This is a genomic window from Streptomyces sp. NRRL F-6676 (genome assembly GCF_000725625.1).
GTDB lineage: Bacteria > Actinomycetota > Actinomycetes > Streptomycetales > Streptomycetaceae > Streptomyces.
This window is the reverse complement of sequence record NZ_JOHS01000049.1, coordinates 1-57,671: the sequence shown is the minus strand read 5'-3', so window position 1 is coordinate 57,671 and position 57,671 is coordinate 1. Positions and strand designations below refer to the sequence as shown.

At 72.1% G+C, this 57,671-nt stretch carries 47 protein-coding genes and 2 pseudogenes (1 of these 49 running past the window's edge); 44 read left to right on the top strand and 5 right to left on the bottom strand.

The features are described 5' to 3' along the window. Together IO29_RS25125 and relA are read left to right on the top strand one after the other, a co-directional pair. On the top strand, positions 1–91 hold the final stretch of the coding sequence (locus IO29_RS25125; RefSeq protein WP_030381759.1) for an adenine phosphoribosyltransferase. 449 nt of this gene lie to the left of the window's left edge; the window shows 91 of its 540 coding nt (coding positions 450–540); its start codon lies off the left edge, out of view; it ends in the stop codon at positions 89–91. A 181-nt stretch (positions 92–272) separates the two neighbouring features. Next, positions 273–2,798 carry a GTP pyrophosphokinase gene (gene relA / locus IO29_RS25120; protein ID WP_030381758.1) on the top strand — a complete coding sequence of 842 codons (2,526 nt, stop codon included), beginning with the start codon at positions 273–275 and terminating at the stop codon, positions 2,796–2,798. Positions 2,799–2,967: 169 nt separating this feature from the next. On the opposite strand, the gene IO29_RS25115 is transcribed toward relA, so the two are convergent. Beyond that, positions 2,968–4,197, bottom strand: coding sequence for a DUF349 domain-containing protein (locus tag IO29_RS25115; RefSeq protein WP_030381757.1), 1,230 nt, complete (start codon positions 4,195–4,197; stop codon positions 2,968–2,970). Positions 4,198–4,332: 135 nt separating this feature from the next. After that, on the bottom strand, positions 4,333–5,154 hold the full coding sequence (locus IO29_RS25110) for a peptidylprolyl isomerase (RefSeq protein ID WP_030381756.1): 822 nt from the start codon (positions 5,152–5,154) through the stop codon (positions 4,333–4,335). Positions 5,155–5,376: 222 nt separating this feature from the next. On the opposite strand from IO29_RS25110, the gene IO29_RS25105 reads away from it, so the two are divergent. From IO29_RS25105 to nusB, 18 genes and pseudogenes are all read left to right on the top strand, one after another. Further along, positions 5,377–6,093 (top strand): MBL fold metallo-hydrolase, encoded by a 717-nt coding sequence (locus tag IO29_RS25105; RefSeq protein ID WP_030381755.1) that lies wholly within the window; start codon positions 5,377–5,379, stop codon positions 6,091–6,093. 13 nt (positions 6,094–6,106) lie between these two features. Further along, complete coding sequence (gene hisS / locus IO29_RS25100) at positions 6,107–7,369, top strand: histidine--tRNA ligase (protein ID WP_030381754.1); 1,263 nt, start codon at positions 6,107–6,109, stop codon at positions 7,367–7,369. 294 nt (positions 7,370–7,663) lie between these two features. Beyond that, positions 7,664–8,329: a vitamin K epoxide reductase family protein gene (locus IO29_RS25095; RefSeq protein WP_030381753.1), complete on the top strand. Its 666-nt coding sequence runs from the start codon at positions 7,664–7,666 to the stop codon at positions 8,327–8,329. Between the two features lie 82 nt (positions 8,330–8,411). Beyond that, positions 8,412–9,773, top strand: coding sequence for a replication-associated recombination protein A (locus IO29_RS25090; RefSeq protein WP_030381752.1), 1,362 nt, complete (start codon positions 8,412–8,414; stop codon positions 9,771–9,773). Between the two features lie 382 nt (positions 9,774–10,155). After that, the gene (rpsD, locus tag IO29_RS25085; RefSeq protein ID WP_030381751.1) at positions 10,156–10,770 is read left to right on the top strand and encodes a 30S ribosomal protein S4; all 615 of its coding nucleotides are present in this window, start codon (positions 10,156–10,158) and stop codon (positions 10,768–10,770) included. Positions 10,771–11,013: 243 nt separating this feature from the next. Further along, on the top strand, positions 11,014–11,484 hold the full coding sequence (locus tag IO29_RS25080) for a DUF948 domain-containing protein (RefSeq protein ID WP_030381750.1): 471 nt from the start codon (positions 11,014–11,016) through the stop codon (positions 11,482–11,484). A gap of 7 nt (positions 11,485–11,491) precedes the next feature. After that, complete coding sequence (locus IO29_RS25075; RefSeq protein ID WP_030381749.1) at positions 11,492–11,848, top strand: hypothetical protein; 357 nt, start codon at positions 11,492–11,494, stop codon at positions 11,846–11,848. Then, entirely contained in the window at positions 11,848–14,520 is a 2,673-nt protein-coding gene (gene alaS, locus IO29_RS25070) for an alanine--tRNA ligase (protein ID WP_030381748.1), read from the top strand. The genes IO29_RS25075 and alaS overlap by 1 nt, the downstream gene beginning before the upstream one ends. Next, entirely contained in the window at positions 14,520–14,984 is a 465-nt protein-coding gene (gene ruvX, locus IO29_RS25065; RefSeq protein WP_030381747.1) for a Holliday junction resolvase RuvX, read from the top strand. The genes alaS and ruvX overlap by 1 nt, the downstream gene beginning before the upstream one ends. Positions 14,985–15,109: 125 nt before the next feature. Continuing rightward, positions 15,110–16,897: an endolytic transglycosylase MltG gene (gene mltG, locus IO29_RS25060; RefSeq protein WP_030381746.1), complete on the top strand. Its 1,788-nt coding sequence runs from the start codon at positions 15,110–15,112 to the stop codon at positions 16,895–16,897. Between the two features lie 7 nt (positions 16,898–16,904). Further along, a complete protein-coding gene (locus IO29_RS25055; protein WP_030381745.1) occupies positions 16,905–17,741 on the top strand; it encodes a shikimate dehydrogenase in 837 nt (278 codons plus the stop codon). A 178-nt stretch (positions 17,742–17,919) separates the two neighbouring features. After that, positions 17,920–19,104, top strand: a complete 1,185-nt coding sequence (aroC, locus tag IO29_RS25050; protein WP_030381744.1) for a chorismate synthase — start codon at positions 17,920–17,922, stop codon at positions 19,102–19,104. Positions 19,105–19,136: 32 nt separating this feature from the next. After that, entirely contained in the window at positions 19,137–19,619 is a 483-nt protein-coding gene (locus tag IO29_RS25045) for a shikimate kinase (protein ID WP_106969947.1), read from the top strand. Then, on the top strand, positions 19,616–20,707 hold the full coding sequence (aroB, locus tag IO29_RS25040; protein WP_030381742.1) for a 3-dehydroquinate synthase: 1,092 nt from the start codon (positions 19,616–19,618) through the stop codon (positions 20,705–20,707). Before IO29_RS25045 ends, aroB begins: the two co-directional genes overlap by 4 nt. A gap of 716 nt (positions 20,708–21,423) precedes the next feature. Beyond that, positions 21,424–22,439, top strand: a pseudogene (locus tag IO29_RS40095) (AAA family ATPase). Between the two features lie 76 nt (positions 22,440–22,515). Beyond that, complete coding sequence (locus IO29_RS25030) at positions 22,516–23,643, top strand: aminopeptidase P family protein (RefSeq protein WP_030382380.1); 1,128 nt, start codon at positions 22,516–22,518, stop codon at positions 23,641–23,643. A 49-nt stretch (positions 23,644–23,692) separates the two neighbouring features. Then, complete coding sequence (gene efp / locus IO29_RS25025; RefSeq protein ID WP_030382381.1) at positions 23,693–24,259, top strand: elongation factor P; 567 nt, start codon at positions 23,693–23,695, stop codon at positions 24,257–24,259. Positions 24,260–24,261: 2 nt separating this feature from the next. Continuing rightward, positions 24,262–24,690: a transcription antitermination factor NusB gene (gene nusB, locus IO29_RS25020; RefSeq protein WP_030382382.1), complete on the top strand. Its 429-nt coding sequence runs from the start codon at positions 24,262–24,264 to the stop codon at positions 24,688–24,690. 95 nt (positions 24,691–24,785) lie between these two features. On the opposite strand, the pseudogene bldD reads toward nusB, so the two are convergent. Beyond that, positions 24,786–25,285: pseudogene (gene bldD / locus IO29_RS25015) on the bottom strand (transcriptional regulator BldD). Between the two features lie 312 nt (positions 25,286–25,597). On the opposite strand from bldD, the gene pyrR reads away from it, so the two are divergent. The 14 genes from pyrR (at position 25,598) to IO29_RS24945 (ending at position 42,289) form a co-directional block, all read left to right on the top strand. Continuing rightward, positions 25,598–26,227, top strand: a complete 630-nt coding sequence (pyrR, locus tag IO29_RS25010) for a bifunctional pyr operon transcriptional regulator/uracil phosphoribosyltransferase PyrR (protein WP_030382383.1) — start codon at positions 25,598–25,600, stop codon at positions 26,225–26,227. A gap of 231 nt (positions 26,228–26,458) precedes the next feature. After that, entirely contained in the window at positions 26,459–27,439 is a 981-nt protein-coding gene (locus IO29_RS25005) for an aspartate carbamoyltransferase catalytic subunit (RefSeq protein ID WP_030382384.1), read from the top strand. Between the two features lie 5 nt (positions 27,440–27,444). Further along, positions 27,445–28,740 (top strand): dihydroorotase, encoded by a 1,296-nt coding sequence (locus IO29_RS25000; RefSeq protein WP_030382385.1) that lies wholly within the window; start codon positions 27,445–27,447, stop codon positions 28,738–28,740. Beyond that, positions 28,737–29,303, top strand: a complete 567-nt coding sequence (locus IO29_RS24995; RefSeq protein ID WP_030382386.1) for a PH-like domain-containing protein — start codon at positions 28,737–28,739, stop codon at positions 29,301–29,303. The genes IO29_RS25000 and IO29_RS24995 overlap by 4 nt, the downstream gene beginning before the upstream one ends. Next, positions 29,300–30,439: a glutamine-hydrolyzing carbamoyl-phosphate synthase small subunit gene (gene carA / locus IO29_RS24990; protein WP_030382387.1), complete on the top strand. Its 1,140-nt coding sequence runs from the start codon at positions 29,300–29,302 to the stop codon at positions 30,437–30,439. The genes IO29_RS24995 and carA overlap by 4 nt, the downstream gene beginning before the upstream one ends. Then, positions 30,432–33,740 carry a carbamoyl-phosphate synthase large subunit gene (gene carB / locus IO29_RS24985; protein ID WP_030382388.1) on the top strand — a complete coding sequence of 1,103 codons (3,309 nt, stop codon included), beginning with the start codon at positions 30,432–30,434 and terminating at the stop codon, positions 33,738–33,740. The genes carA and carB overlap by 8 nt, the downstream gene beginning before the upstream one ends. 57 nt (positions 33,741–33,797) lie before the next feature. After that, positions 33,798–34,904, top strand: coding sequence for a quinone-dependent dihydroorotate dehydrogenase (locus tag IO29_RS24980; RefSeq protein ID WP_030382389.1), 1,107 nt, complete (start codon positions 33,798–33,800; stop codon positions 34,902–34,904). After that, positions 34,901–35,755 (top strand): orotidine-5'-phosphate decarboxylase, encoded by an 855-nt coding sequence (gene pyrF / locus IO29_RS24975; protein ID WP_030382390.1) that lies wholly within the window; start codon positions 34,901–34,903, stop codon positions 35,753–35,755. The genes IO29_RS24980 and pyrF overlap by 4 nt, the downstream gene beginning before the upstream one ends. A 233-nt stretch (positions 35,756–35,988) precedes the next feature. Beyond that, complete coding sequence (locus IO29_RS24970; protein WP_030382391.1) at positions 35,989–36,312, top strand: integration host factor; 324 nt, start codon at positions 35,989–35,991, stop codon at positions 36,310–36,312. 37 nt (positions 36,313–36,349) lie between these two features. Next, positions 36,350–36,943 (top strand): guanylate kinase, encoded by a 594-nt coding sequence (gmk, locus tag IO29_RS24965; RefSeq protein WP_030382392.1) that lies wholly within the window; start codon positions 36,350–36,352, stop codon positions 36,941–36,943. 41 nt (positions 36,944–36,984) lie between these two features. Next, the gene (gene rpoZ, locus IO29_RS24960; protein WP_003982715.1) at positions 36,985–37,257 is read left to right on the top strand and encodes a DNA-directed RNA polymerase subunit omega; all 273 of its coding nucleotides are present in this window, start codon (positions 36,985–36,987) and stop codon (positions 37,255–37,257) included. Between the two features lie 150 nt (positions 37,258–37,407). Next, positions 37,408–38,610, top strand: coding sequence for a bifunctional phosphopantothenoylcysteine decarboxylase/phosphopantothenate--cysteine ligase CoaBC (coaBC, locus tag IO29_RS24955; protein ID WP_030382393.1), 1,203 nt, complete (start codon positions 37,408–37,410; stop codon positions 38,608–38,610). A gap of 238 nt (positions 38,611–38,848) precedes the next feature. Continuing rightward, positions 38,849–40,057 carry a methionine adenosyltransferase gene (metK, locus tag IO29_RS24950; RefSeq protein ID WP_030382394.1) on the top strand — a complete coding sequence of 403 codons (1,209 nt, stop codon included), beginning with the start codon at positions 38,849–38,851 and terminating at the stop codon, positions 40,055–40,057. A gap of 108 nt (positions 40,058–40,165) precedes the next feature. Beyond that, a complete protein-coding gene (locus IO29_RS24945; RefSeq protein ID WP_030382395.1) occupies positions 40,166–42,289 on the top strand; it encodes a primosomal protein N' in 2,124 nt (707 codons plus the stop codon). 182 nt (positions 42,290–42,471) lie between these two features. Here the strand turns inward: IO29_RS24945 and IO29_RS24940 are convergent, their stop codons facing one another. Continuing rightward, a complete protein-coding gene (locus tag IO29_RS24940; RefSeq protein ID WP_030382396.1) occupies positions 42,472–43,008 on the bottom strand; it encodes a hypothetical protein in 537 nt (178 codons plus the stop codon). Between the two features lie 299 nt (positions 43,009–43,307). Here IO29_RS24940 and fmt point away from each other — a divergent pair, with 299 nt between their 5' ends. From fmt to IO29_RS24895, 9 genes are all read left to right on the top strand, one after another. Continuing rightward, entirely contained in the window at positions 43,308–44,240 is a 933-nt protein-coding gene (gene fmt / locus IO29_RS24935) for a methionyl-tRNA formyltransferase (RefSeq protein ID WP_030382397.1), read from the top strand. A gap of 124 nt (positions 44,241–44,364) precedes the next feature. Beyond that, the gene (locus tag IO29_RS24930; RefSeq protein ID WP_030382398.1) at positions 44,365–45,783 is read left to right on the top strand and encodes an RsmB/NOP family class I SAM-dependent RNA methyltransferase; all 1,419 of its coding nucleotides are present in this window, start codon (positions 44,365–44,367) and stop codon (positions 45,781–45,783) included. 234 nt (positions 45,784–46,017) lie between these two features. Beyond that, positions 46,018–46,704 carry a ribulose-phosphate 3-epimerase gene (gene rpe / locus IO29_RS24925; protein ID WP_030382399.1) on the top strand — a complete coding sequence of 229 codons (687 nt, stop codon included), beginning with the start codon at positions 46,018–46,020 and terminating at the stop codon, positions 46,702–46,704. Positions 46,705–46,808: 104 nt separating this feature from the next. Next, entirely contained in the window at positions 46,809–47,834 is a 1,026-nt protein-coding gene (locus tag IO29_RS24920) for a sugar-binding transcriptional regulator (protein ID WP_078618488.1), read from the top strand. Positions 47,835–48,046: 212 nt separating this feature from the next. After that, on the top strand, positions 48,047–49,489 hold the full coding sequence (locus IO29_RS24915; protein ID WP_030382401.1) for a GuaB1 family IMP dehydrogenase-related protein: 1,443 nt from the start codon (positions 48,047–48,049) through the stop codon (positions 49,487–49,489). 47 nt (positions 49,490–49,536) lie between these two features. Next, complete coding sequence (locus IO29_RS24910; RefSeq protein ID WP_030382402.1) at positions 49,537–49,989, top strand: Lrp/AsnC family transcriptional regulator; 453 nt, start codon at positions 49,537–49,539, stop codon at positions 49,987–49,989. A gap of 210 nt (positions 49,990–50,199) precedes the next feature. Continuing rightward, positions 50,200–51,495, top strand: a complete 1,296-nt coding sequence (locus tag IO29_RS24905; RefSeq protein ID WP_030382403.1) for an MFS transporter — start codon at positions 50,200–50,202, stop codon at positions 51,493–51,495. Positions 51,496–51,534: 39 nt separating this feature from the next. Further along, a complete protein-coding gene (locus IO29_RS24900) occupies positions 51,535–52,326 on the top strand; it encodes a carbon-nitrogen hydrolase family protein (protein WP_030382404.1) in 792 nt (263 codons plus the stop codon). A gap of 48 nt (positions 52,327–52,374) precedes the next feature. After that, entirely contained in the window at positions 52,375–54,072 is a 1,698-nt protein-coding gene (locus tag IO29_RS24895; protein WP_030382405.1) for a flavin monoamine oxidase family protein, read from the top strand. A gap of 21 nt (positions 54,073–54,093) precedes the next feature. On the opposite strand, the gene IO29_RS24890 is transcribed toward IO29_RS24895, so the two are convergent. Further along, on the bottom strand, positions 54,094–54,768 hold the full coding sequence (locus IO29_RS24890) for a DUF5995 family protein (protein WP_030382406.1): 675 nt from the start codon (positions 54,766–54,768) through the stop codon (positions 54,094–54,096). A 259-nt stretch (positions 54,769–55,027) separates the two neighbouring features. Between IO29_RS24890 and IO29_RS24885 the strand changes: the two genes are divergently transcribed. After that, a complete protein-coding gene (locus IO29_RS24885; protein ID WP_051707933.1) occupies positions 55,028–57,628 on the top strand; it encodes a hypothetical protein in 2,601 nt (866 codons plus the stop codon). The last annotated feature ends 43 nt before the right edge of the window (positions 57,629–57,671 follow it).

Sequence of the window (57,671 nt, the reverse complement as noted above, 5' to 3'; positions counted from 1 at the left end):
CGTGCTGATGGAGCTCGGTTTCCTCGGCGGCCGCGCCCGCCTGGAACCGGCTCTGAACGGTGCCCCGCTGGAGGCGCTGCTCCAGGTCTGAACCGGCAGAACGCAGCCTGTGACGATACGGGGCGGGCCCGGAGGAATCCGGCGCCCGCCCCGGGCGTTTCGCTGGTAGCGTCCCGTCTCCGCCGCCTGACCGGGAGCCCACGGCCCGGGATCGCTACCATGGGGTCTCCGGAACCTGACCGGGGGACCCGGATCGCGCACGAGGAGTCCTCTTGCCAGACGAGGCCCAGCACCTGACCGCCGCCAAGCCCGGGGAGACCCCGAAGCCCGCGGCCACTCCCGCGTCGGACACGAAGAACGACACCCGCGGGCCGGTCGAGGGCGCCCCGTCGCCGGTCGACAAGCCCGCGTCGCAGACGCGCCCCAAGCCCCCGCCCGAGCGCCCCGCCGCCCCCGCGGCCCGCGCCAACACCGGCCAGACCTCGCGCTCCGGCTCCTCCAACCGCGTCCGCGCCCGCCTCGCCCGCCTCGGCGTCCAGCGCGCCAACCCGTACAACCCGGTCCTGGAGCCGCTGCTGCGGATAGTGCGCGGCAACGACCCCAAGATCGAGACGTCGACGCTGCGCCAGATCGAACGCGCCTACCAGGTCGCCGAACGCTGGCACCGCGGCCAGAAGCGCAAGAGCGGCGACCCGTACATCACCCACCCGCTCGCGGTCACCACCATCCTCGCCGAGCTCGGCATGGACCCGGCCACACTCATGGCCGGCCTGCTGCACGACACCGTCGAGGACACCGACTACGGCCTGGAGGACCTGCGCCGCGACTTCGGCGACGTGGTCACCCTGCTCGTCGACGGCGTCACCAAGCTGGACCGCGTCAAGTTCGGCGAGGCCGCCCAGGCCGAGACCGTGCGCAAGATGGTCGTCGCCATGGCCAAGGACCCCCGCGTCCTGGTCATCAAGCTCGCCGACCGCCTGCACAACATGCGCACCATGCGCTACCTCAAGCGCGAGAAGCAGGAGAAGAAGGCCCGCGAGACCCTGGAGATCTACGCGCCGCTCGCCCACCGGCTGGGCATGAACACCATCAAGTGGGAGCTGGAGGACCTCGCCTTCGCGATCCTCTACCCCAAGATGTACGACGAGATCGTGCGCCTGGTCGCCGAACGCGCTCCCAAGCGGGACGAGTACCTCGCGATAGTGACCGACGAGGTCCAGCAGGACCTGCGCGCCGCCCGCATCAAGGCGACCGTCACCGGCCGCCCCAAGCACTACTACAGCGTCTACCAGAAGATGATCGTCCGCGGCCGCGACTTCGCGGAGATCTACGACCTGGTGGGCATCCGCGTCCTGGTGGACACCGTCCGCGACTGCTACGCGGCCCTGGGCACCGTCCACGCCCGCTGGAACCCGGTTCCGGGGCGGTTCAAGGACTACATCGCGATGCCCAAGTTCAACATGTACCAGTCGCTGCACACGACGGTCATCGGGCCCAACGGCAAGCCGGTCGAGCTCCAGATCCGCACGTTCGACATGCACCGCCGCGCCGAGTACGGCATCGCCGCGCACTGGAAGTACAAGCAGGAGGCCGTCGCCGGCGCCTCCAAGGTCCGCACCGACGCCCCCAAGGCGTCCGGCAAGGCCGGCAAGGACTCGGCCGCCATCAACGACATGGCCTGGCTGCGGCAGCTCCTGGACTGGCAGAAGGAGACCGAGGACCCCAGCGAGTTCCTGGAGTCGCTGCGCTTCGACCTCTCCCGCAACGAGGTCTTCGTCTTCACCCCCAAGGGCGACGTCATCGCGCTCCCGGCCGGCGCCACCCCGGTCGACTTCTCCTACGCCGTCCACACCGAGGTCGGCCACCGCACCATAGGGGCACGCGTCAACGGCCGACTGGTGCCGCTGGAGTCCACCCTGGACAACGGCGACCTGGTGGAGGTCTTCACCTCCAAGGCGCCCGGCGCGGGCCCCTCACGCGACTGGCTCGGCTTCGTCAAGTCGCCGCGCGCCCGCAACAAGATCCGCGCCTGGTTCTCCAAGGAGCGCCGCGACGAGGCGATCGAGCAGGGCAAGGACGCGATCGTCCGCGCGATGCGCAAGCAGAACCTGCCGATCCAGCGCATCCTCACCGGCGACTCCCTGGTCACCCTGGCGCACGAGATGCGCTACTCGGACATCTCCGCGCTGTACGCGGCGATCGGCGAGGGCCATGTCTCGGCACCCAACATCGTGCAGAAGCTGGTCCAGGCGCTCGGCGGCGAGGAGGCCGCCACCGAGGAGATCGACGAGAGCGTCCCGCCCTCGCGCGGCCGGGGCCGCAAGCGGCGCTCCAGCGCCGACCCGGGCGTCGTCGTCAAGGGCGTCGAGGACGTGTGGGTCAAGCTGGCCCGCTGCTGCACGCCGGTGCCGGGCGACCCGATCATCGGCTTCGTCACCCGCGGCAGCGGCGTCTCGGTCCACCGCAGCGACTGCGTCAACGTCGACTCGCTCTCCCGCGAACCCGAGCGGATCCTGGAGGTCGAGTGGGCGCCGACCCAGTCCTCGGTCTTCCTGGTCGCCATCCAGGTCGAGGCCCTGGACCGCTCCCGGCTCCTGTCCGACGTGACCCGCGTCCTCTCGGACCAGCACGTCAACATCCTCTCCGCCGCCGTCCAGACCTCCCGCGACCGAGTGGCCACCTCCCGCTTCACCTTCGAGATGGGCGACCCCAAACACCTGGGCCACGTCCTGAAGGCGGTACGGGGCGTGGAGGGCGTCTACGACGTCTACCGGGTGACGTCGGCACGCCGGCCCTGACCCGGAAGGGCGCGGGAAAACGCGCGACGGGGCGAAGCCCCGCCCGGGGTCCAAGGGGGGCGGAGCCCCTTGAAGGGACGGGAAGGGCAGGGGCGGCGGGGGCGGAACACACACAGAACCGCCCCCGGCGCACCAGGCACCGGGGGCGGCACAGTTCACGGCGACGGGCTCAGCCGCCGAACTCCTGCAACCCCTTCAACGCCTGGTCCAGCAGCGCCTGGCGCCCCTCGAGCTCCCGCTCGAGCTTCTCCGCCTTGGAGCCGTTCCCCTGCGCCCGAGCCTGCTCGATCTGCCCGCGCAGCTTGTCGACCGCGGCCTGAAGCTGCCCCGTCAACCCCTCCGCCCGCGCCCGCGCCTCAGGATTCGTCCGCCGCCACTCCGTCTCCTCGGCCTCCTGGAGCGCCCGGTCGACCGTGTGCATCCGCCCCTCGACCCGCGGCCGGGCATCCCTCGGCACATGGCCGATGGCCTCCCACCGCTCGTTGATGGACCGGAACGCCGCCCGCGCCGCCTTGAGGTCGCCGATCGGCAGCAGCTTCTCCGCCTCCTCGGCCAGCTCCTCCTTGAGCTTGAGGTTCTCGGCCTGCTCCGCGTCCCGCTCGGCGAAGACCGAGCCACGGGCGGCGAAGAACACGTCCTGCGCCCCGCGGAACCGGTTCCACAGGTCGTCCTCGTGCTCGCGCTGCGCGCGGCCCGCCGCCTTCCACTCCGTCATCAGCTCGCGGTAGCGCGCGGCCGTCACACCCCAGTCCGTCGACCCCGACAGCGCCTCGGCCTCGGCGACCAGCCGTTCCTTGGTCCTGCGGGCCTCCTCGCGCTGCGCGTCCAGGTGCGCGAAGTGCGCCTTGCGGCGCTTGGAGAACGCCGAACGGGCGTGCGAGAAGCGGTGCCACAGCTCGTCGTCCGACTTGCGGTCCAGGCGCGGCAGCCCCTTCCAGGTGTCCACCAGCGCCCGCAGCCGTTCACCGGCCGCCCGCCACTGGTCGGACCCGGCCAGCTCCTCGGCCTCGACGACCAGCGCCTCCTTGGCGTGCCGCGCCTCGTCCGACTGCTTCGCCCGCTGCGCCTTGCGCTCCTCGCGGCGCGACTCGACGGTCGCGACCAGCTTGTCCAGGCGCTCCCGGAGCGCCTGGAGGTCGCCGACCGCGTGATGCGCGTCCACCTGCCCGCGCAGATGGTCGATGGCGGCCTGTGCGTCCTTCGCGGACAGATCGGTCGTCCGCACCCGCCGTTCGAGGAGGCCGATCTCGACAACCAGGCCCTCGTACTTGCGCTCGAAATAGGCCAGCGCCTCCTCGGGGGAGCCGGCCTGCCAGGAACCGACGACCTGCTCGCCGTCGGCCGTACGCACGTACACGGTCCCCGTCTCGTCGACGCGGCCCCACGGGTCGCTGCTCACAGCGCCTCCTCCACATGATGCGCGCGGGGGAGCGGTACACCCCCGGGCATCGTCCACAGTTTCGTCACGGCCAATCTAGGCGACCGGCGGGGCGGCTGTCCGCATCCCGCACGACCGAAATTCCGCAGTTGACGGTCAGGATTTCGTCACGGTGGCCTTGTTGATCACCACGGTCGCGTTCGGGGCGCCGTCACCCGCTCCGGTGTTCTCACCCGCATCGGCGATCTTCTTCAGAACCTTCATGCCGGCGGAGGAAACCGTCCCGAACGGGGTGTAGCTGGCCGGCAGCGGACTGTCCTTGTAGACGAGGAAGAACTGGCTGCCGCCGGTGTGCTTCTGACCGGTGTTCGCCATCGCGACCGTACCCGCCGGGTAGGTGTCCTTCTTGAGGCTCTTGTCCTTCAGGTTCTCGTCCGGGATCGTGTACCCGGGACCGCCGCTGCCGCTGCCCGTCGGGTCGCCGCACTGGAGCACGTAGATGCTGTTGGTGGTGAGCCGGTGGCACTTGGTGTGGTCGAAGAACCCCTTGCCGGCGAGGAAGTCGAACGAGTTGACGGTGTGCGGCGCGGCCGCCGTCTTCAGGGCGATGTCTATGTCACCGCACGTCGTCGCGAGCTTCATGGTGTAGTCCGCCGACTTGTCGATGGTCATCGCCGGCTCCTTCTTCCAGCTCAGCGACTTCACCTTGCCCTTGGCGGCCTTGTCGCACGGATCCGGCGCCTTGGTGGTCGGGGAGGCGCTCGGCGTCACCTCCGCGCCCGCGTTCTCCTTCTTGTCGTCGTCCTTCATCACTCCGGTCGTGTACAGCGCCACACTGCCCACCAGAATGACGCCGAGCACCGAGGCGATCACGGAGTTGCGCACCTTCGCGCGCCGGCGCGCGTCGGTGCGCCGCTGCTGCTGCCGCAAGAACTTCTCCCGGGCGAGCTGACGCCGCCGCTGTTCCTGGCTGACCACGGTGTTGTCTCCTCAAGCGTCTGGTGTCAAGCGTCTCGTGCGCCGACCGGTTCGCGTGCGTGGGACGCCCGGCCGTCTGCGTGTAGCCCCGTACCGTATATGGGTTCGCTGAGGAAACGGCAGCGCCGGTAGGCTCTGACCGGTGCCCGCCCGTCTCCGTACGCAGTCCATGTCCGGCCGTACGGCGACGAACGGCGGCAGAAGACGACAAGAAGGACGAACGTGCTCATTGCCGGATTTCCCGCCGGTGCCTGGGGGACGAACTGCTACCTCGTCGCCCCCGCCGCCGGTGAGGAGTGCGTGATCATCGACCCGGGCCACGAGGCCGCCCAGGGAGTCGAGGACGCGCTGCGCAAGCATCGGCTCAAGCCCGTCGCCGTCGTCCTCACCCACGGCCACCTCGACCACGTCGCCTCGGTCGTGCCGGTCTGCGGCGCCCACGACGTACCGGCGTGGATCCACCCCGACGACCGCTACATGATGAGCGACCCGGAGAAGGCCCTCGGCCGCTCCGTCGGCGCCCAGCTGCTGGGCGAGCTGACCGTGGGCGAGCCCGACGACGTGAAGGAACTGGCCGACGGCGCCGTGCTGCCCCTGGCCGGCCTGGAGTTCTCCGTCGCCCACGCGCCCGGCCATACCAAGGGGTCGGTGACCTTCGGGCTGCCCGAGGCGGCGGACATCCCGCCGATCCTCTTCTCGGGCGACCTGCTGTTCGCCGGCTCCGTCGGACGCACCGACCTGCCCGGCGGTGACACGGAAGAGCTGCTCGCGTCGCTGGCCCGCGTGTGCCTGCCGCTCGAGGACTCGACCGTGGTGCTGTCCGGGCACGGTCCCCAGACGACCATCGGCCAGGAGCGCGCCACCAACCCGTATCTGCGGCAGGTGGCCGCGGGCAGCCGCGACAGCGGCACGCCCGGCGCTCCCCGACGAGGAATGTGACGAGAAACCCTCCGTGAGCACTTTCAAGGCCCCCAAGGGCACGTACGACCTGCTGCCGCCCGACTCCGCCACGTTCCTGGCGGTGCGCGAGGCGATCGCCCGGCCGCTGCGCAACTCCGGCTACGGCTACATCGAGACCCCCGGCTTCGAGAGCGTCGAGCTCTTCGCGCGCGGCGTCGGCGAATCCACCGACATCGTGACCAAGGAGATGTACGCCTTCGAGACCAAGGGCGGCTCCCGGCTCGCCCTGCGCCCCGAAGGCACCGCCTCCGTGCTGCGCGCCGCCCTGGAGGCCAACCTCCACAAGGCGGGCAACCTCCCGGTCAAGCTCTGGTACTCGGGCTCCTACTACCGCTACGAGCGCCCCCAGAAGGGCCGCTACCGCCACTTCTCCCAGGTCGGCGCCGAGGCGATCGGCGCGGAGGACCCGGCGCTGGACGCCGAGCTGATCATCCTCGCCGACCAGGCGTACCGCTCGCTGGGCCTGCGGAACTTCCGCATCCTGCTCAACAGCCTCGGTGACAAGGAGTGCCGCCCGGTCTACCGCGCCGCCCTCCAGGACTTCCTGCGCGGCCTCGACCTCGACGAGGAGACGCTGCGCCGCGCCGAGATCAACCCGCTGCGCGTCCTCGACGACAAGCGGCCCGACGTCCAGAAGCAGCTCACCGACGCCCCGATCCTGCGGGACTACCTCTGCGACGCGTGCAAGGCGTACCACGAGGAGGTCCGCGAGCTGATCACCGCGGCGGGCGTCGCCTTCGAGGACGACGCGCGGCTCGTGCGCGGCCTGGACTACTACACCCGGACGACCTTCGAGTTCGTCCACGACGGTCTGGGCGCCCAGTCCGCGGTGGGCGGCGGCGGCCGCTACGACGGGCTCTCCGAGATGATCGGCGGCCCCGCGCTGCCGTCGGTCGGCTGGGCGCTGGGCGTGGACCGTACCGTGCTGGCGCTGGAGGCGGAGGGCGTCGAACTGCCGCTGCCGTCCGTGACGAGCGTGTACGCGGTGCCGCTCGGCGAGGAGGCGCGACGAGTGCTGTTCGCCAAGGTGACGGAGCTGCGCAAGCTCGGGATCGCGACGGACTTCGCGTACGGCGGGAAGGGGCTCAAGGGCGCGATGAAGAACGCGAACCGGAGCGGGGCGCGGTTCGCGATCGTCGCCGGCGAGCGGGATCTCGCGGAGGGCGTGGTCCAGCTGAAGGACATGGAATCCGGCGACCAGACGCCGGTCGGCCTCAACGAAATCGTCGCGGAACTGGAAACCCGTCTGGGCTGAGGGGGCAGAGGGTTCCCCGCGCCTCCATCAGGGGTGCGGGGAACCGCGCGTCTTTCGGGGGTCCGGGGGCTTGCCCCCCGGGGACGGGAAGGGCAGGGGCGGCGGGGGCGAGAAAACGAACGCCCGCCCCCACGCTCGCTCACCCGTACCCCCGCCCCGTCCTTCGATGGCGTGAACCCGGCCCCCCGCACCCCCCAACCACCCCTCCTTATCCGCAGCGAACGGTGAACAACCCTCCCCGTACGGCACAATGACCGTGCCCACCCACCCCACCCAAGCGACGGAATCGGCGTGATGAGCAAGACGACAGTCAGGGACGCCTCCACAGAAGCCACCGACCCGGAGCCGGAGCACACCCCCGCGCCCCGCACGGTCGGCGCCGGCCGCGTCTTCTCCGTGATGCTGGTGATCACCGGCGCCCTCGGCCTGCTCGCTTCCTGGGTCATCACCCTGGACAAGATCAAGATCGCCGAGGCCAAGGCCGAGGGCAGGACGTTCACACCGAATTGCAGCATCAACCCGATCGTCTCCTGCGGCAGCGTGATGGAGAGCAAGCAGGCCGCGGTCTTCGGGTTCCCCAACCCGTTCCTCGGCCTGGTCTGCTACGGCATCGTCATCTGCGTCGGCATGAGCCTGCTCACCCGCGCCCGCTTCCCCCGCTGGTACTGGCTGACCTTCAACTTCGGCACGCTCTTCGGCGTGGGCTTCTGCACCTGGTTGCAGTTCCAGACGCTGTACGAGATCAACGCCCTGTGCCTGTGGTGCTCCCTGGCCTGGGTGATCACGATCACCATGTTCTGGTACGTGACCTCGCACAACGTGCGCAACGACTTCCTGCCCGCACCCCGCCCGGTGAAGAACTTCCTGAAGGAGTTCACCTGGGTCCTGCCGGTCACCCACGTCGGCATCATCGCGATGCTGGTCCTCACCCGCTGGGGCAGCCAGCTCTGGGCCTCCTGAGCCTCCCGGGGCCGCAGGCTCCGCGGGCCCCGCCCCGGCGGCCGGCCGCGCATTGTCGGTGGCGTGACTTAGGGTTTTCTCCGTGGAACCCGACCTGTTCACCGCCGCCGCCGAGGAACGCCAGGAGAAGGACCCGGCCGCCAGCCCCCTGGCCGTCCGGATGCGCCCCCGCAGCCTCGACGAGGTGGTGGGCCAGCAGCACCTGCTCAAACCCGGCTCCCCGCTGCGCAGACTGGTCGGCGAGGGCACCTCCGCGGGCAGCCCGGCCGGCCCCTCCTCGGTCATCCTCTGGGGCCCGCCCGGCACCGGCAAGACGACCCTGGCGTACGTCGTCTCCAAGGCGACGAACAAGCGCTTCGTGGAGCTGTCCGCGATCACCGCCGGCGTCAAGGAGGTCCGCGCGGTCATCGACGGCGCCCGCCGCGCCATCGGCGGCTACGGCACGGAGACGGTCCTCTTCCTCGACGAGATCCACCGCTTCAGCAAGGCGCAGCAGGACTCCCTGCTCCCGGCCGTCGAGAACCGCTGGGTCACGCTGATCGCCGCGACCACCGAGAACCCGTACTTCTCGGTCATCTCCCCGCTGCTCTCCCGCTCGCTCCTGCTCACCCTCGAACCCCTCACCGACGACGACCTGCGCGGGCTGCTCCGCCGCGCGCTGGCCGACGAGCGCGGGCTCAAGGGAGCCGTCGCGCTCCCCGAGGAGACCGAGGCGCATCTGCTGCGGATCGCCGGTGGAGACGCCCGGCGCGCGCTGACCGCCCTGGAGGCGGCCGCCGGCGCCGCGCTGGACAAGGGCGAGCCGGAGATCGGCCTGACCACCCTGGAGGAGACGGTCGACCGGGCCGCCGTGAAGTACGACCGCTCCGGCGACCAGCACTACGACGTGGCCAGCGCCCTCATCAAGTCCATCCGCGGCTCCGACGTGGACGCGGCGCTGCACTACCTGGCCCGCATGATCGAGGCCGGCGAGGACCCCCGGTTCATCGCCCGCCGGCTGATGATCTCCGCCAGCGAGGACATCGGCCTCGCCGACCCGAACGCGCTGCCCACGGCCGTCGCCGCCGCCCAGGCCGTCGCGATGATCGGCTTCCCGGAGGCCGCGCTCACCCTCAGCCACGCCACGATCGCCCTCGCGCTCGCCCCCAAGTCCAACTCCGCGACGACGGCGATAGGCGCCGCCCTGGAGGATGTGCGCAAGGGGCTCGCGGGCCCCGTCCCGGCACATCTGCGCGACGGGCACTACAAGGGCGCCGCCAAGCTCGGCCACGCCCAGGGGTACGTCTATCCGCACGACCTGCCCGAGGGCATCGCCGCCCAGCAGTACGCCCCGGACGCCCTCAAGGACCGCTCCTACTACAACCCCACCCGGCACGGCGGGGAGGCCCGGTACGCGGACGCCGTGGAGTGGACCCGCAAGCATCTCGGCCGCAAGCAGCCGTAGGGAAGCCCCGGCGGCCGCCCGGTCGAGAGCAGCCCCGGCCGCCCTGTAGACTCGCCCGGAGTGCTGCGTCCCGTGTCGGCCCCGGTCGACGCCACCAGAGCGGGACAAGCAGCCGGAACCTCTTCGCCGCAGGGCGTAGGAGGATCCAGGAGCGTCGCGCACCGTCGAAGGTGTCGCGGGCAGCCCACCACCACCCCCGCGGTCCGTACGGATCCGGCGGGGCACCGGTCGGTGGGCCACTCGCGTGCTGCACGTATGTGCCCAGATCAGGGGAGCGGCTGCCCGGCAGGTCCGGTTGACCGGACCCGGCGGGTTTCCCCGGCTGCGGATGCGACCTCCCGTAACCCTGGTGAAGCCGTAAGCGAAGAGAAGAGAAGAAGAAGTGGCGAACCAGTCCCGCCCCAAGGTCAAGAAGTCGCGTGCCCTCGGCATCGCGCTGACCCCGAAGGCCGTCAAGTACTTCGAGGCCCGTCCCTACCCGCCGGGCGAGCACGGCCGCGGCCGCAAGCAGAACTCGGACTACAAGGTCCGGCTGCTCGAGAAGCAGCGTCTGCGCGCGCAGTACGACGTGTCCGAGCGTCAGCTCGTCCGCGCCTACGAGCGTGCCGCCAAGACGCAGGGCAAGACCGGTGAGGCCCTGGTCATCGAGCTCGAGCGCCGTCTCGACGCGCTGGTCCTGCGCTCGGGCATCGCCCGCACGATCTACCAGGCCCGCCAGATGGTCGTCCACGGCCACATCGAGGTCAACGGCCAGAAGGTCGACAAGCCGTCCTTCCGCGTCAAGCCGGACGACGTCGTCATGGTCCGTGAGCGCAGCCGTGAGAAGACCCTCTTCTCCATCGCCCGTGAGGGCGGCTTCGCCCCCGAGGGCGAGACCCCGCGCTACCTCCAGGTGAACCTCAAGGCCCTGGCGTTCCGCCTGGACCGTGAGCCGAACCGCAAGGAGATCCCGGTGATCTGCGACGAGCAGCTCGTCGTCGAGTACTACGCCCGCTGATCACTCCTCAGCGGACGCGGCACACACCGTGTGCCCGGGCCCGTCGCCCCGCCCTCGTGGCCGGAGCGGCGGGCCCCGGCCGTTCCCGGCGCCTGCCGCCGGGCCTCGGGGTTTCCGGCGGCAGGCGCCGGTAATGCGGTACGGAAGGGCACCCCGGGCGCGATAGGCTCGGGGGCACTGCTTTTTTGATTTTTCCGATGGTTTCGAAGTGCAGGCACGTTTTCAGGGAGCGGGTGCGCGCAGGTGTCCGGTGGAGAGGTGGCCGGGATCCTGGTGGCCGTGTTCTGGGCGATCCTGGTCTCCTTCCTCGCCGTGGCACTGGCGAGGCTGGCCCAGACGCTCCGGGCGACCACCAAGCTCGTCGCGGACGTGACCGAACAGGCCGTCCCGCTGCTGAACGACGCCTCCGCCGCCGTGCGCTCGGCGCAGACGCAGATCGACCGGGTCGACGCCATCGCCACCGACGTCCAGGAAGTCACGTCGAACGCCTCGGCGCTCTCCACCACCGTCGCCTCCACCTTCGGCGGCCCCCTGGTCAAGGTCGCCGCGTTCGGCTACGGCGTACGCCGCGCCCTCACCGGCCGCCGCGACGCGCAGCCGTCCGCCGCGGAGCCCCGGAGCGAAGTGATCGTCGGCCGTACCGTCCCGGCCGCCCGCCGGGGCAGGCGCGCACAGCGGGCCGCCGACCGCGCCCACCGCGAAAAGGGGAACTGACCCAGCCATGTTCCGCCGTACGTTCTGGTTCGGCACCGGCGTCGCCGCAGGCGTCTGGGCCACCACCAAGGTCAACCGCAAGCTGAGGCAGCTCACCCCCGAGAGCCTCGCCGCCACCGCGGCCACCAAGGCGCTGGAGACCGGCCACCGGATCAAGCACCGGGCGGTCGGCTTCGCGCTCGACGTCCGCGACAACATGGCCCGCCGGGAGGCGGAACTGGGCGACGCGCTGGGCATCAACGCCCCCGTCCCCGACCGTGAACTCCCCGCGCCCCGGCGGTACTCCGCCATCGAGAACCACGACACACCGCGGTACGTCGAGAGGCCGACGTACCACTCGTACAACCGGAATGAGGACCACTGATGGAGTCGGCCGAGATCCGCCGCCGCTGGCTGAGCTTCTTCGAGGAGCGCGGGCACACCGTCGTCCCTTCGGCGTCGCTCATCGCGGACGACCCGACTCTGCTCCTCGTCCCCGCCGGCATGGTGCCCTTCAAGCCCTACTTCCTGGGCGAGGTCAAGCCGCCGTTCGACCGCGCCACCAGCGTCCAGAAGTGCGTGCGCACGCCGGACATCGAAGAGGTCGGCAAGACCACCCGGCACGGCACGTTCTTCCAGATGTGCGGCAACTTCTCCTTCGGCGACTACTTCAAGGAGGGCGCCGCCAAGCTCGCCTGGGAGCTGCTCACCACCCCCCAGGACAAGGGCGGCTACGGCCTGGAGCCCGAGAAGCTCTGGATCACCGTCTACGAGGAGGACGACGAGGCCGAGCGCATCTGGCGCGACATCGTCGGTGTCCCCGCCGAGCGGATCCAGCGCCTGGGCAAGAAGGACAACTTCTGGTCCATGGGCGTCCCCGGCCCCTGCGGCCCCTGCTCCGAGATCAACTACGACCGCGGCCCCGAGTTCGGCGTCGAGGGCGGCCCCGCCGTCAACGACGAGCGGTACGTGGAGATCTGGAACCTCGTCTTCATGCAGTACGAGCGGGGCCAGGGCATCGGCAAGGAGGACTTCGAGATCCTCGGCGACCTGCCGAGCAAGAACATCGACACCGGTCTCGGTCTCGAACGCCTCGCCATGATCCTCCAGGGCGTGCGGAACCTGTACGAGATCGACACCTCCATGGCCGTCATCGACAAGGCCACCCGGCTGACCGGTGTCGCCTACGGCGACGCCCACGACTCGGACGTCTCGCTGCGCGTGGTCACCGACCACATGCGCACCTCCGTGATGCTGATCGGCGACGGCGTCACCCCGGGCAACGAGGGCCGCGGCTACGTGCTGCGCCGCATCATGCGCCGCGCCATCCGCAACATGCGCCTCCTGGGGGCCACCGGCCCGGTCGTCAAGGACCTCATCGACACCGTGATCGAGATGATGGGGCAGCAGTACCCGGAGCTGATCACCGACCGCGAGCGCATCGAGAAGGTCGCCCTCGCGGAGGAGGCCCGCTTCCTCAAGACCCTCAACGCCGGCACCAACGTGCTCGACACCGCCGTCTCCGAGACCAAGGCCGCCGGCTCCACGGTGCTCGCCGGCGACAAGGCGTTCCTCCTCCACGACACCTGGGGCTTCCCCATCGACCTCACCCTGGAGATGGCCGCCGAGCAGGGGCTGTCCGTGGACGAGGACGGCTTCCGCCGTCTGATGAAGGAGCAGCGGGAGCGCGCCAAGGCCGACGCCCTGGCCAAGAAGACCGGCCACGTCGACCTGGGTGCCTACCGGGAGATCGCCGACGCCGCCGGTGCCACCGACTTCATCGGCTACACCGACACCGAGGGCGAGTCCACCGTCGTCGGCATCCTCGTCGACGGCGTCTCCTCCCCGGCCGCCACCGAGGGCGACGAGGTCGAGATCGTCCTCGACCGCACCCCGTTCTACGCCGAGGGCGGCGGCCAGATCGGCGACACCGGCCGGATCCGGGCCGACTCCGGCGCCGTCATCGAGATCCGTGACTGCCAGAAGCCGGTCCCGGGCGTCTACGTCCACAAGGGCGTCGTCCAGGTCGGCGAGGTCACCGTCGGCGCCAAGGCCCAGGCCTCGATCGACGACCGCCGCCGCAAGGCCATCGCCCGCGCCCACTCGGCCACCCACCTCACCCACCAGGCGCTGCGCGACGCCCTCGGCCCGACGGCCGCCCAGGCCGGTTCCGAGAACCAGCCCGGCCGTTTCCGCTTCGACTTCGGCTCCCCGTCCGCCGTCCCGACGGCCGTGATGACCGACGTCGAGCAGAAGATCAACGAGGTGCTCGCCCGCGACCTCGACGTCCGCGCCGACGTCATGGGTATCGACGAGGCCAAGAAGCAGGGCGCCATCGCCGAGTTCGGCGAGAAGTACGGCGAGCGCGTGCGCGTGGTGACCATCGGCGACTTCTCCAAGGAGCTGTGCGGCGGCACCCATGTCCACAACACCGCCCAGCTCGGCCTGGTCAAGCTGCTCGGCGAGTCGTCCATCGGCTCGGGTGTGCGCCGGATCGAGGCCCTGGTCGGCGTCGACGCGTACAACTTCCTGGCCCGTGAGCACACGGTCGTCAACCAGCTGACCGAGCTGGTCAAGGGCCGCTCCGAGGAGCTGCCCGAGAAGATCGCCGGCATGCTCGCGCGGCTGAAGGACGCCGAGAAGGAGATCGAGAAGTTCCGCGCCGAGAAGGTGCTCCAGGCCGCCGCCGGCCTCGCCGAGTCCGCCAAGGACGTGCGCGGGATCGCCGTGGTCACCGGGCAGGTCCCGGACGGCACCTCCGCCGACGACCTGCGCAAGCTGGTCCTCGACGTGCGCGGCCGCATCCAGGGCGGCCGGGCCGTCGTGGTCGCCCTGTTCGCCGTGAACAACGGCAGGCCGCTCACGGTCATCGCCACCAACGAGGCCGCCCGCGAGCGCGGTCTGAAGGCCGGTGACCTGGTGCGCACCGCCGCCAAGACCCTCGGTGGCGGCGGTGGCGGCAAGCCGGACGTCGCCCAGGGCGGCGGCCAGAACCCGGCCGCCGTCGGTGAGGCCGTGGCCGCCGTCGAACGCCTCGTCACCGAGACGGCCCAGTAGTGCGCCGGGGACGCCGCCTCGCGATCGACGTCGGGGACGCCCGGATCGGGGTCGCCTCCTGCGACCCCGACGGGATCCTCGCCACCCCGGTGGAGACGGTCCCGGGGCGCGACGTCCCCTCCGCGCACCGCAGGCTGAAGCAGCTCACCGAGGAGTACGAGCCGATCGAGGTCGTCGTCGGGCTGCCGCGCTCCCTCAAGGGGGGCGAGGGCCCAGCGGCGGCCAAGGTGCGCGGCTTCGCCCAGGAACTGGCACGGCTGATCGCGCCCGTGCCGGTACGCCTGGTGGACGAACGGATGACGACCGTCACGGCGAGCCAGGGACTGCGCGCCTCCGGGGTGAAGTCCAAGAAGGGCCGCTCCGTGATCGACCAGGCAGCCGCTGTGATCATCCTTCAGCAGGCGCTCGAATCCGAACGGGTGTCAGGTACCTCTCCCGGCGAGGGCGTCGAAGTGGTCATCTGATCGCGATACGGTAACGTTCCGCGCGATGCGGATGGGGTTCGAACAGCCACCGCACAGCAAGAGGCGGGACGAAAGCCGGGCCAGGGGGCACGGCGCTACGGAGGCCTCGCGGCTCTAGGGGATCGATGACTGAGTATGGCCGGAGCCCGGGCTCCGAACCGTGGCATCCCGAGGACCCGTTGTACGGGGACGGCGGATGGGGAGGACAGCAGGCCCCCGACGGCCAGTCCCCCTACGGCGGCCATCAGCAGCCGCAGCAGCAGGGTTACGGCGACTGGAGCCAGGCGCAGCAGCAGCCCGGCTACGACCAGGGACAGCAGCCCTACCAGCAGTACCCGGAGCAGCACGGCCAGCACGGTCAGCCGTACCAGGGTCACGACCAGTACGGACACGTGTACCAGGACGTGCAGGGCGGCGGCTACCCCCAGCAGGACGGTCAGCAGTACGCCGGTCACGTTCAGCGGCAGTACGGGCAGGGCCAGGGCGACGGCGGCTGGGACGGCGGCGCGCAGCAGCCGCACCCCGGCGCGCCCCAGCAGCCGCAGGCGCCGGCCGGGGCCCAGCCGCACCTGCCGTACGCCGCCGGTCAGGGCGACCCCTACGCCGCGCAGACCGCCGCCGACCCCGGGACGCACCAGGACTGGGACCCGGGCCCGCCCGAGGAGGAGGAACACCCCTTCTTCGCGGGCGACCCGAGCGGCCCGCAGGACGACGACCCCGCCGGCGACTCCGACGACCCGGAGGACCGGGACGCCCCCGACGGCCGCCGCGGCGGCAAGGGGCGCACCGCCGAAAAAGGCGGCAAGGGCGGCAAGGACAAGGGCAGGAAACGCCGCAACGGCTGCGCCTGTCTGGTGGTCGTCCTCGTCTTCGGCGGCGGCCTCGGCGGTGTCGGCTATGTCGGTTACCAGTTCTATCAGAACCGTTACGGCACGGCCCCCGACTACGCCGGCAACGGCACCGGCGAGAACGTGACGGTGACCGTCGACAAGGGCACCAACGGCGCCGCCATCGGGCAGCTCCTGAAGAAGGCCGGCGTCGTCAAGAGCGTGGACGCCTTCGTCGCCGCCCAGGCCAACAACCCCAACGGGAACACCATCCAGGCGGGCGCCTACACGCTGCACAAGAAGATGTCCGCGGCCAGCGCGGTCGCCCTGATGCTCGACCCGAAGAGCCGCAACAACCTGGTCGTCTTCGAGGGCGAGCGCAACACGGCGGTCTACGCCGACCTCGACAAGAAGCTCGGCCTGGACAAGGGCACCACCAAGGGCGTCGCCGAGAAGAAGTGGTCGAAGCTCGGCCTGCCCAGCTGGGCCAATACCGACGACGACATCAAGGATCCGCTGGAAGGGTTCCTCTACCCCTCCAGCTACGCCGTCTCCAAGGGCATGAAGCCCGAGGACGTGCTCGCCGACATGGTCAACCAGGCCAAGAAGGAGTACGCCGGGTTCGGCCTGGAGGCGAAGGCCAAGAGCCTGGGCCTGGACAGTCCGCTCCAGGTCCTCACCGTGGCGAGCCTCGTGCAGGCGGAGGGCAAGAACAAGGACGACTTCGAGAAGGTCGCCCGAGTCGTCTACAACCGGCTCAAGAAGGACAACACCGAGACCTACGGACTGCTCGACTTCGACTCCACGGTCAACTACCTGCGCGGCGAGTCCAAGCTCGCCACCGGTTCCGTCAACCAGCTGCGCCAGCTGGACGACCCGTACAACACGTACAAGATCAAGGGCCTGCCGCCCGGGCCGATCGACAACCCCGGCGAGGTCGCGATCAAGGCCGCGCTCAACCCGGCCGAGGGCGACTGGTACTACTTCGTCTCGGTCAGCGAGGACAAGACGCTCTTCGCGGAGACCAACGAGGAGCAGAACCGGAACCGCCAGAAGTACCTCGACGGCCAGCAGAACGGACAATGACCGCCCCATGACCGGCACCGACAGCAGCCGCCGGGCCGCCGTGCTCGGCTCCCCGATCGCCCACTCCCTCTCCCCGGTGCTGCACCGTGCCGCCTATGCGGAGCTGGGGCTCAGCGGCTGGTCGTACGACCGGTTCGACGTGGACGAGGCGGGGCTGCCGGGGTTCTTCGAGGAGCTCGGCGCCGAGTGGGCGGGCCTGTCGCTCACCATGCCGCTCAAGCGGGCCGTCATCCCGCTGGTCGACGAGATCAGCGAGACGGCGGCCTCGGTCGAGGCCGTCAACACCGTGGTGTTCACCGCGGACGGCCGCCGGCGCGGCGACAACACCGACATCCCCGGCATGGTCGCCGCGCTGCGCGAACGCGGCATCGCACAGGTGGACTCCGCCGCGATCCTCGGCGCGGGCGCCACCGCCTCCTCCGCGCTCGCCGCCCTGGCCCGCGTCTGCACCGGCGAGGTCGTCGCCTATGTGCGCAGCGAGGCCCGCGCCGCCGAGATGCGGCAGTGGGGCGAACGCCTCGACGTGCCGGTCCGCACCCGTGACTGGGCGCACGCCGAGGAGGCGCTCGGCGCGCCCCTGGTGATCGCCACCACCCCCGCCGGCGCCACCGACGCGCTGGCCGGCGCCGTGCCCGAACGGCCCGCCACCCTCTTCGACGTCCTCTACGACCCCTGGCCCACCGCACTCGCGGCGCGCTGGTCGGCGTACGGCGGTGCCGTCGTCGGCGGGCTCGACCTGCTCGTGCACCAGGCCGTCCTCCAGGTCGAACAGATGACCGGGGTGCCGTCCGCGCCGCTGGAGGCCATGCGGAAGGCGGGAGAGCACGCCCTGGCGGCGCGCTGAGCACCGCCGGAACCACGCCTTCGCCGTCCCGCTGTGTGGACCGACCGCCGGTTCCCTCCGGGGGACGTGGGAGGATTCGGGACGGCGGGCCGGCATCGCGCACCCGGTCACGCCGTCGCCGTACGCGAGGACGCGCGTACGGGGGGCAGTGTCGGGGCGCGAGCACTGAGGAGCTTCGTTGAGCAGGCTGCGTTGGCTGACCGCGGGTGAGTCCCACGGTCCCGCACTTGTCGCGACGCTGGAGGGCCTTCCCGCCGGCGTGCCGATCACCACCGACATGGTGGCCGACCACCTGGCGAGGCGACGGCTCGGCTACGGGCGCGGCGCCCGGATGAAGTTCGAACGCGACGAGGTCACCTTCCTCGGCGGGGTGCGGCACGGGCTGACGCTGGGCTCCCCGGTCGCGGTCATGGTCGGCAACACCGAGTGGCCGAAGTGGGAGCAGGTCATGGCGGCCGACCCGGTCGACGCCGAGATCCTCGCCGGGCTGGCCCGCAACGCCCCGCTGACCCGCCCCCGCCCCGGCCACGCGGACCTGGCCGGCATGCAGAAGTACGGCTTCGACGAGGCGCGGCCCGTCCTGGAGCGGGCCTCCGCCCGGGAGACCGCCGCCCGGGTGGCCCTCGGCGCGGTGGCCCGGTCGTACCTGAAGGAGACCGCCGGCATCGAGGTCGTCTCCCACGTCGTGGAGCTGGCGGAGGCGAAGGCGCCCTACGGCGTGTACCCGACGCCGGCGGACGTGGAGCGGCTGGACGCGGACCCGGTGCGCTGCCTGGACGCGGACGCCTCCGCGGCGATGGTCGACCGGATCGACCAGGCCCACAAGGACGGCGACACCCTCGGCGGCGTCGTCGAGGTGCTCGCATACGGCGTGCCGGTGGGCCTCGGCTCGCATGTGCACTGGGACCGGCGGCTGGACGCCCGGCTCGCCGCCGCGCTGATGGGCATCCAGGCCATCAAGGGCGTCGAGGTCGGCGACGGCTTCGAACTGGCGCGCGTGCCCGGCTCGCAGGCGCACGACGAGATCCTCGCCACCGACGAGGGCATCCGGCGCTCCTCCGGGCGCTCCGGCGGCACCGAGGGCGGCCTCACCACGGGCGAGCTGCTGCGGGTGCGGGCGGCGATGAAGCCCATCGCGACGGTGCCGAGGGCGCTGAGGACGGTGGACGTGGCCACCGGCGAACAGGCGCAGGCCCACCACCAGCGCTCGGACGTGTGCGCGGTGCCGGCGGCCGGGATCGTGGCGGAGGCCATGGTCGCGCTGGTCCTGGCCGACGCGGTCGCGGAGAAGTTCGGCGGCGACAGCGTGCCGGAAACCCGCCGCAACGTCACCTCCTACCTCGAGAACCTGGCGATCCGGTGAGCGTCGTACCGGTCGTCGTCCTGGTCGGCCCGATGGGCGTGGGCAAGTCCACCGTGGGCGAGCTGCTCGCCGAGCGGCTCGGCGTGACCCACCGGGACACCGACGCCGACATCGTCGCCGCGCAGGGCCGCACCATCTCCGAGATCTTCGTCGACGAGGGCGAGGCGGTCTTCCGCGCCCTGGAGAAGGACGCCGTGCGGCGGGCGCTCGCCGAGCACGACGGCGTCCTGGCGCTCGGCGGCGGCGCGGTCCTGGACCCGGACACCCGCGCGCTGCTCGCCGGGCACCGGGTCGTCTACCTCACGATGGACGTCGAGGAGGCCGTCCGGCGCACGGGTCTGAACGCGGCCCGGCCGCTGCTGGCCCTCAACCCGCGCAAGCAGTGGCGCGAGCTGATGGAGGCCCGGCGGCACCTGTACGAAGAGGTCGCCACGGCGGTGGTGGCCACGGACGGACGCGGCCCGGAAGAGGTCGCGCAGGCCGTCCTGGACGCGATGGAACGGACAGAGGCATGAGCGAGTCGGTGACACGGATCGAGATCGGCGGCACCGCGGGCAGCGAGCCGTACGAGGTCCTGGTGGGACGTCAGCTCCTGGGGGAGCTGGGCGCGCTGATCGGGCCGAGGGCCAAGCGGGTCGCGGTCGTGCACCCCGAGGCGCTGGCCGAGACCGGCGAGGCGCTCCGCGCCGACCTGGCCGACCAGGGGTACGAGGCGATCGCCATCCAGGTGCCGAACGCGGAGGAGGCCAAGACGGCCGAGGTCGCGGCCTACTGCTGGAAGGCGCTCGGGCAGTCCGGGTTCACCCGGACCGACGTGATCGTCGGCGTCGGTGGCGGCGCCACCACCGATCTGGCCGGCTTCGTCGCCGCGACCTGGCTGCGCGGGGTGCGCTGGATCGCCGTCCCCACCACCGTGCTCGCCATGGTGGACGCGGCGGTCGGCGGCAAGACCGGCATCAACACCGCCGAGGGCAAGAACCTGGTGGGCGCGTTCCACCCGCCCGCGGGCGTGCTGTGCGACCTGGCGGCGCTGGACTCGCTGCCGGTCAACGACTACGTCTCCGGGCTCGCCGAGGTCATCAAGGCCGGGTTCATCGCCGACCCGGCCATCCTCGACCTCATCGAGGAGGACCCGCAGGCGGCCCGTACGCCGGACGGACCGCACACCGCCGAGCTGATCGAGCGCTCCATCCGGGTCAAGGCCGAGGTCGTCTCCGCCGACCTGAAGGAGGCCGGGCTGCGCGAGATCCTCAACTACGGGCACACGCTCGGGCACGCCATCGAGAAGAACGAGCGCTACAAGTGGCGGCACGGCGCGGCCGTCGCCGTCGGCATGCACTTCGCCGCGGAGCTCGGCCGGCTGGCGGGCCGCCTGGACGACGCCACGGCCGACCGCCACCGCACGATCCTGGAGGCCGTGGGCCTCCCGCTCCACTACCGCCACGACCAGTGGCCGCGCCTGCTGGAGAACATGAAGGTCGACAAGAAGTCCCGCGGCGACCTCCTCCGCTTCATCGTCCTGGACGGCCTGGCCAAACCGACGGTCCTGGAGGGCCCGGACCCGGCGGTGCTTCTGGCGGCGTACGGCGAGGTCGGCGAGTAGCGCGGGGCACGCGGGGGCTCAGGGGGCGCCTCCTCGGGTCATCTCCCGGGGCCCACCAGGGGGGCACCCCTCCCGGGGGCCTACCAGGGGGCACCCCTCCCGGGGGCCTACCAGGGGGCGCCCCCCCGGGGGCCTACCAGGGGGCGCCCCCCCGGGGGCCCACCAGGGGGCGCCTCCCCGGTCGTCTCCCGGGGGGCCGCCCCCGGTCCTCTCCAGGGGGTCCAGCGGGTCTCCGCCAAGGGGGCGCCCGCCTGGTTATCTCCCGGGGTCCGCCGGGGGGCATCCCCGGGTCATCTCCGGGGGTCCACCGGGGGTCCGCCGGGGGTCCGCCAAGGGGGCGTCCGCCCGGTTATCTCCCGGGGGTCCGCCAGGGGGCACCCCCCGGGTCATCTCCGGGGGTCTGCCAGGGGGCATCCCCGGGTCATCCCCGGGGGTCCAGGGGGCGGAGCCCCCTCGGGGGCGGGGGCGGCAGCCCCGGAACCGGCCCGGGGGCGGAGCCCCTTACGCACCCGGGGGCGGAGCCGCACACGCACCCTGGGGGCAGAGCCCCTCACACACCCCGGGGGCAGAGCCCCACACACGCACCCCGGGGCGGAGCCCCTCATCCCCCGGCCGTTCACACAAGAACGGCCAAGGACGGTACCGTTCGGTGGGCAGCGGGCCGTCGGACCCCCGCGGCCAGCGCCGACAGCCTGTACGAGACGGAGTGGCACCGGATGCAGCACGCAGTGGGAGCTCCGCTGCCGCCGCCCCCTCAGCCGGGGCAGCCGCCGGCGACCGTGTGGTCGTCGGCAGGGCACCACCCCCAGGGCCGCCCGGGCCCCGCCCCGGCGACACCGCCCGGCTTCGCCGGCGGACCGGTGCCGCCCCCCGGCGGCCCGTCCACGCACCTGCCCACGCACCCGGCGCCCCCGCACCACACCCCCGCCCCGGCGGGCCCACCCGCACCCCCCGCGCCACCGCACCCGCACCCCCCGCGCCACCGGCACCCCCCGTACCCACCGGTCCGCCCGCCCCCGCGGGCCCGCCCGCGCGCTCGGGGCCGCAGCCGCCGCCCGCACCGCCCGCCGGCCGGCCGCCCCGCCCGGACACCACCGGGCACATGACGCTCCCGCCCGGCGGCCCCGTCGGCATCCCGCACGTCCCGCCCGCCGCGGGCGCGCCCGACGCCACGGCCACCACGCTCGCCGTGCTGCTGATCGGCCCCGCCGGCGCCGGCAAGACCAGCGTCGCCAAATACTGGGCGGACCGCCGCCGCGTCCCCACCGCGCACATCAGCCTCGACGACGTGCGCGAATGGGTGCGCTCCGGCTTCGCCGACCCCCAGTCCGGCTGGAACGACAACTCCGAGGCCCAGTACCGCCTCGCCCGCCGCACCTGCGGCTTCGCCGCGCGCAACTTCCTGGCCAACGGCATCTCCTGCATCCTGGACGACGCCGTCTTCCCCGACCGCCCGGTCGTCGGCCTCGGCGGCTGGAAGCGGCACGTGGGCCCGGGCCTGCTGCCGGTCGTACTGCTGCCCGGCCTGGAGATCGTCCTGGAGCGCAACGCCGAGCGCTCGGGCAACCGCCGTCTCACCGACGAGGAGGTCGCCCGCATCCACGGCCGCATGGCGGGCTGGTACGGCTCGGGCCTGCCGATCATCGACAACTCTCACCTGGACATCCCCTCCACCGCCCGGCTCCTGGACGACGTCCTGGCCCGCGCGATAGCGAGCCCGCCCACCTGGTAGCGCCCGCGCGCGTGGGCCCCGCCCGCTCGGCGGCCCCCAACCGGCACAAATCGCCCACACCCCATAGGCTCGGGACATGTCCGAGGTGTACGCGATCCGCCGCAACCGCCTGAGGGACCGCTGTAGCGCGAGCGGCAGCGCGACGGCGCTGATCTCCCGCCCCGTCAACGTCCGCTACCTCGCCGGCGCCGCGCCCAGGGGCGCGGTCCTGTTGCTCGGCCGCGACGAGGATATGCTGCTCAGTCCCGGCCCGCCCGATCCGCAGCCCGGGGTCGACCGCCTCGACGAGTCGCTGCGGACCCAGATCCTGCCCGGCGGCACCGGAGCCCCGGGCGCGCCCGGCGGCGACGCGGCGGTCGCCGCCGCGGACCTGGCCGCCGGCCAGGGCGCCGAATCCCTCGCGGTGGAGGAGCACCACCTCACCGTCGCCCGCCACCGCGCCCTGCGCTCCGTCGCGCCCCGGCTGCGCCTGGACGACGTCGGCGGCGTCGTCGAGCAGCTGCGGCTCGTCAAGGACGAGGAGGAGATCTCCCTGCTGCGCGTCGGCGCGGAGATCGCCGACCAGGCGCTCGGCGAACTCCTGGAGTCGATCCTGGTCGGCCGCACCGAGCGGCACCTCGCCCTGGAACTGGAACGCCGCCTGGTCGATCACGGCGCCGACGGCCCCGCCTTCACCACCTCCGTCGCCACCGGCCCCCACTCGGGCCGCCGCGGTCACCGCCCCACCGACCGCCGCGTCGAGGAGGGCGACTTCCTCACCGTCTGCCTCGGCGCCGCCTACCACGGCTACCGCTCCGAGATCGGACGTACGTTCGTCATCGGGACCTCGCCCGCCGACTGGCAGATCGAGCTGTACGACCTGGTCTTCGCCGCCCAGCGGGCCGGACGCGAGGCCCTGGCACCCGGCGTGGCGTGCCGGGACGTGGACCGCGTGGCACGCCAGGTCATCGACTCCGGAGGGCACGGCGACGCGCTCCCGCCGATGACGGGACACGGCGTAGGACTGGAAATCGAAGAGGACCCTCAATTGGCCCCCGCGGCCATGGGTAAACTGGACGCTTGCGTGCCGGTCACCGTCGAACCGGGGGTTCACCTCCCGGGACGGGGAGGTGTCCGGATCGATGACACGCTCGTCGTGCGCCCCGAGGCGGACGGCGGACCCGAGCTACTCACCATCACGACCAAGGAGCTGCTCGCCCTCTAGGCAGGTGCGTGCCCCGGGGTCGTACGTCAGTCCAGGAGATTCCGCAACCGTGGCTTCCACGAACGACCTCAAGAACGGCCTGGTGCTCAAGCTCGAAGGCGGCCAGCTCTGGTCCGTCGTCGAGTTCCAGCACGTCAAGCCCGGCAAGGGCCCGGCATTCGTGCGCACCAAGCTCAAGAACGTGCTCTCCGGCAAGGTCGTCGACAAGACGTTCAACGCCGGCGTCAAGGTCGAGACGGCCACTGTCGACAAGCGCGACATGCAGTTCTCCTACATGGACGGCGACTACTTCGTCTTCATGGACATGGAGACCTACGACCAGCTCATGGTCGACCGCAAGGCCGTCGGCGACGCCGCCAACTTCCTGATCGAGGGCTTCGAGGCCACCGTCGCGCAGCACGAGGGCGAGGTGCTCTTCGTCGAGCTGCCGGCCGCCGTCGAGCTGACGGTCCAGGAGACCGAGCCGGGCGTCCAGGGCGACCGCTCCACCGGTGGCACCAAGCCCGCCACGCTGGAGACCGGCCACCAGATCCAGGTCCCGCTCTTCATCACCACCGGTGAGAAGATCAAGGTCGACACCCGTTCGAGTGACTACCTCGGCCGGGTGAACAGCTAACCGTGGCTGCCCGTAACACGGCCCGCAAGCGCGCCTTCCAGATCCTCTTCGAGGGCGACCAGCGTGGCGCCGATGTCCTGACCGTGCTCGCGGACTGGGTCACGCTCTCCCGGAGCGACACCCGGCAGCCGCCGGTCAGCGAGTACACGATGCAGCTCGTCGAGGGCTACGCGGAATACGCGCCGCGGATCGACGAACTGCTCGCGCAGTACGCGGTCGGCTGGACGCTGGACCGGATGCCGGTGGTCGACCGCAACATCCTGCGGCTCGGCGCGTACGAGCTGATCTGGGTCGACGAGACCCCGGACGCGGTGGTCCTCGACGAGATGGTGCAGCTCGCCAAGGAGTTCTCCACGGACGAGTCACCGGCCTTCGTCAACGGCCTCCTGGGCCGCCTGAAGGAGCTCAAGCCGTCGCTTCGGCGCGCGTAGCCCCGCCGCAGCACCACACAAAGCCGCCGGGGTGGCGGGAGAACCGAGAAGGTTTCCCGCCACCCCGGCGGCACGTTTCTGCGTGGGGCCGCCGGTCAGGCGTCCTCGTGGGCGACCGCGCGGCGCGCGTCCGCGTCCAGGACGCCCCAGTTGATCAGCTGCTCGGTGAGGACCGAGGGCGACTGGCGTAGATGACGGCGAGTGTCCGCAGGTCGTCCTGGCGGATGGAGAGCACCTTGCCGTTGTAGTCGCCGCGCTGGGACTGGATCGTCGCCGCGTAGCGCTGCAAGGGGCCGGCCTTCTCCGCCGGGACCGTGGCCAGCCGCTCCAGGTCCAGGACGAGCTTCGGCGGCGGCTCGGCGGCCCCGCCCGGCGTGGTGCCCGGCAGCAGCTCCTGCACCGGGACCCCGTAGAAGTCCGCCAGCTCGGCGAGGCGCTGCACGGTGACGGCGCGGTCGCCGCGTTCGTACGAACCGACGACGACGGCCTTCCAGCGGCCCTGGGACTTCTCCTCGACACCGTGGAGGGACAGCCCCTGCTGGGTGCGGATGGCCCGGAGCTTGGCCCCGAGCTGTTTGGCGTATTCGCTGGACATATGGCTCCCGGACACTGTGTCGACGTGCGGCGCGGCCGCGCGGCTGGTGACTCACTGTGAGGTTACGCAGCGTGACTCTGCCCCGTCAAGCGGAATCGGTCGGCCCGACCCTTCCGCGTACGGACGACGGGCGGTGACGCCGTTCGGGTGAGATCCGGCGGCCGAGGGGGTGACCGGACGGCGGGTCGGGCGGGGGCGGGCGGCAGGCGGGGGGCCGGGCGAGGCCCGCCGAGCGACCTGGTAGCGTGGATGGCGCAAATCCGACGTCCTTTAAGGTCCGTCCCGTGAGGCGGAGAAGGAGGTCCGTTTCGTATGGACAAATCAGACAAGCCGGACAGGCAAGATGAGCCGGGCAAGGCCGCCAAGCAGGCCGACGCGTACGCGTCCGATGCCCGGCCCGTGCTGGAAGCACCCGACATCGCGCGGGTACTGACCCGCATCGCCCACGAGATCGTCGAACGCGCCAAGGGCGCCGACGACGTGGTGCTCCTCGGCATTCCGACCCGGGGCGTCTTCCTCGCCCGCCGGCTCGCCGCCAAGCTCGAACAGATCACCGGCCGTACGGTCCCGGTCGGCTCCCTCGACATCACGATGTACCGCGACGACCTGCGCATGCAGCCCCCGCGTGCGCTGGCCCGCACCGAGATCCCCGGTGACGGCGTCGACGGCCGCCTCGTCGTCCTCGTCGACGACGTGCTCTTCTCCGGGCGCACCATCCGCGCCGCCCTGGACGCGCTCGGCGACATCGGCCGGCCGCGCGCCGTGCAGCTCGCCGTCCTCGTCGACCGCGGCCACCGCGAACTCCCGATCCGCGCCGACTACGTCGGCAAGAACCTCCCCACGTCGCTGCGGGAGACGGTCAAGGTCCAGCTCTCCGAGGAGGACGGCCGCGACACCGTCCTGCTCGGTGTGAAGCCGGCCGCCCCGGGCGCCCAGCCGTAGCTGTCGGCGTACGGCACCGTCGTACGCCTGCCGCGAGCGAGCTCCGCCGGGCACGCGTGCGCCCGCGCGCGTGCCGCCCGCCACCGGAGGAACCGGACCCGGAAACCGCTCCCGGAACCGGACCGGAAGAACCGCCGCCGGACCCCGTGACCGCGAGGCACCCCGCCTCCCGGACGCCGAGCCCCGGACCCCGGCCCCCTGCCCCGAACCGCCCTACGGAGCCTGAAAAAGATGCAGCGTCATCTCATCTCGGCCGCCGACCTCACCCGCGACGACGCCGTCCTGATCCTCGACACCGCCGAGGAGATGGCCCGGGTCGCCGACCGGCCGATCAAGAAACTGCCCACCCTGCGCGGCCGTACCGTCGTCAACCTCTTCTTCGAGGACTCGACCCGCACCCGGATCTCCTTCGAGGCCGCCGAGAAACGCCTGTCCGCGGACGTCATCAACTTCACCGCCAAGGGCTCCAGCGTGTCCAAGGGGGAGTCCCTGAAGGACACCGCGCAGACCCTGGAGGCGATGGGCGTCGACGCCGTCGTCATCCGGCACGGCGCCTCCGGCGCCCCCTACCGGCTGGCGAACTCCGGCTGGATCGACGCCGCCGTGATCAACGCGGGCGACGGCACTCACCAGCACCCCACCCAGGCCCTCCTGGACGCCTTCACCATGCGCCGCCGCCTGGTCGGCCGGGACGCGGGGCTCGGCCGGGACCTGGCGGGCAAGCGCATCACGCTCGTCGGCGACATCCTGCACAGCCGGGTCGCCCGCTCCAACGTCGACCTGCTGCACACGCTCGGCGCCGAGGTCACCCTGGTCGCCCCGCCCACCCTGCTCCCCGTCGGCATCGAGAGCTGGCCCTGCGAGGTCTCCTACGACCTCGACTCGACGCTCCCCAAGTCCGACGCGGTGATGCTGCTCCGCGTGCAGCGCGAACGCATGAACGCCGCGTTCTTCCCGACCGAGCGCGAGTACTCCCGCCGCTACGGCCTCGACGCCGACCGCATGGCGCGGATGCCCGAACAGGCCATCGTGATGCACCCCGGCCCGATGGTCCGCGGCATGGAGATCACCGCCGAGGTCGCCGACTCGCCGCGCTGCACCGCCGTCGAGCAGGTCGCCAACGGCGTCTCGATCCGCATGGCCGTCCTGTACCTGCTGCTGGGCGGCAACGAACCCGCCGTCCCGCACGCCCGCACCACCGAGGAGAAGTGACCGGCATGAGCAAGACCCTGATCCGCGGTGCGAAGGTGCTCGGCGGCGCGCCCCAGGACGTCCTGATCGACGGCGAAACGATCACGCAGATCGGCACGGACCTCCCCGCCGACGCCACCGGGGGCGCGGAGATCGTCGAGGCCGACGGCAAGGTGCTGCTGCCGGGCCTGGTCGACCTGCACACCCATCTGCGCGAGCCCGGCCGCGAGGACTCCGAGACGGTGCTGACCGGCACCCGCGCGGCCGCCTCCGGCGGCTACACGGCCGTCTTCGCCATGGCCAACACCTTCCCCGTCGCCGACACCGCCGGCGTGGTCGAACAGGTGTACCGACTCGGCCGGGAACACGGCTACTGCGACGTACAGCCCATCGGCGCCGTCACCGTCGGCCTGGACGGCAAGAAGCTCGCCGAGCTCGGCGCCATGCACGACTCGGCGGCCGGCGTCACCGTCTTCTCCGACGACGGCAAGTGCGTCCACGACGCCGTGATCATGCGCCGCGCCCTGGAGTACGTGAAGGCCTTCGGCGGCGTCGTCGCCCAGCACGCCCAGGAACCGCGGCTCACCGAGGGCGCCCAGATGAACGAGGGCGTCGTCTCCGCCGAGCTCGGCCTCGGCGGCTGGCCGGCCGTCGCCGAGGAGTCGGTCATCGCCCGGGACGTGCTGCTCGCCGACCACGTCGGCTCCCGCGTCCACATCTGCCACCTGTCCACCGCGGGCAGCGTCGAGATCGTCCGCTGGGCGAAGTCCCGCGGCATCCGGGTCACCGCCGAGGTGACCCCGCACCACCTGCTCCTCACCGACGAACTGGTGCGCAGCTACAACCCGGTCTACAAGGTCAACCCGCCGCTGCGCACCGAGGCCGACGTGCGGGCGCTGCGCGAGGCGCTGGCCGACGGCACGATCGACATCGTCGCCACCGACCACGCCCCGCACCCGCACGAGGACAAGGACTGCGAGTGGGCCGCCGCCGCCATGGGCATGGTCGGCCTGGAGACCGCGTTGTCAGTGGTCCAGGAGACGATGGTGGAGACCGGACTGCTGGACTGGGCCGGAGTCGCCGCGCGCATGTCCGTCACGCCCGCCGAGATCGGACAGGCGCACGGCCACGGCCGCCCCGTCTCGGCAGGTGAGCCCGCCAACCTCACCCTGGTCGACACGGCATACCGTGGGCAGGTGGACCCCGCGGGCTTCGCCTCGCGCAGCCGCAACACCCCGTACGAGGGCCGCGTGCTGCCGGGCCGTGTCACCCACACCTGGCTCCGGGGCAAGGCCACGCTCGTCGACGGGAAGCTCACGTGACACCTCTGAAGCTGCTGGCCGCCGAACAGAAATCGGCGGAAGTGACCGACTGGGCCGCCCGTATCGGCTGGCTGATCGGCATCGCCCTCGTCGTCGCGCTCGTCTACTGGCTGATGCGCGAGGGCTGGAAATGGCGCGGCACCCTCCAGAACGACCTTCCGGAGCTGGCCACCGCGCCGGAGGACCCGGGCCCGGTCAGACTGACGATGAGCGGCCGCTACCACGGCTCCACCACCGCCGGGCAGTGGCTCGACCGCATCGTCGCGCGCGGCCTGGGCACCCGCAGCCGCGCCGAGCTCACCCTGACGGACGCCGGACTGGACGTCGTACGCCCCGGGGCGGCCGACTTCTTCGTCCCGGCCGCCGCGCTGCGCGGGGCCCGGCTCGACAAGGGCATCGCCGGCAAGGTCCTCACCGAGGGCGGACTGCTGGTCGTCACCTGGCGGCACGGCGACAAGGCGATCGACTCCGGGTTCCGCTCCGACCGAGCGGCCGAGCACCTGGAGTGGGTCGAGGCCCTGAACCACATGATCGACAAGACGGAAACGGAAGGCGCACGATGACCACCTCCACAAGGGGAGCCAAGGTTCCCGCCGTACTCGTCCTGGAGGACGGCCGTATCTTCCGCGGCCGTGCCTACGGGGCCGTGGGGGAGACCTTCGGCGAAGCGGTGTTCTCCACCGGCATGACCGGCTACCAGGAGACCCTGACCGACCCCTCGTACCGCCGCCAGGTCGTCGTGATGACCGCCCCGCACGTCGGCAACACCGGCGTCAACGACGAGGACCCCGAGTCCCGGCAGATCTGGGTCGCCGGCTACGTCGTGCGCGACCCCGCGCGCGTGCCCTCCAGCTGGCGCAACCGGCGCACCCTCGACGAGGAGCTCGCCGGCCAGGGCGTCGTCGGCATCTCCGGCATCGACACCCGCGCCCTCACCCGCCATCTGCGCGAGCGCGGCGCCATGCGCGTCGGCATCTTCAGCGGCGACGCCGTGCGGGACGACGTCACCCTGCTGGCCCGGGTCCGGGAGGCCCCCCAGATGAAGGGCGCCAGCCTCTACGAGGAGGTCACCACCCCGGAGGCGTACGTCGTCCCGGCGCGGGGTGAGAAGAGGTTCACCGTCGCCGCGATCGACCTCGGCATCAAGGGCATGACCCCGCATCGCATGGCCGAGCGCGGCATCGAGGTGCACGTCCTGCCCGCCACCGCCACGCTCGACGAGGTCTACGCGGTCGCCCCGGACGGCGTGTTCTTCTCCAACGGCCCGGGCGACCCGGCCACCGCCGACCACCCCGTCTCGCTCATGCGGGGCGTCCTGGAGCGCGGCACGCCGCTGTTCGGCATCTGCTTCGGCAACCAGCTCCTCGGCCGCGCCCTCGGCTTCGGCACCTACAAGCTGAAGTACGGCCACCGCGGCATCAACCAGCCCGTGCAGGACCGTACGACAGGCAAGGTCGAGGTCACCGCGCACAACCACGGCTTCGCCGTCGACGCCCCCACCGACAAGGTCTCCGAGACCCCCTTCGGCCGCGCCGAGGTCTCCCACGTCTGCCTCAACGACAACGTGGTGGAGGGGCTCCAGCTCCTCGACAAGCCGGCCTTCAGCGTCCAGTACCACCCCGAAGCGGCGGCCGGACCGCACGACGCCGCCTACCTGTTCGACCGTTTCACGTCTTTGATGGAGGGCCAGCGTGCCTAAGCGCACCGATATCCAGTCCGTCCTGGTCATCGGCTCCGGCCCGATCGTCATCGGTCAGGCCGCCGAGTTCGACTACTCCGGCACCCAGGCGTGCCGCGTCCTCAAGGCCGAGGGCCTGCGGGTGATCCTGGTCAACTCCAACCCGGCGACGATCATGACCGACCCGGAGATCGCCGACGCCACCTACGTCGAGCCGATCACCCCGGAGTTCGTCGAGAAGATCATCGCCAAGGAGAACCCCGACGCGCTGCTCCCCACCCTGGGCGGCCAGACGGCCCTGAACACCGCGATCTCCCTGCACGAGAACGGCGTCCTGGAGAAGTACGGCGTCGAGCTGATCGGCGCCAACGTGGCGGCCATCCACAAGGGCGAGGACCGCGACCAGTTCAAGCTGGTCGTCGAGGAGGTCCGCAAGAAGATCGGGCACGGCGAGTCCGCCCGCTCGGTCATCTGCCACACCATGGACGACGTCCTCCAGGGCGTCGACACCCTCGGCGGCTACCCCGTCGTCGTCCGCCCCTCCTTCACCATGGGCGGCGCCGGCTCCGGCTTCGCCCACGACGAGGAGGAGCTGCGCCGCATCGCCGGCACCGGCCTCACCCTCTCGCCGACCACCGAGGTGCTCCTGGAGGAGTCCATCCTCGGCTGGAAGGAGTACGAGCTGGAGCTGATGCGCGACCGGAACGACAACGTCGTGGTCGTCTGCTCCATCGAGAACTTCGACCCCATGGGCGTGCACACCGGTGACTCCATCACCGTCGCCCCGGCGATGACGCTCACCGACCGCGAGTACCAGATCCTGCGCGACATGGGCATCGCGATCATCCGCGAGGTCGGCGTCGACACCGGCGGCTGCAACATCCAGTTCGCGGTCAACCCGGAAGACGGCCGGGTCATCGTCATCGAGATGAACCCCCGGGTGTCGCGCTCCTCGGCGCTCGCCTCCAAGGCGACCGGTTTCCCCATCGCCAAGATCGCCGCCAAGCTCGCCGTCGGCTACACCCTCGACGAGATCCCCAACGACATCACCGAGCAGACCCCGGCCTCCTTCGAGCCCACGCTCGACTACGTCGTCGTCAAGGCGCCGCGGTTCGCCTTCGAGAAGTTCCCCTCCGCCGACTCCACGCTGACCACCACCATGAAGTCGGTCGGCGAGGCCATGGCGATCGGCCGGAACTTCACCGAGGCCTTCCAGAAGGCGCTGCGCTCCCTGGAGAAGAAGGGCAGCCAGTTCACCTTCGTCGGGGACCCCGGTGACAAGGCCGCCCTCCTCGAAGAGGCCGTGCGTCCCACCGACGGCCGGATCAACGCCGTCATGGGCGCCATCCGCGCGGGCGCCACCCCCGAGGAGGTCTTCGAGGCCACCAAGATCGACCCCTGGTTCGTCGACCAGCTCTACCTCCTCAAGGAGATCGCCGACGAGCTCGCCTCCGTCGAGCGCCTGGACGCCGGACTGCTCGCCGAGGCCAAGCGGCACGGCTTCTCCGACCAGCAGATCGGCGAGATCCGCGGTCTGCGCGAGGACGTGGTGCGCGAGGTGCGGCACGCCCTCGGCGTACGCCCCGTCTACAAGACGGTCGACACCTGCGCCGCCGAGTTCGCCGCCAGGACGCCGTACTTCTACTCCTCCTACGACGAGGAGAGCGAGGTCGCCCCGCGCGAGAAGCCCGCGGTGATCATCCTGGGCTCCGGCCCCAACCGCATCGGCCAGGGCATCGAGTTCGACTACTCCTGCGTCCACGCCTCCTTCGCGCTGAGCGACGCCGGCTACGAGACCGTGATGGTCAACTGCAACCCGGAGACCGTCTCCACCGACTACGACACCTCCGACCGGCTCTACTTCGAGCCGCTCACCCTGGAGGACGTCCTGGAGATCGTCCACGCCGAGCAGCAGGCCGGCCCCGTCGCGGGCGTCCTGGTCCAGCTCGGCGGCCAGACCCCGCTCGGCCTCTCGCAGGCCCTCAAGGACAACGGCGTGCCCGTCGTCGGCACCTCCCCGGAGGCCATCCACGCCGCCGAGGACCGCGGCGCCTTCGGCCGGGTGCTCGCCGAGGCCGGACTGCCCGCTCCCAAGCACGGCACCGCCACCACCTTCGCCGAGGCCAAGGCCATCGCCGACGAGATCGGCTACCCGGTCCTGGTGCGGCCCTCCTACGTGCTCGGCGGACGCGGCATGGAGATCGTCTACGACGAGACCCGGCTGGCGGCGTACATCGCCGAGTCCACCGAGATCAGCCCCTCCCGGCCGGTCCTGGTCGACCGCTTCCTCGACGACGCCATAGAGATCGACGTCGACGCCCTCTACGACGGCACCGAGCTCTACCTCGGCGGCGTCATGGAGCACATCGAGGAGGCCGGCATCCACTCCGGCGACTCCGCCTGCGCGCTGCCCCCGATCACCCTCGGCGGCTACGACATCAAGCGGCTGCGCGCCTCCACCGAGGCCATCGCGCGCGGGGTCGGCGTCCGCGGACTGATCAACATCCAGTTCGCGCTCTCCGGCGACATCCTCTACGTCCTGGAGGCCAACCCGCGCGCCTCCCGCACGGTGCCCTTCACCTCCAAGGCGACCGCGGTACCGCTGGCCAAGGCCGCCGCCCGCATCTCGCTCGGCGCCACCGTCGCCGAACTGCGCGCCGAGGGGCTGCTGCCGAGGAACGGCGACGGCGGCACCCTGCCGCTGGACGCGCCGATCTCCGTCAAGGAGGCCGTACTGCCCTGGAGCCGCTTCCGGGACACCTCCGGGCGCGGTGTGGACACCGTGCTCGGCCCCGAGATGCGCTCCACCGGCGAGGTCATGGGCATCGACTCCGTCTTCGGCACGGCGTACGCCAAGTCGCAGGCCGGCGCCTACGGCCCGCTGCCCACCAAGGGCCGCGCGTTCATCTCGGTCGCCAACCGCGACAAGCGCTCCATGATCTTCCCGGCCCGCGAACTGGTCGCCCACGGCTTCGAACTGCTCGCCACCTCCGGCACCGCCGAGGTGCTGCGGCGCAACGGCATCGACGCCACCGTCGTGCGCAAGCAGTCCGAGGGCCCCGGCCCGAACGGCGAGAAGACCATCGTCCAGTACATCCACGACGGCGAGGTCGACCTCATCGTCAACACCCCGTACGGCACCGGCGGCCGCCTCGACGGCTACGAGATCCGCACGGCGGCCGTGTCCCGCTCGGTGCCCTGCCTGACGACGGTCCAGGCGCTGGCCGCCGCCGTCCAGGGCATCGACGCCCTCCACGCCGGTGGCGTAGGGGTGCGCTCCTTGCAGGAACACGCCGAATTCCTGACCGCGGCCCGCGACTGACGGACGAGGGGGACACCGGAAACGGTGTCCCCCTCCTCATGAGGACACGACACCCACATGTACCCGCTCTTCTTCCGGCTCGTCTTCTCCCGCATGGACCCGGAGCGCGCGCACCACCTGGCGGTGCGCTGGATCCGCCTCGTCGCCCGCGTCCCCGTGCTGCGCACGTTCGTCGCGGCGGCCCTCGCCCCCCGCCACAAGGAGCTGCGCACCGAGGCGCTGGGACTGCGCCTGCACAGCCCCTTCGGACTCGCCGCCGGCTTCGACAAGAACGCCGTCGCCGTCGACGGGCTGGCGATGCTCGGCTTCGACCACGTCGAGATCGGCACCGTCACCGGCGAACCGCAGCCCGGCAACCCGAGGAAACGGCTGTTCCGCCTGGTGCCGGACCGGGCGCTGATCAACCGCATGGGCTTCAACAACGACGGCTCCGCCGCCGTCGCCGCCCGCCTGGCCGCCCGTACCCCCGTCTTCCGCACGGTGCTCGGCGTCAACATCGGCAAGACCAAGGTCGTCCCGGAGGGTGAGGCCGTCGCCGACTACGTGAAGTCCGCCGAGCGGCTCGCCCCGCACGCCGACTACCTCGTCGTCAACGTCTCCTCGCCCAACACCCCCGGCCTGCGCGACCTCCAGGCCACCGAGGCGCTGCGCCCGCTGCTGACGGCCGTGCGGGAGGCCGCCGACCGCGTGGTGACCGGACGCCGGGTGCCCCTGCTGGTCAAGATCGCGCCCGACCTGAACGACGAGGACGTGGACGCCGTCGCCGACCTCGCCGTGGAACTCGGCCTGGACGGGATCATCGCCACCAACACCACCGTCGCCCGCGAGGGCCTCGGACTGCGCGCCGACGCCTCCGTGGTGAAGGAGACCGGCGGCCTTTCCGGCGCCCCGCTCAAGGAACGCTCCCTTCAGGTGCTGCGCCGCCTGCACGCGCGCGTGGGCGACCGCGTCACCCTGGTCGGCGTCGGCGGCATCGAGGACGCCGAGGACGTCTGGCAGCGCATCCTGGCCGGCGCCACCCTGGTCCAGGGCTACAGCGCCTTCATCTACCAGGGCCCCTTCTGGGGCCGCGCGATCCACAAGGGCCTCGCCGCCCGCCTGCGCACCAGCCCGTACGCCACCCTCGCCGACGCGGTCGGCGCCGACGTGAGGACGACGACATGACAGTCCTGGAACCCTTCGGCGCCCGCCTGCGCCGTGCCATGGACGAGCGCGGACCGCTGTGCGTCGGCATCGACCCGCACGCCTCCCTGCTGGCCGACTGGGGCCTGAACGACGACGTGGCCGGCCTGGAGCGGTTCAGCCGCACGGTCGTCGAGGCCGTGGCCGGCCGGGTCGCCGTCCTGAAGCCGCAGAGCGCGTTCTTCGAACGCTTCGGCTCGCGCGGCATCGCCGTCCTGGAGAAGTCGGTGCAGGAGGCCCGGGCGGCCGGTGCGCTCGTCGTCATGGACGCCAAGCGCGGCGACATCGGCTCCACCATGGCCGCCTACGCCGAGGCCTTCCTGCACAAGGACGCGCCCCTGTTCTCGGACGCGCTCACCGTCTCGCCGTACCTGGGCTACGGGTCGCTGCGGCCCGCCGTGGAGCTGGCCCGGGAGAGCGGCGCCGGACTCTTCGTCCTGGCGCTCACCTCCAACCCGGAGGGCGACGAGGTGCAGCACGCGGTGCGCGCCGGCGAGGGCGGGGGGCGGAACGTGGGCGCCACGGTCCTGGCGCACCTGGCCGCCGAGAACGCAGGGGAGGAGCCGCTGGGTTCCTTCGGCGCGGTCGTCGGCGCGACGCTCGGCGACCTGTCGTCGTACGACCTGGCGGTCAACGGTCCGCTCCTCGCGCCCGGCATCGGCGCCCAGGGGGCCACCCCGGCCGATCTCCCGCGCGTCTTCGGTGCGGCGCTGCGCAACGTCGTGCCCAACGTCAGCCGGGGCGTGCTCCGGCACGGGCCCGACGCCGGGGCACTGCGGACGGCCTCGGACCGCTTCGCGGAGGAGGTCAGGGCGGCTGTGGCGGCCTCTTGACAGCGCTTGAGCCTGAATACAGGCTCAAATCCGGGCCGGTATGCCGTAAATGTCGGGCTCGACAGAGGCTGACCAGGACTTTTCCGCTGTTCTCGCTGACTCTCGCGGACTTGACCGCTAGTCTCCGTCGAGAGTGAACGGGCAAGCGTGTTGCTCGTGGCTCACCTGGTGTGGGACGACTAGGTTCCTCACCGGTCCGTATCCGACAGTTCGACATCCGAGGTGACGTAGGCGTGGCTCTTCCGCCCCTTACCCCCGAACAGCGCGCAGCCGCGCTCGAAAAGGCCGCCGCGGCTCGCCGGGAGCGGGCCGAGGTGAAGAATCGACTCAAGCACTCCGGCGCCTCCCTTCACGAGGTCATCAAGCAGGGCCAGGAGAACGACGTCATCGGCAAGATGAAGGTCTCCGCACTCCTGGAGTCCCTGCCGGGCGTGGGCAAGGTCCGCGCCAAGCAGATCATGGAGCGGCTCGGCATCTCCGAGAGCCGCCGGGTCCGCGGCCTCGGCTCCAACCAGATCGCCTCCCTGGAGCGCGAGTTCGGGAGCCAGGCCAGCTGAGTCCGGGGCACCCCGGGATTGCTGGAATAATCGCCGCATGGCTGTAACACCCCGGGGGACGACCCCCGTACCCCCGGACGCACGTCCGCGGCTGACCGTGCTCTCCGGCCCCTCCGGGGTCGGCAAGAGCACGGTCGTCGCCCATATGCGCAAGGAGCACCCCGAGGTCTGGCTCTCGGTGTCGGCGACGACCCGGACGCCCCGCCCCGGGGAGAAGCACGGGGTCCAGTACTTCTTCGTCACCGACGAGGAGATGGACAAGCTGATCGCCAACGGCGAGCTCCTGGAGTGGGCCGAGTTCGCCGGCAACCGCTACGGCACGCCGCGCGCCGCCGTGCTGGAGCGGCTGGAGGCCGGCGAACCGGTTCTTCTCGAGATCGACCTCCAGGGCGCCCGGCTGGTCCGCGAGTCCATGCCGGAGGCCCAGCTGGTGTTCCTGGCTCCGCCCTCGTGGGAGGAGCTGGTGCGCCGGCTCACCGGACGCGGCACCGAGCCGCCCGAGGTGATCGAGCGCCGTCTGGAGGCGGCGAAGATCGAACTCGCGGCCGAATCGGAGTTCGACGTGACCCTTGTCAACACCTCCGTCGAGGACGTGGCGCGCGAGCTGCTAGCCTTGATGGACGTAGTGTGATCGTTTTCTGCGATCCCATCCCACCTTTCGGAAGGTAGAGCGTGTCCTCTTCCATCACCGCGCCCGAGGGCATCATCAACCCGCCGATCGACGAGCTCCTCGAGGCCACCGACTCGAAGTACAGCCTCGTGATCTACGCGGCCAAGCGGGCCCGCCAGATCAACGCGTACTACTCGCAGCTCGGCGAGGGCCTCCTCGAGTACGTCGGTCCGCTCGTCGACACCCACGTCCACGAGAAGCCGCTCTCGATCGCCCTGCGCGAGATCAACGCCGGTCTGCTGACCTCCGAGGCCGTCGAGGGCCCGGCGCAGTAAGTGCGGTCACGGCAGTAGCATTTTCAGACTGAAGCTGGTTTTTCCACAGGCCCGGCAGCGCGACTGCCGGGCCTGTGGTGTGTCATGGAACCCGTACGCCGCGGCTCGTCGGCGTACGGGTGTCGAGAACGGGGAGGCCCGGTGAACCCGGTGAGCAAGCCCAAGGTCGTCCTGGGGGTCAGTGGTGGCATCGCCGCCTACAAGGCGTGCGAACTGCTGCGCCGGCTGACCGAGTCCGGCCATGACGTCCGTGTCGTCCCCACCGCCTCCGCGCTGCACTTCGTCGGCGCCGCCACCTGGTCCGCGCTCTCCGGCAACCCGGTCTCCACGGAGGTCTGGGACGACGTCCACGAGGTGCCGCACGTGCGCATCGGCCAGGCCGCCGACCTCGTCGTGGTCGCCCCGGCCACCGCCGACACGCTGGCCAGGGCGGCCCACGGCCTCGCCGACGACCTGCTGACCAACACCCTGCTCACCGCCCGCTGCCCGGTCGTCTTCGCCCCCGCGATGCACACCGAGATGTGGGAGCACCCCGCCACCCGGGAGAGCGTGGCGACGCTGCGCCGCCGGGGCGCCGTCGTGATCGAGCCCGCCGTCGGCCGGCTCACCGGCGTCGACACCGGCAAGGGGCGGCTGCCCGACCCGGCCGAGATCTTCGAGGTGTGCCGCCGCGTCCTGGCCCGGGGGGCGACCGAACCCGACCTCGCGGGGCGGCACGTCGTGGTCAGCGCCGGCGGCACCCGGGAACCGCTCGACCCGGTCCGCTTCCTCGGCAACCGCTCCTCCGGCAAGCAGGGCTACGCCCTCGCCCGCACCGCCGCCGCGCGGGGTGCCCGGGTCACACTGGTCGCCGCCAACGCCGCGCTGCCCGACCCGGCCGGCGTCGACGTCGTCCCGGTGGGCACGGCGGTCCAGCTGCGCGAGGCGGTGCTCAAGGCGGCCGCCGACGCCGACGCCGTCGTCATGGCCGCCGCGGTCGCCGACTTCCGCCCCGCCGTGTACGCCGCCGGCAAGATCAAGAAGAAGGACGGCCAGGAGCCCGAACCGGTCGCGCTGGTGCGCAATCCGGACGTTCTCGCGGAGATATCGGCCGACCGGGCGCGGCCCGGGCAGGTGATCGTGGGCTTCGCCGCCGAGACCGACGACGTCCTCGCCAACGGCCGCGCCAAGCTGGCGCGCAAGGGCTGCGACCTGCTCGTCGTCAACGAGGTGGGGGAGCACCGCACCTTCGGCGCCGAGGAGAACGAGGCGGTGGTCCTGGGCGCCGACGGCAGCGAAACCCCCGTACCGCACGGGCCGAAGGAGGCCCTGGCCGACACCGTCTGGGACCTCGTGGCCACGCGCCTCACCTGAACGCGCCGGCCGCCCGGCGGACCCGCCCACTCCGGTGGTGCACCGTGCCCGGACCCCTGGAAAGCGGGCCCGGCATTGGGCAGAATGCCCGTGCCGCAGGTCACAGTGGGCCCGAGAGGCGAGACGGGTGGGCCCGTGGCCGGGCATGACCGATAAACTGTCACCGGACGTGCCGGGCGCAGCCCCCGCCCCGTCCACCAATGATCAGCCAGCAGCCGCTGCAACCCCAGGGAGCGTTGTGTCCCGTCGCCTGTTCACCTCGGAATCCGTGACCGAGGGTCACCCGGACAAGATCGCTGACCAGATCAGTGACGCCATTCTCGATGCGCTCCTGAAGGAGGACCCGACCTCCCGGGTCGCCGTGGAGACGCTGATCACCACCGGCCTGGTGCACGTGGCCGGCGAGGTCACGACCAAGGCGTACGCGGACATCGCGACGCTGGTGCGCAACACGATCCTCGGGATCGGCTACGACTCGTCCAAGAAGGGCTTCGACGGCGCCTCCTGCGGTGTCTCCGTCTCCATCGGCGCCCAGTCCCCGGACATCGCCCAGGGTGTGGACGCCGCCTACGAGAACCGGGTCGAGGGCGACGACGACGAGCTGGACCGGCAGGGCGCCGGCGACCAGGGCCTGATGTTCGGCTACGCCTCGGACGAGACGCCCACGCTGATGCCGCTGCCGATCTTCCTGGCGCACCGGCTGTCCAAGCGCCTGTCCGAGGTCCGCAAGAACGGCACCATCCCCTACCTGCGCCCGGACGGCAAGACGCAGGTCACCATCGAGTACGACGGCGACAAGGCGGTCCGCCTGGACACGGTCGTCGTCTCCTCCCAGCACGCCAGCGACATCGACCTGGAGTCGCTGCTCGCCCCCGACATCCGCGAGTTCGTCGTCGAGCCGGAGCTGAAGGCCCTGCTGGACGACGGCATCAAGCTGGAGACCGAGGGCTACCGCCTGCTGGTCAACCCGACCGGCCGCTTCGAGATCGGCGGCCCGATGGGCGACGCCGGCCTCACCGGCCGCAAGATCATCATCGACACCTACGGCGGCATGGCCCGCCACGGCGGCGGCGCCTTCTCCGGCAAGGACCCGTCCAAGGTCGACCGCTCGGCCGCCTACGCGATGCGCTGGGTCGCCAAGAACGTGGTCGCCGCGGGCCTGGCCTCCCGCTGCGAGGTCCAGGTCGCCTACGCGATCGGCAAGGCCGAGCCGGTGGGCCTGTTCGTGGAGACCTTCGGCACCGCCAAGGTCGACGCGGAGAAGATCGAGGCCGCCATCGGCGAGGTCTTCGACCTCCGCCCGGCCGCCATCATCCGCGACCTCGACCTGCTCCGCCCGATCTACGCCCAGACGGCGGCGTACGGCCACTTCGGCCGCGAACTCGCCGACTTCACCTGGGAGCGCACGGACCGGGTGGACGCGCTGCGCAAGGCGGCGGGTCTCTGACCCGAGCGCATCCAGCCGTTTCCGCGGGCCCGGCCCCTCCTCGGGGGCCGGGCCCGCGGCATGCGGACACCCCGCCCGTTGTCAGTGCCCTTTGGTAAGAATGCTGGTGTGAGCAGCGAGGACGGGACGGCGGGGGCCGGGGGTGAGGGTGCGCCGCCGGAGCAGCTCGCGTTGATCCGCGAGAGCGTGCGCAAGGCCAGGGTGCCCCGGGCCAAGCCGCGCACCTGGCGCGGTGCGGCGCTGGCCAAGGAGCTGCCGGTGGCCCGGGTGCTCGTCGACAAGGGTGTGCTGCACCTCGACCGGTACTTCGACTACGCCGTGCCCGAGGAACTGGACGAAGCCGCGCAGCCCGGGGTGCGGGTGCGCGTGCGGTTCGGCGCCGGGGGGCGCACGGTGCGGGAGGGGCGGCGCGAGGGCGGGAGCCTCATCGACGGCTTTCTGATCGAGCGGGTCGCCGAGTCCGACTACGCCGGGCCGCTGGCCGCCCTCGCCCAGGTCGTGTCGCCGGAACCCGTTCTCGGCCCCGAGCTGCTGGACCTCGCCCGCGCCGTCGCCGACCGGTACGCGGGCAGCCTCGCCGACGTGCTGCAACTGGCGGTGCCGCCCCGGCACGCCCGCGCCGAGGCCCGCGCGTCGGACCCGCCGCCGGCCCCGCCGGCGCCGCCCGAGCCCGGCAGCTGGCGGCGCTACGAACGGGGCGAGGGCTTTCTGCGCGCCCTGGCCGAGGGCCGTGCGCCGCGGGCGGTGTGGACGGCGCTGCCCGGCCCCGAGTGGGCCGAGGAGATCGCCCGGGCCGTGGCGGCGACGCTCGCCTCGGGCCGGGGCGCGCTCGTCGTCGTCCCGTCCGGGCGGCCCGCGAGCCGGGTCGACGCCGCGCTCACCGCCCTGCTGGGCGAGGGACAGCACGTGGTGCTGACCGCCGACGCGGGACAGGAGCGGCGCTACCGCGAGTGGCTCGCCGTGCGCCGGGGAGCGGTGCGGGCCGTCGTCGGGACCCGCGCCGCGATGTTCGCGCCGGTACGCGACCTCGGCCTGGTCGTCGTGTGGGACGACGGCGACTCCGGGCACAGCGACGACCACGCGCCCTTCCCGCACGTCCGGGAGGTACTGGAGCTGCGCGCCACCCGCGACCGGTGCGCGTTCCTGCTGGGCGGCTGGAGCTGCACGGTGGAGGCCGCGCAACTGGTGGAGAGCGGCTGGGCCGCGCCCCTGGTCGCCGACCGCGAACGGGTGCGCGCCACCGCGCCGCTGGTGCGGACCGTCGGGGACCAGGACCTGGCCCGCGACGAGGCCGCCCGGGCCGCCCGGCTCCCCACGCTCGCCTGGCAGACGCTCCGCGAGGGGCTGCGGCACGGCCCTGTGCTGATCCAGGTGCCGCGGCGGGGGTACGTGCCCCGGCTGGCCTGCGCCCAGTGCCGGGAACCCGCCCGCTGCGGGCGCTGTGCCGGGCCGCTGGAGGCGCGGGATGCGGGCGAGCTGCGGTGCGTGTGGTGCGGCACCGAGGAGCCGGCCTGGCACTGCCCCGAGTGCGGCGGGTTCCGGCTGCGGGCGCAGATCGTGGGCGCACGCCGGACGGCGGAGGAGCTGGGGCGGGCGTTCCCGGCGGTGCCGGTGCGCACATCGGGGCGCGAGCACGTACTGGACACGGTGCCGGGGACACCCGCGCTGGTGGTGAGCACACCCGGGGCCGAGCCGGTCGCCGAGGGCGGGTACGCGGCCGCGCTGCTGCTCGACGGCTGGGCGATGCTCGGCCGGCCGGACCTGCGGGCGGGGGAGGAGGCATTGCGGCGGTGGATCGGCGCGGCCGCGCTGGTCCGGCCCCAGCCGGCCGGGGGCACGGTGGTGGTCGTCGCCGAGCCCACGCTGCGGCCCGTCCAGGCGCTGGTCCGCTGGGACCCGTCCGGGCACGCGGTACGTGAGCTGGGGGAGCGGCGTGAGCTGGCGTTCCCGCCGGTGTTCCGCATGGCGGCGGTGACGGGACCGGTGGGCGCGGTGACGGAGTTCCTGGAGGTGGTCGAGCTGCCCGGGGACGCGGAGATACTGGGCCCGGTCCCGGTCACCGCCCCGGCCGGCGCCGTCCCGCCGACGACGGCGGAACGCGCGCTGGTCCGCGTCCCACCGGGCAGCGGAGCGGAGCTCGCGGCGGCCCTGAAGACAGCACAGGCGGCCCGGATGGCACGGGGCGGGGGCGCGGAGGTGCGCATCCGGATCGATCCACCGGACATCGGCTGACCCGCCCGCCCCCGTCAGAGGGCACGGGGCGAAGCCCCGGCGCCGACGCGCCCGTGAGGGGCGCGGGGCTGTATCAACGTGCGGTTCCGCCGCGGGGCACGAAGCACCCCCCACCGGCCCGCGGACGACGACGAACCCGGGAATCGGGGCGGAGCCCCGGCCGACCGGGGCTCCGTGCGCCGTCAGCCGTTGCGGGGCGTGGGGAACGCCGGAGGCCGGGGGTCGTCGCGGAGCGACGGACTGCCCGCCTTCGGCTGCGTCGGCATCACCCGCGCCGCCGGCACCGTCGGCAGCCCGGAGCCGGCGGTGACCGGCCGGGGCGACCCCGCCGGCTCCGCCGTGCGCTCCGCCTCGGCGGCGGCCTGCGCCGCCGCCCTGCGCGCACCGTAACGCCGGTGCACCGCCTGTTTCGTGACGCCGAGCGCGGAGCCCACCGCGTCCCACGAGAAGCCCAGGGAGCGGTCGAAGTCCACGGCCGCCGTGACCAGGGTCTCGACGCTGTCCCGCAGTTCCTGCGCGAGGCGGACGGTCGGGGCGGGGGCCCGCCCGTAGACGACGAAGCCCGCGGAGGGGCCGGAGCGGCGCGGACGGTAGACGTTGCCCAGCTGGGCGGTGAGCGTGCGCAGTGCGTCCACCTGCCGGCGGACCCGCTCGATGTCCCGCACCAGCAAGTGCAGGCTGGCCCGGGCCTGGGCGTCGTGGGTTGCGTGGTCGGCCATGAACAAGCCTCTCGAACCGGCGATGAGGAGATGAGGAGATGAGTGGAGGAAGAGACGGTGCAGCAAGGTCTGGACCGGGCGGGCCGGTCCGTCGGGGTCAACTCCTTCTTGACCAACGCGTTTTTGCGTGACTGGTCACGGTGTGGGGGCGCGGAAGCATTCGCGTACGCCCGCCGGACCCGCCCGCACCCCCGGTTCCGCCGGTAACGGGCCACGCCTGGCCCTGTCGGTACCGGGCCATAGACTGGGACGACTTCGCCGCCGGTACGCAACCCTGCCCGAGAGGCCGACACACCCGTATGAAGCTCGTCTTCGCAGGCACCCCCGAGGTCGCCGTCCCCGCCCTGGACGCCCTGATCGCCTCCGGGCGGCACGAGGTCGCCGCGGTCGTCACCCGCCCCGACGCCCCGGCCGGGCGGGGCCGCCGGCTGATCGCCAGCCCCGTCGCCGAGCGGGCCGAGGAGGCCGGCATCGAGGTGCTCAAGCCGCGCCGGCCCCGCGACGAGGACTTCCTGGCCCGGCTGCGCGAGATCGCCCCCGACTGCTGCCCCGTCGTCGCCTACGGCGCCCTGCTGCCCCGCGTCGCCCTCGACGTCCCGGCCCACGGCTGGGTCAACCTGCACTTCTCGCTGCTGCCCGCCTGGCGCGGTGCCGCCCCCGTGCAGCACTCCCTCATGGCGGGCGACGAGATCACCGGCGCCTCCACCTTCCTCATCGAGGAGGGGCTCGACTCGGGTCCGGTGTACGGCACCGTCACCGAGGAGATCCGCCCCACCGACACCAGCGGCGACCTGCTCACCCGGCTCGCCTTCGCCGGCTCCGGGCTGCTGGCCGCCACCATGGACGGCATCGAGGACGGCACCCTCGAGGCCGTACCGCAGCCCGCCGAGGGCGTCACGCTCGCTCCGAAGATCACCGTGGAGGACGCGCGCGTCGACTGGTCCGCCCCCGCGCTGCGCGTCGACCGTGTCGTGCGCGGCTGCACCCCCGCCCCCGGCGCCTGGACGACCTTCCGCGGCGAGCGGCTCAAGCTGATCCAGCTCGCCCTCGCCCCCGAGCACACCGACCTCGCCCCTGGCGCCCTCGCCGTCGGCAAGAACAGCGTCCACGTCGGCACCGGCTCGTACGCCGTCGAGTTGCTGTGGGTGCAGGCGCAGGGCAAGAAGCCGATGCGCGCGGCCGACTGGGCGCGGGGCGTGCGGATCGTCGAGGGGGAGCGGCTGGGCGGCTGACCGCTGCGGCGGCCGACGGGGCTCCGGCCGTCGGCGCCCGGCGTCCACCACGGCCGCGGGGCGCCCGGCGCACACCGCGTAGGCTGGGCGGACAGCCCGTTCTGCGACCCGGAGCACCTTTTTCGTGAGCGATCAGCCCCGCCGTCCCCGTAAACCCGGCAAGCCCTACCGCCGGCCCCAGAAGGACCCCGTCCGCATCCTCGCCTTCGAGGCGCTGCGCGCGGTGGACGAACGGGACGCGTACGCCAACCTCGTCCTGCCCCCGCTGCTGCGCAAGGCCCGCGAGAAGGACGGCTTCGACGGCCGGGACGCCGCGCTGGCCACCGAGCTCGTCTACGGCACACTGCGCCGGCAGGGCACGTACGACGCCGTCCTCGCCGCCTGCGTCGACCGGCCGCTGCGCGAGGTGGACCCGCCGGTGCTCGACGTGCTCAGCCTCGGCACCCACCAGCTCCTCGGCACCCGCATCCCCACGCACGCCGCCGTCTCCGCCTCCGTCGAGCTGGCCCGCGTCGTGCTCGGCGACGGGCGGGCCAAGTTCGTCAACGCCGTGCTGCGCAAGGTCGCCCGGCAGGATCTCGACGGCTGGCTGGAGCAGGTCGCGCCGCCGTACGACGAGGACCCCGAGGACCATCTCGCCGTCGTGCACTCGCACCCCCGCTGGATCGTCTCCGCGCTGTGGGACTCCCTCGGCGGCGGCCGGGCCGGCATCGAGGACCTGCTCGAGGCCGACAACGAACGGCCCGAGGTCACCCTCGTCGCACGTCCGGGGCGGGCCACCGCCGAGGAACTGCTGCGCGAGCCGGCCGCCGAGCCGGGCCGCTGGTCGCCGTACGCAGTCCGGCTCACCGAGGGCGGCGAGCCCGGGGCCGTCGAGGCCGTGCGCGAAGGGCGTGCGGGGGTGCAGGACGAGGGCAGTCAGCTGGTCGCGCTCGCCCTCGCCAACGCCCCCGTGGAGGGGCGCGACGAGCTGTGGCTCGACGGGTGCGCCGGGCCCGGCGGCAAGGCGGCGCTGCTCGCCGCGCTCGCCGCGGAGCGCGGGGCCGCGCTGGTCGCCGCAGAGAAGCAGCCGCACCGGGCCGGGCTGGTCGCCAAGGCGCTGCACGGCAACCCCGGGCCCTACCAGGTGGTCACCGCCGACGGGACCCGGCCGGCGTGGCGGCCCGGGACGTTCGACCGGGTGCTGGTGGATGTGCCGTGCACCGGACTCGGGGCACTGCGGAGGCGGCCGGAGGCACGGTGGCGGCGCCGCCCGGAGGATCTGGACGGATTCGCGCCGTTGCAGCGGGGGTTGCTGGAGATGGCGTTGCGGTCGGTGCGGGTGGGGGGCGTCGTGGGGTACGCGACGTGCTCGCCGCATCTCGCCGAGACGCGGGCGGTGGTGGGGGATGTGCTGAAGCGGCATCCGGGGGTCGAGTTGCTGGATGCGCGGCCGCTGTTGGTGGGGGTGCCCGCGCTGGGGGACGGGCCGGATGTGCAGTTGTGGCCGCATGTGCACGGTACGGACGCGATGTATCTGGCGCTGGCGCGCAGGGTTTCCTGACTCCGGGGCGTCTTGAGAGCTCGGGCGGATGGGGTGCGGGTGCGGGGCGGGTGCGGCTTGTCGCGCGGTTCTCCGCGCTCCTGAGAAGCAGGGGGCGCGCCACTGCTTTCAGGGGCGCGGAGAACCGCGCGAGCACCCCCGATGTGCCCGCGGCCGCCGAGATCACACGCGCCCCCGAGCCATGAGGCGCCCCGCAGGGCGTAGCCCGGGGGCTGGGCATGGGAGGCTGGGGGTATGGCCGTGCAGATCAACCCCAGCATCCTGTCCGCCGACTTCGCGCGTCTCGCCGAGGAGGCGCGGGCGGTCGAGGGGGCCGACTGGCTCCACGTCGACGTCATGGACAACCACTTCGTCCCCAACCTCACGCTCGGCGTGCCGGTCGTGGAGTCGCTGGCCCGGGCGACGGACACCCCGTTGGACTGCCATCTGATGATCGAGGCCCCCGACCGCTGGGCACCCCAGTACGTCGAGGCGGGTGCCTCCTCCGTCACCTTCCACGCGGAGGCGGCCGCCGCCCCCGTGCGGCTCGCCCGCGAGATCCGCGCCAAGGGCGCCCGCGCCTCCATGGCCCTCAAGCCCGCGACGCCGATCGAGCCGTACGAGGACCTGCTGCCCGAGCTGGACATGCTGCTGATCATGACGGTCGAGCCCGGCTTCGGCGGCCAGGCCTTCCTCGACATCATGCTGCCCAAGATCCGCCGCACCCGGGAGCTGATCGGCAAGCACGGTCTCGACCTGTGGCTCCAGGTCGACGGCGGCGTCTCGGCCGCGACCATCGAGCGCTGCGCGGAGGCGGGCGCGGACGTCTTCGTCGCCGGCAGCGCGGTCTACGGCGCCGACGACCCGGCCGCGGCGGTCCGTGCCCTGCGTACCCAGGCCGAGAACGTGACGGCGGGTGCCTCCTGGGCATGCGACCACTGAGCCAACGCGAGCTGAACGCCGACCGTCCGGGCTGATCGGGACCCACGGATCTGCAAGGATGAACGGCGAATCGAGAATGTGAACAGCAGCAATGCAGTGAGGAGATGGCCGTGTCGGGTATGTCGGCGGGCCGGTCGGCGATGCGGATGGGACCCGCTGAGCTGGTGCAGGCGGCGGCCATGGCACGCCGCTTCTACCTCGAGGGCAAATCGAAGATCCAGATCGCCGAGGAGTTCGGCGTCAGCCGCTTCAAGGTGGCCCGGGTCCTGGAGACCGCCCTCGAACGGGATCTCGTACGCATCGAGATCCGCGTCCCCGCGGAGCTGGACGCCGAGCGCTCCGACGCGCTGCGGGCCCGCTACGGTCTGAGGCACGCCGTCGTGGTCGAGTCGCCGGCCGACGCGGACGAGTCGCCCGACCCGGAGAACCTCGGCGAGGTCGCCGCGGATCTGCTGGGCGAACTGGTGACCGAGGGCGATGTCCTCGGGCTGGCCTGGGGGCGCTCCACCATCCACATGGCGGCCGCCCTGGACCGGCTGCCGCCGTGCACGGTCGTGCAGCTCACGGGCGTGTACGACGCCGGGACCGCCGAGCGCGGCTCGGTGGAGGCCGTACGGCGGGCCGCGCAGGTCTCCGGGGGAGACGCGCACCCCATCTACGCGCCGATGCTGCTCCCGGACGCGGCGACCGCGACGGCGCTGCGGCACCAGACCGGGATCGCTCGGGCGTTCGAGTATTTCGACAAGGTGACCGTCGCCTGCGTCTCCATCGGCTCCTGGGAGGCGGGCATCTCGACGGTGCACGACATGCTCAGCGAGGAGGAGCGCTCCCACTACGCCACCCTCGGCGTCGCCGCGGAGATGTCCGCGCACCTCTTCGACGCCGAGGGGCGCCGGGTGGGGCGGGACCTGGGCGAGCGGTGCATCACGGTCACGGCGGACCAGCTGCGGCGGGTCCCGGAGGTCGTCGCCATCGCGGGCGGTCAGCGCAAGGCGGCGGCGATCGACGCGGTGCTGCGGTCGGGCCTCGTGACCAGCCTCGTCACGGACACGTCGGCGGCCGACGCGCTGATGACGGCGGGCCCGTCCCCGCGGGCCGCCCTGACCCGGGCGGATCCGGACGGCATCTGAGGGGGCGCCTTCCAGCTCGGGGGTTCGCGTTCTCCGGCGCCCGCGGGTGCGTCATGGTTGCTCGCGCAGTTCCCCGCGCTCCCTCACTCAGGGGCGCGGGGGCGGCAGCGATGCCCCCCCCACCTCCTGGACGTTCCTCCAACCGCGCCCCCACCCGCCCTGGACGATCCTCCCCATCTCTTCCGGCCACTCTCCGTGTAAGAATCAAGTACGTGCGTTTCCTCCACGACATCAAGCCGCCCTACGACCTGACGTACGACGACGTCTTCATGGTCCCCCGCCACAGCACCGTCGGCTCCCGCCAGTCCGTCGACCTCAGCTCCCCCGACGGCAGCGGCACGACCATCCCGCTCGTCGTCGCCAACATGACCGCGATCGCCGGCCGCCGGATGGCCGAGACCGTGGCCCGCCGCGGCGGCCTGGTCGTCATCCCGCAGGACATCCCGATCGACGTCGTCACCGACGTCCTCACCTGGGTCAAGAGCCGCCACCACGTGCTCGACACCCCGATCGTCCTCGCCCCGCACCAGACCGTCGCCGACGCCCTCGCCCTGCTGCCCAAGCGGGCCCACAACGCCGGCGTCGTCGTCGACGCGGACCGGCGCCCCGTCGGTGTCGTCACCGACCAGGACCTGACCGGCGTCGACCGCTTCACCCAGCTCGAAGTGGTCATGTCCAAGGACCTGCTGCTCCTGGACGCGGACATAGACCCGCGCGAGGCCTTCAACCGGCTCGACGGCGCCAACCGCCGCTACGCCCCCGCCGTCGACGCCGACGGCCGCCTCGCCGGCATCCTCACCCGCACCGGCGCCCTGCGCGCCACCCTCTACACGCCCGCCACCGACGACCGCGGCAGGCTGCGCGTCGCCGCCGCCGTCGGCATCAACGGAGACGTCGCGGGCAAGGCGAAGCAGCTCCTCGACGCGGGTGTCGACACCCTCGTCATCGACACCGCGCACGGCCATCAGGAGTCGATGATCAGCGCGCTCAAGCTGGTCCGCGCGCTCGACCCCCAGGTGCCGATCGTGGCCGGGAACATCGTCTCCGCCGAGGGCGTCAAGGACCTGATCGACGCCGGCGCGGACATCATCAAGGTCGGCGTCGGCCCCGGCGCCATGTGCACCACCCGGATGATGACCGGCGTCGGCCGGCCGCAGTTCTCCGCCGTCCTGGAGTGCGCGGCCGAGGCCCGCAAGTACGGCAAGCACGTGTGGGCCGACGGCGGCGTGCGCCACCCGCGCGACGTGGCCATGGCGCTCGCGGCCGGCGCGTCCAACGTGATGATCGGCTCCTGGTTCGCGGGCACCTACGAGTCGCCCGGCGACCTCCAGCACGACGCCAACGGACGCCCGTACAAGGAGTCGTTCGGCATGGCCTCCGCGCGTGCCGTGCGCAACCGCACCTCGGAGGAGTCGGCGTACGACCGCGCCCGCAAGGCGCTGTTCGAGGAGGGCATCTCCACCTCGCGGATGTTCCTCGACCCGGCCCGCCCGGGCGTCGAGGACCTCATCGACGCGATCATCGCGGGCGTCCGCTCCTCCTGCACCTACGCCGGGGCCGGCTCCCTGGAGGAGTTCGCGGAGAAGGCCATCGTGGGCATCCAGAGCGCGGCCGGCTACGCCGAGGGCAAGCCCCTGCACGCCAGCTGGAGCTGAGCCGAACCCCTGCCGACGCCCCACTGAGCAGAAGTGATCCACTACCCGTGCTGAACGATCTCGACGAACGCATCGTGCACGCCCTCGCCGAGGACGCGCGGCGCTCCTACGCGGACATCGGGCAACTGGTCGGCCTGTCGGCGCCCGCCGTCAAGCGGCGCGTCGACCGGCTGCGTTCCACCGGCGCCATCACCGGTTTCACCGTCCGCGTGGACCCGGTGGCGCTCGGCTGGGAGACCGAGGGGTTCGTCGAGATCTTCTGCCGGCGCAACACCTCGCCGGAGACCATCCGGCGGGGTCTGGAGCGCTACCAGGAGGTCGTGGCCGCGTCCACCGTCACCGGGGACGCGGACGCGGTCGTGCAGGTCTTCGCCTCCGACATGCGCCACTTCGAACGCGTCCTGGAACGGATCGCGGGCGAGCCCTTCGTGGAACGGACGAAGTCCGTCCTGGTGCTCTCGCCCCTGCTGCGCCGCTTCTCGTCCGGGGCGCCGACGTAGGCCGTCGGATATTCAGCGGACGCCGCCCGCCCCGCCGGTCTACCCTCACGGCATGACCTGGCGACATTGATCCCCCGCCCGCGCCCGTCGCGCACACGCCACCCACGCGCGCGCCCGTAGCGCATGTGCTTCCCGTGCCCCCCGAGGTCCGCCTCGGACGCCGTACGTCCTCACGTCCGGCGTCCGACAACCGACCTCGGGAAGGCCCCGATGCGCCCTTCGCCCGCGCCCGTCTCCACCCCCGCCACCGGCCTCCGGCGGCTGACGCGCACCCTCTGCGGCTACGCGTTCCTCGACGAGTTCGTGCTGCTCTACCCGGTGTACGCGCTGCTGTTCAGCGACACCGGCCTCTCCGTCTGGCAGATCTCCTCGCTCTTCGCCCTGTGGTCCCTCACCGGCGTCCTACTGGAGGTCCCGTCCGGCGCCTGGGCCGACGCCACCTCCCGGCGCCGGCTGCTCGCCCTCGCCCCGCTGCTCACCGCCGCCGGCTTCGCCCTGTGGGTGCTCGTCCCCTCGTACGCCTCCTTCGCCGTCGGCTTCGTGCTGTGGGGCGCCGGGGGAGCGCTCGGCTCCGGCACCCGTGAGGCGCTGGTCTACGACGAGCTGGAGCGGCTCGGTGCCGCCGGACGGTACGCCGGGCTCATGGGCCGGGCGCGTGCCTGCGGACTGGTGGCCGTCATGGCCGCGATGGCCCTCGCCGGACCGGTGTTCGCCCGGGGCGGCTACCTCGCCGTCGGCGCGGCGAGCGTCCTGACCTGTCTGCTCGCGGCGGCCACGGCGACCCGCTTCCCCGAGCACCGCACCCCGGCCGCCGATGCCGACGGCTGGACCGCGACCCTGCGCGCCGGGCTCACCGAGGCCCGCGCCGACCGTTCGGTACGCGGGGCGCTGCTGCTGGTCCCGGCCGTGACCGCCGTCTTCGGCGCCCTCGACGAGTACACACCACTGCTCGTGCGCGCCACCGGCGTCGCCGAACCGACCGTGCCCCGGTTCCTGCTGCTGATCTGGGCCGGCGCCACCGCGGGGGGCCTGCTCGCCGGACCCGGCTCCCGGCTCGGCAGCCGCGGGCTCGCCGTGCTGCTGGCGGGCGCCGCGTGCGCGCTGGCCGTGGGCGCCGCCTTTGGCAGCCCGGCCGGTCTGGCGCTGGTCGCCCTGGCCTTCGGCGGTCTCCAACTGGCGGTCGTGCTCGCCGACGCACGGCTCCAGCGGCGGATCCAGGACACCGGCCGGGCCACGCTGACCTCGGTGGCGGGCCTCGGCAGCGAGCTGACCACGGTCGCCGTCTACGCGGTCTACGGGGCGCTCGCCACGGCCGCCGGTCATGCCACCGCGTTCGCCTGGGGCGCGGCTCCGTACCTGCTCACGGCGGCCCTGCTGGCGACGGCGGGCCGCTCCCGGAAGGCGCGCAACGAATCGCCGCAAGCCGCCCGCGAGACGCAACGAAGCGCGCACCCGCGCGCAACGGCTCCGCCTTGTCCGCCCGCGCCGCCCGACCGTACCGTCTAAGCGATCCCCGACCCCCTCCGTACCCGGTGAGGACCCCGCATGCGCACCGCCCTGCTCCAGAGCTCCGGCCGTCCCGGTTCCGTCGTCGAGAACCTGAAGGTCCTCGACGAGGCCGCGGGCCGGGCCGCCGCCCAGGGCGCCGGGCTGCTCGTCACACCGGAGCTGTTCCTCACCGGGTACGCGATCGGCGACGGCCTCGCCCGGCTCGCCGAGCCCGCCGACGGCGAGGCCGCCGACGCGGTCGTGGAGACCGCCGCCCGCCACGGCCTCGCCGTCGCCTACGGCTACCCCGAACGGGCGTCCGACGGAACCGTCTTCAACTCCGTCCAGCTCGTCGCCGCCGACGGCACCCGGCTCGCGAACTACCGCAAGACCCACCTCTACGGCCCCTTCGAGCGTGAGCACTTCACCCCGGGCGAGCGACAGGTCGTCCAGGCCGAGCTGAACGGCCTCACCGTCGGCCTGATGATCTGCTACGACGTGGAGTTCCCGGAGAACGTCCGCGCCCACGCCCTGGCCGGCACCGATCTGCTGCTGGTGCCGACGGCGCAGCCGCACCCCTTCCAGTTCGTCGCCGAATCCCTCGTGCCCGTGCGCGCGTTCGAGAGCCAGCTGTATGTGGCGTACGTCAACCGGGTCGGCGTGGAGGGCGAGTTCGAGTTCGTCGGGCTCTCCACGCTGGCCGGGCCCGACGGTGTCGCCCGCGCCCGGGCCGGACGGGCGGAGGAACTGCTCCTCGCTGACGTGGACCCCGGCCTCCTCGCCGCCTCCCGCGAGGCCAACCCGTATCTGGCGGACCGCCGCCCGGGGCTCTACGGCTCCCTCGCCTGACACCCCTCCCGCCCTCCCCGTACCACCCGCGCAAGGAGTCCGTACCCCATGACGTCCACCGTGCCCAACGCGATCGAGCACGCCGAGGGGCAGCAGCCGCCGATCACCATGTTCGGCCCGGACTTCCCGTACGCCTACGACGACTTCCTCGCCCACCCGGCGGGCCTCGGCCAGATCCCGGCCACCGAGCACGGCACGGAGGTCGCGGTCGTCGGCGGCGGCCTCTCCGGCATCGTCACCGCCTACGAGCTGATGAAGATGGGCCTGAAGCCGGTGGTCTACGAGGCCGACCGGATCGGCGGCCGGCTGCGGACGGTGGGCTTCGACGGCTGCGACCCGTCGCTGACCGCCGAGATGGGCGCGATGCGCTTCCCGCCGTCCTCCACGGCGCTCCAGCACTACATCGACCTGGTGGGTCTCCAGACCCGGCCGTTCCCCAACCCCCTCGCGGAGGCCACCCCGTCGACCGTCGTCGACCTCAAGGGCGAGTCCCACTACGCCGAGACCCTGGCCGACCTGCCGCAGGTCTACCGGGACGTGGCCGACGCCTGGGCCCGGTGCCTGGAGGAGGGCGCCGACTTCTCCGACATGAACCGGGCCCTGCGCGAGCGGGACGTGCCGCGGATCCGGCAGATCTGGGCGAGGCTCGTCGAGAAGCTCGACAACCAGACCTTCTACGGCTTCCTCTGCGACTCCGACGCGTTCAAGTCCTTCCGGCACCGCGAGATCTTCGGCCAGGTCGGCTTCGGCACCGGCGGCTGGGACACCGACTTCCCCAACTCCATCCTGGAGATCCTCCGCGTCGTCTACACCGAGGCCGACGACCACCACCGCGGCATCGTCGGCGGCTCCCAGCAACTGCCGCTCAGGCTCTGGGAGCGCGAGCCGGAGAAGATCGTCCACTGGCCGTACGGCACCTCGCTGAGGTCGCTGCACGTAGGCGGCGAGCCGCGCCCTGCCGTGACCCGGCTGCACCGCACGGCGGGCAACCGCATCACGGTGACGGACGCGCGCGGCGACATCCGCACCTACAAGGCGGCGGTCTTCACCGCGCAGTCCTGGATGCTGCTCTCGAAGATCGCCTGCGACGACGCCCTCTTCCCGATCGACCACTGGACCGCCATCGAGCGCACCCACTACATGGAGTCCAGCAAGCTGTTCGTCCCCGTCGACCGGCCGTTCTGGCTCGACAAGGACGAGCGCACCGGCCGGGACGTCATGTCGATGACGCTCACCGACCGTATGACGCGGGGCACCTACCTCCTGGACGACGGCCCGGACCGGCCCGCCGTCATCTGCCTCTCCTACACCTGGTGCGACGACAGCCTGAAGTGGCTGCCGCTGTCCGCGCACGAGCGAATGGAGGTGATGCTGAAGTCGCTCGGCGAGATCTATCCGGGCGTCGACATCAGGAAGCACGTCATCGGCAGTCCGGTGACCGTCTCCTGGGAGAACGAGCCCTACTTCATGGGCGCGTTCAAGGCCAATCTGCCCGGCCACTACCGCTACCAGCGGCGGCTGTTCACCCACTTCGTGCAGGACCGGCTGCCCGCCGACAAACGCGGGATCTTCCTCGCCGGCGACGACATCTCCTGGACGGCGGGCTGGGCCGAGGGCGCCGTGCAGACCGCGCTCAACGCGGTCTGGGGCGTGATGCACCACCTGGGCGGCGCGACCGACGCGACCAACCCCGGCCCGGGCGACGTCTACGACGAGATCGCGCCGGTGGAACTGCCGGAGGACTGAGCGGCGGGAAGGGCCCCGCTCCTACCGGTCCAGCGGGGTGAGCAGCATGCGGCTCGCCAGGCCCACCACCGCGTCCAGCCGGTCCGTGAACTCCCCGGCCAGCTCCGGCAGTCCGCGCAGGGCCCACAGCGTGCGGGCCGCGGACCAGCCGGCCTCCCGGGCCCGCTCCAGGCTCCAGGACGCCAGCAGATGGGTCAGCGGGTCGGCGATCTGCAACAGGTCGGGGCCCGGCATCAGCTCCTCGCGGATGCGTTCCTCCAGCGCGACGAGGACGTCCCCCACGCGCTCGAACTCGTCCTCCAGCTCCTCGGGTGCGCAGCCGAGCTCCCGGCAGGCGTCCACGACGGCCAGGGCGAGGTCGTGCCCGACGTGCGCGTTGATCCCCGCGAGGGCGAACTGGAGGGGCCGTACGCCCGGATGGCGGCGGAACTGGAACAACGGCCGCCAGCACGCGGGCACCGGCCCCCGCTCGGCCACCCGGAGATACCGCTCGGCGAAGCGGACGTCCAGCGTGCTCGCGCTCCGCCGGTCCGGGAACTCCCCGGCGTCGATGCGCCGGCCGAGCTCCTCGGTGACCGCGAGATAGACGCGGTTGAACACCGCCACCCCGTCCCGCTCCGGCCAGACCACGCCGAGCGCGCGCATACGGACCACGACGCCACCGACGCCGGCCACGGACTGCTGCAACCGCACCATGCCCGCAGCGTCCCAGGCCCCCACCGCCCGGGCGCCCCAGGACGGGGGCATTCCCCGGAACGGGGGACGCGAGGGGTGGGCCGAGCGGGGGAGGGGAGCACGGCAGCGGCCGGGCGACGTGGGCGAACACCGTGCCCGGTCTCACCGCCCCCGCCAAGCGAAGACCTGGTCCGTCTGGCGTGGCTACGGGAAGGTCACCACCACCACAGGCGATGCCCAGTCCACCCGCACCAGGACCGTATCGACCTACTACCGCGGCATGGACGGGGACAAGCAGTCCGACGGCACCACCCGCGACGCCAAGGTCACCGACTCGACGGGCACGTCCGTCACCGACGCCGATCCCTTGGCCGGCACGATGCGTGAATCGATCCGGTACGACGGCAGCGCCGAAGTGTCCGGGACCATCACCGACCAGTGGGTCCACCAGACCGGCACCGATGGGACCCGCAACAGCACCTACATCCGTCCCGGCACCGTCCGCACTCGCACGGATCTGTCCTCGGGCGGCACTCGTGACACCTCCGTCACCACGACGTACGACGACACGACAGGCGCTGCCCTCAAGGTCGACGATGCGGGTGACAAGGCGGTCACCGGCGACGAGCAGTGCACCCGTACCACTCTCGCGAACAACAAGACCGACTGGCTGATGGCCTTCCCGGTCCGGGTGGAGACGGTCGATGTGGCGTGCGACGCCACGACGAACCGGCCGGACAACGTCGTCTCCGACGTCCGCACCTTGTACGACAATCAGGCTTACGGTGCTGCCCCGAAGACCGGAGACGAGACCTCCACTCAGCGTCTGTCCGCCTACAACAGTGGTGACGCGGCCTATCAAACCGTCTCCACCAGCACCTACGACAGTCAGGGGCGCATCCGCTCCGTCGAGGACGCCGGCCACAATCCGACCACCACGGACTACATCCCCGCCACCGGTGGTCCCCTCACCGGCACGGTCACCAAGGACGCCCGGAACTACGCGACGACCACCACCTTCGATCCCGCCCACGGAACCGCGACCTCGGTCGTCGACCCGAACGGCAAACGCACGGACTACGCGTACGACGGCCTCGGTCGCCTCACCAGCCTGTGGCTGGCCAACCGGTCCAAGTCCTCAAGGCAGACGGCGAGTCTCGTCTACCACTACACCATTTCCAGCAACACCGCCTCCGTCGTCTCCACGGGCAAACTCAACAACGACGGAGCCACTTACGACACCACCTACGCCCTGTACGACGCGCTCCTGCGGCCCCGGCAGACCCAGACCCCTGCCCCGGGCGGTGGACGTGTCATCGCGGAGACCAAGTACGACAGCCGCGGTCTCGCGGTCGAGTCGAACGCCGACTACACCGACTCCTCCTCACCGTCCGGCACTCTCGCCACCATCACTTCCGCGGTCCCCTCCCAGACCCTCACCACCTACGACGGTGCCGGCCGGGCCACAGCAGCCGACTTCTACGCCGGTGGCGTGAAGCGCTGGACGACGTCCACCGCGTACGGCGGCGACCGCACCACGGTCACCCCGCCCAAGGGCGGCATCGCCACCACCACCCTGACCGACACCCTCGGCCGCACCACCGAGACCAGGCAGTACGACAGTGGCAGCCCCTCCGGTTCCTACACGTCCATCGACTACACCTACGACGCGAAGAGCCGGCTGAAGGAAGTCGTAGACGACGACGGCAACACCTGGTCGTACGGCTACGACCTGATGGGCCGCCAAGTCAGCTCCGTCGACCCGGACACCGGGACCACCACCACCACGTACGACGACCTCGACCAGGTGGCATCGACCACCACCGCGGCCGGTACGGACGACGAGAAGACACTCAGCTACACCTATGACGTCCTCGGCCGCCGGACGGGAATGTACGACGGCACCACGCAGGACTCCGCTCACCAGCTCGCCCGGTGGACCTACGACTCGGTGGCCAAGGGGCAGCCGACCTCCTCGATCCGCTACGTCGGCGGCTCTGGTACCTCTGGCAAGGCTTACATCAGCCAGGTCGGCGCCTACGACGCCCTCTACCGGCCGACCCTGACCCGGGTCACCGTCCCCTCGGTCACCGGTGAGGAAGCCCTGGCGGGCTCGTACACCTCCACCACCGGGTACAACCTCGACGGCACCGTCCAGGTCTCCTCCGACCCCGCAGCCGGCGGACTGCCCTCCGAATCCCTGGAGTACGGCTACAACGACCTGAGCATGCCGACCACGCTCAAGGGTGCCACCGGCTACGTGCAGGACACGAGCTACACCAAACTCAGTGACATCAAGCAGATCACCTTCGGTGTCTCCGCTGCCGACACCGCCAAGTGGCTCCAGGTCACCAACACGTACGAGGACGGCACACGGCGCCTGCAACGGCAGCTCGTCACCGACGACGCCCAGACCGCTCCGGTCCAGGACACCGCCTACAGCTACGACGACTCCGGCAATCCCACCAAGGTCGCCACGCACGCCGACGGCACCGACGACGTCCAGTGCTACCGCTACGACGGACACGACCGCCTCGCCCAGGCCTGGACCGCCACCGACGGCTGCGCGGCCGACCCGACCACCGCCGTGCTCGGCGGGCCGGCACCTTACTGGCAGAGCTACGCCTACGACGACCTGGGCAACCGCAAGACCCAGACCAACCATGCGACGACCGCCAGTGGTGACGACACCACCACCAGCTTCCACTACCCGGCACAGGGCACCGGCCAGCCGCACACCCTGACCTCGTCGACCACTGTCTCGGGCTCGACCACGACCAACAACTCCTACACCTACGACGCCTCCGGCAACACCCGCACCCGCACACTGAGCGTTTTCAACGGGACCACTGATCGGGTGACGTCAGTCAGGCCGAGGTGAGGGCCGCAACGCACAAGGCTCCCGTGCCGTTGGTGGAGGTGTT

Coding starts and splice junctions, on each gene's coding strand:
- IO29_RS25095 (WP_030381753.1), top strand. CDS start 7,664: ATGAGCAAGACGACAGTCAGGGACGCCTCCACAGAAGCCACCGACCCG.
- IO29_RS25075 (WP_030381749.1), top strand. CDS start 11,492: ATGTTCCGCCGTACGTTCTGGTTCGGCACCGGCGTCGCCGCAGGCGTC.
- alaS (WP_030381748.1), top strand. CDS start 11,848: ATGGAGTCGGCCGAGATCCGCCGCCGCTGGCTGAGCTTCTTCGAGGAG.
- mltG (WP_030381746.1), top strand. CDS start 15,110: ATGACTGAGTATGGCCGGAGCCCGGGCTCCGAACCGTGGCATCCCGAG.
- IO29_RS25055 (WP_030381745.1), top strand. CDS start 16,905: ATGACCGGCACCGACAGCAGCCGCCGGGCCGCCGTGCTCGGCTCCCCG.
- IO29_RS25045 (WP_106969947.1), top strand. CDS start 19,137: ATGGGCGTGGGCAAGTCCACCGTGGGCGAGCTGCTCGCCGAGCGGCTC.
- aroB (WP_030381742.1), top strand. CDS start 19,616: ATGAGCGAGTCGGTGACACGGATCGAGATCGGCGGCACCGCGGGCAGC.
- IO29_RS25030 (WP_030382380.1), top strand. CDS start 22,516: ATGTCCGAGGTGTACGCGATCCGCCGCAACCGCCTGAGGGACCGCTGT.
- pyrR (WP_030382383.1), top strand. CDS start 25,598: ATGGACAAATCAGACAAGCCGGACAGGCAAGATGAGCCGGGCAAGGCC.
- IO29_RS25005 (WP_030382384.1), top strand. CDS start 26,459: ATGCAGCGTCATCTCATCTCGGCCGCCGACCTCACCCGCGACGACGCC.
- IO29_RS25000 (WP_030382385.1), top strand. CDS start 27,445: ATGAGCAAGACCCTGATCCGCGGTGCGAAGGTGCTCGGCGGCGCGCCC.
- carA (WP_030382387.1), top strand. CDS start 29,300: ATGACCACCTCCACAAGGGGAGCCAAGGTTCCCGCCGTACTCGTCCTG.
- IO29_RS24980 (WP_030382389.1), top strand. CDS start 33,798: ATGTACCCGCTCTTCTTCCGGCTCGTCTTCTCCCGCATGGACCCGGAG.
- pyrF (WP_030382390.1), top strand. CDS start 34,901: ATGACAGTCCTGGAACCCTTCGGCGCCCGCCTGCGCCGTGCCATGGAC.
- gmk (WP_030382392.1), top strand. CDS start 36,350: ATGGCTGTAACACCCCGGGGGACGACCCCCGTACCCCCGGACGCACGT.
- IO29_RS24940 (WP_030382396.1), bottom strand. CDS start 43,008: ATGGCCGACCACGCAACCCACGACGCCCAGGCCCGGGCCAGCCTGCAC.
- fmt (WP_030382397.1), top strand. CDS start 43,308: ATGAAGCTCGTCTTCGCAGGCACCCCCGAGGTCGCCGTCCCCGCCCTG.
- rpe (WP_030382399.1), top strand. CDS start 46,018: ATGGCCGTGCAGATCAACCCCAGCATCCTGTCCGCCGACTTCGCGCGT.
- IO29_RS24920 (WP_078618488.1), top strand. CDS start 46,809: ATGGCCGTGTCGGGTATGTCGGCGGGCCGGTCGGCGATGCGGATGGGA.
- IO29_RS24905 (WP_030382403.1), top strand. CDS start 50,200: ATGCGCCCTTCGCCCGCGCCCGTCTCCACCCCCGCCACCGGCCTCCGG.
- IO29_RS24900 (WP_030382404.1), top strand. CDS start 51,535: ATGCGCACCGCCCTGCTCCAGAGCTCCGGCCGTCCCGGTTCCGTCGTC.
- IO29_RS24895 (WP_030382405.1), top strand. CDS start 52,375: ATGACGTCCACCGTGCCCAACGCGATCGAGCACGCCGAGGGGCAGCAG.
- IO29_RS24890 (WP_030382406.1), bottom strand. CDS start 54,768: ATGGTGCGGTTGCAGCAGTCCGTGGCCGGCGTCGGTGGCGTCGTGGTC.
- IO29_RS24885 (WP_051707933.1), top strand. CDS start 55,028: ATGGACGGGGACAAGCAGTCCGACGGCACCACCCGCGACGCCAAGGTC.